50 protein-coding genes (2 of these 50 only partly in view) are annotated in these 57,671 nt (G+C 68.7%); 30 read left to right on the top strand and 20 right to left on the bottom strand.

What is annotated here, in order from left to right:
• On the top strand, positions 1-2,712 hold the 3' portion of the coding sequence (eccCa, locus tag HPY32_RS11880; protein ID WP_067581453.1) for a type VII secretion protein EccCa. Its footprint begins 1,338 nt before the window's first position; the window shows 2,712 of its 4,050 coding nt (coding positions 1,339-4,050); the start codon falls outside the window, past its left edge; the stop codon is at positions 2,710-2,712.
• Here eccCa (HPY32_RS11880) and HPY32_RS11875 read toward each other — a convergent pair.
• Together HPY32_RS11875 and HPY32_RS11870 are read right to left on the bottom strand one after the other, a co-directional pair.
• Positions 2,709-3,278 carry a GNAT family N-acetyltransferase gene (locus HPY32_RS11875; protein WP_067581455.1) on the bottom strand — a complete coding sequence of 190 codons (570 nt, stop codon included), beginning with the start codon at positions 3,276-3,278 and terminating at the stop codon, positions 2,709-2,711. The genes eccCa (HPY32_RS11880) and HPY32_RS11875 overlap by 4 nt on opposite strands.
• On the bottom strand, positions 3,275-4,114 hold the full coding sequence (locus HPY32_RS11870) for a GntR family transcriptional regulator (RefSeq protein ID WP_067581456.1): 840 nt from the start codon (positions 4,112-4,114) through the stop codon (positions 3,275-3,277). Before HPY32_RS11870 ends, HPY32_RS11875 begins: the two co-directional genes overlap by 4 nt.
• 143 nt (positions 4,115-4,257) lie before the next feature.
• On the opposite strand from HPY32_RS11870, the gene HPY32_RS11865 reads away from it, so the two are divergent.
• Positions 4,258-4,797 carry a DUF4254 domain-containing protein gene (locus tag HPY32_RS11865; protein ID WP_231951444.1) on the top strand — a complete coding sequence of 180 codons (540 nt, stop codon included), beginning with the start codon at positions 4,258-4,260 and terminating at the stop codon, positions 4,795-4,797.
• A 5-nt stretch (positions 4,798-4,802) separates the two neighbouring features.
• Here HPY32_RS11865 and HPY32_RS46130 read toward each other — a convergent pair whose 3' ends face one another.
• On the bottom strand, positions 4,803-7,433 hold the full coding sequence (locus HPY32_RS46130) for a MinD/ParA family ATP-binding protein (RefSeq protein WP_309247520.1): 2,631 nt from the start codon (positions 7,431-7,433) through the stop codon (positions 4,803-4,805).
• 186 nt (positions 7,434-7,619) lie between these two features.
• Here HPY32_RS46130 and HPY32_RS11855 point away from each other — a divergent pair, with 186 nt between their 5' ends.
• From HPY32_RS11855 to HPY32_RS11810, 10 genes are all read left to right on the top strand, one after another.
• Positions 7,620-8,876, top strand: coding sequence for an MFS transporter (locus HPY32_RS11855; protein ID WP_067581460.1), 1,257 nt, complete (start codon positions 7,620-7,622; stop codon positions 8,874-8,876).
• A gap of 212 nt (positions 8,877-9,088) precedes the next feature.
• Positions 9,089-9,310, top strand: coding sequence for a translation initiation factor IF-1 (gene infA, locus HPY32_RS11850; RefSeq protein ID WP_040804562.1), 222 nt, complete (start codon positions 9,089-9,091; stop codon positions 9,308-9,310).
• Positions 9,311-9,406: 96 nt separating this feature from the next.
• Positions 9,407-9,520 carry a 50S ribosomal protein L36 gene (gene rpmJ / locus HPY32_RS11845; protein WP_025347279.1) on the top strand — a complete coding sequence of 38 codons (114 nt, stop codon included), beginning with the start codon at positions 9,407-9,409 and terminating at the stop codon, positions 9,518-9,520.
• 178 nt (positions 9,521-9,698) lie between these two features.
• Positions 9,699-10,070, top strand: a complete 372-nt coding sequence (gene rpsM / locus HPY32_RS11840; RefSeq protein WP_067581464.1) for a 30S ribosomal protein S13 — start codon at positions 9,699-9,701, stop codon at positions 10,068-10,070.
• 9 nt (positions 10,071-10,079) lie between these two features.
• Positions 10,080-10,493, top strand: a complete 414-nt coding sequence (rpsK, locus tag HPY32_RS11835; RefSeq protein ID WP_067581466.1) for a 30S ribosomal protein S11 — start codon at positions 10,080-10,082, stop codon at positions 10,491-10,493.
• 21 nt (positions 10,494-10,514) lie between these two features.
• Positions 10,515-11,120 (top strand): 30S ribosomal protein S4, encoded by a 606-nt coding sequence (gene rpsD / locus HPY32_RS11830; protein WP_067581468.1) that lies wholly within the window; start codon positions 10,515-10,517, stop codon positions 11,118-11,120.
• 96 nt (positions 11,121-11,216) lie between these two features.
• On the top strand, positions 11,217-12,275 hold the full coding sequence (locus tag HPY32_RS11825; protein ID WP_067581470.1) for a DNA-directed RNA polymerase subunit alpha: 1,059 nt from the start codon (positions 11,217-11,219) through the stop codon (positions 12,273-12,275).
• A gap of 63 nt (positions 12,276-12,338) precedes the next feature.
• The gene (gene rplQ / locus HPY32_RS11820; protein WP_067581472.1) at positions 12,339-12,857 is read left to right on the top strand and encodes a 50S ribosomal protein L17; all 519 of its coding nucleotides are present in this window, start codon (positions 12,339-12,341) and stop codon (positions 12,855-12,857) included.
• Positions 12,858-12,866: 9 nt separating this feature from the next.
• On the top strand, positions 12,867-13,781 hold the full coding sequence (gene truA / locus HPY32_RS11815) for a tRNA pseudouridine(38-40) synthase TruA (protein ID WP_171982839.1): 915 nt from the start codon (positions 12,867-12,869) through the stop codon (positions 13,779-13,781).
• A 50-nt stretch (positions 13,782-13,831) separates the two neighbouring features.
• On the top strand, positions 13,832-14,665 hold the full coding sequence (locus HPY32_RS11810) for an LLM class F420-dependent oxidoreductase (RefSeq protein WP_067581474.1): 834 nt from the start codon (positions 13,832-13,834) through the stop codon (positions 14,663-14,665).
• Between the two features lie 7 nt (positions 14,666-14,672).
• Here HPY32_RS11810 and HPY32_RS11805 read toward each other — a convergent pair whose 3' ends face one another.
• Positions 14,673-15,005: a metal-sensitive transcriptional regulator gene (locus tag HPY32_RS11805; protein WP_067581476.1), complete on the bottom strand. Its 333-nt coding sequence runs from the start codon at positions 15,003-15,005 to the stop codon at positions 14,673-14,675.
• A 95-nt stretch (positions 15,006-15,100) separates the two neighbouring features.
• Between HPY32_RS11805 and HPY32_RS11800 the strand changes: the two genes are divergently transcribed.
• Together HPY32_RS11800 and HPY32_RS11795 are read left to right on the top strand one after the other, a co-directional pair.
• Positions 15,101-15,910 (top strand): S-methyl-5'-thioadenosine phosphorylase, encoded by an 810-nt coding sequence (locus HPY32_RS11800; protein WP_067585341.1) that lies wholly within the window; start codon positions 15,101-15,103, stop codon positions 15,908-15,910.
• Positions 15,911-16,002: 92 nt separating this feature from the next.
• Positions 16,003-17,079 carry an NAD-dependent epimerase/dehydratase family protein gene (locus tag HPY32_RS11795; RefSeq protein WP_067581478.1) on the top strand — a complete coding sequence of 359 codons (1,077 nt, stop codon included), beginning with the start codon at positions 16,003-16,005 and terminating at the stop codon, positions 17,077-17,079.
• A 162-nt stretch (positions 17,080-17,241) separates the two neighbouring features.
• Here the strand turns inward: HPY32_RS11795 and HPY32_RS11790 are convergent, their stop codons facing one another.
• Positions 17,242-18,225, bottom strand: coding sequence for a GAF domain-containing protein (locus tag HPY32_RS11790; protein ID WP_171982838.1), 984 nt, complete (start codon positions 18,223-18,225; stop codon positions 17,242-17,244).
• A 135-nt stretch (positions 18,226-18,360) separates the two neighbouring features.
• Between HPY32_RS11790 and HPY32_RS11785 the strand changes: the two genes are divergently transcribed.
• Positions 18,361-18,921: an NADPH-dependent FMN reductase gene (locus HPY32_RS11785; RefSeq protein ID WP_067581482.1), complete on the top strand. Its 561-nt coding sequence runs from the start codon at positions 18,361-18,363 to the stop codon at positions 18,919-18,921.
• 3 nt (positions 18,922-18,924) lie between these two features.
• Here the strand turns inward: HPY32_RS11785 and eccE are convergent, their stop codons facing one another.
• Positions 18,925-20,568, bottom strand: a complete 1,644-nt coding sequence (gene eccE / locus HPY32_RS11780; RefSeq protein ID WP_067581484.1) for a type VII secretion protein EccE — start codon at positions 20,566-20,568, stop codon at positions 18,925-18,927.
• Between the two features lie 81 nt (positions 20,569-20,649).
• On the opposite strand from eccE, the gene eccB reads away from it, so the two are divergent.
• Positions 20,650-22,152: a type VII secretion protein EccB gene (eccB, locus tag HPY32_RS11775; protein ID WP_067581486.1), complete on the top strand. Its 1,503-nt coding sequence runs from the start codon at positions 20,650-20,652 to the stop codon at positions 22,150-22,152.
• Here eccB and HPY32_RS11770 read toward each other — a convergent pair.
• Together HPY32_RS11770 and lepB are read right to left on the bottom strand one after the other, a co-directional pair.
• Positions 22,136-23,401: an MFS transporter gene (locus HPY32_RS11770; RefSeq protein ID WP_067581489.1), complete on the bottom strand. Its 1,266-nt coding sequence runs from the start codon at positions 23,399-23,401 to the stop codon at positions 22,136-22,138. The genes eccB and HPY32_RS11770 overlap by 17 nt on opposite strands.
• Positions 23,402-23,538: 137 nt before the next feature.
• A complete protein-coding gene (gene lepB, locus HPY32_RS11765) occupies positions 23,539-24,267 on the bottom strand; it encodes a signal peptidase I (protein ID WP_231951445.1) in 729 nt (242 codons plus the stop codon).
• A gap of 202 nt (positions 24,268-24,469) precedes the next feature.
• Between lepB and HPY32_RS11760 the strand changes: the two genes are divergently transcribed.
• The 3 genes from HPY32_RS11760 to HPY32_RS11750 are packed head-to-tail and all read left to right on the top strand — an operon-like array spanning position 24,470 to position 26,573.
• A complete protein-coding gene (locus HPY32_RS11760) occupies positions 24,470-24,781 on the top strand; it encodes a hypothetical protein (RefSeq protein WP_156674127.1) in 312 nt (103 codons plus the stop codon).
• Positions 24,778-26,418, top strand: coding sequence for a WXG100 family type VII secretion target (locus HPY32_RS11755; protein WP_067581495.1), 1,641 nt, complete (start codon positions 24,778-24,780; stop codon positions 26,416-26,418). Before HPY32_RS11760 ends, HPY32_RS11755 begins: the two co-directional genes overlap by 4 nt.
• Positions 26,419-26,432: 14 nt before the next feature.
• A complete protein-coding gene (locus tag HPY32_RS11750) occupies positions 26,433-26,573 on the top strand; it encodes a hypothetical protein (RefSeq protein WP_156674128.1) in 141 nt (46 codons plus the stop codon).
• Here HPY32_RS11750 and mycP read toward each other — a convergent pair.
• Together mycP and eccD are read right to left on the bottom strand one after the other, a co-directional pair.
• Positions 26,570-27,994, bottom strand: a complete 1,425-nt coding sequence (gene mycP / locus HPY32_RS11745; protein ID WP_082870862.1) for a type VII secretion-associated serine protease mycosin — start codon at positions 27,992-27,994, stop codon at positions 26,570-26,572. The genes HPY32_RS11750 and mycP overlap by 4 nt on opposite strands.
• Positions 27,995-28,001: 7 nt before the next feature.
• Entirely contained in the window at positions 28,002-29,393 is a 1,392-nt protein-coding gene (gene eccD, locus HPY32_RS11740; RefSeq protein WP_231951446.1) for a type VII secretion integral membrane protein EccD, read from the bottom strand.
• A gap of 230 nt (positions 29,394-29,623) precedes the next feature.
• Here eccD and eccCa (HPY32_RS11735) point away from each other — a divergent pair, with 230 nt between their 5' ends.
• The 3 genes from eccCa (HPY32_RS11735) to HPY32_RS11725 all read left to right on the top strand — a co-directional run bounded on the left by eccCa (HPY32_RS11735) (position 29,624) and on the right by HPY32_RS11725 (position 34,525).
• A complete protein-coding gene (gene eccCa / locus HPY32_RS11735; RefSeq protein WP_067581504.1) occupies positions 29,624-33,655 on the top strand; it encodes a type VII secretion protein EccCa in 4,032 nt (1,343 codons plus the stop codon).
• A 193-nt stretch (positions 33,656-33,848) separates the two neighbouring features.
• Complete coding sequence (locus HPY32_RS11730) at positions 33,849-34,190, top strand: WXG100 family type VII secretion target (RefSeq protein WP_067581507.1); 342 nt, start codon at positions 33,849-33,851, stop codon at positions 34,188-34,190.
• 50 nt (positions 34,191-34,240) lie between these two features.
• On the top strand, positions 34,241-34,525 hold the full coding sequence (locus tag HPY32_RS11725) for a WXG100 family type VII secretion target (protein WP_082870863.1): 285 nt from the start codon (positions 34,241-34,243) through the stop codon (positions 34,523-34,525).
• A gap of 62 nt (positions 34,526-34,587) precedes the next feature.
• Here the strand turns inward: HPY32_RS11725 and HPY32_RS11720 are convergent, their stop codons facing one another.
• The 8 genes from HPY32_RS11720 to HPY32_RS11685 all read right to left on the bottom strand — a co-directional run bounded on the left by HPY32_RS11720 (position 34,588) and on the right by HPY32_RS11685 (position 45,335).
• The gene (locus tag HPY32_RS11720; protein WP_067581513.1) at positions 34,588-36,066 is read right to left on the bottom strand and encodes a serine/threonine-protein kinase; all 1,479 of its coding nucleotides are present in this window, start codon (positions 36,064-36,066) and stop codon (positions 34,588-34,590) included.
• A 20-nt stretch (positions 36,067-36,086) separates the two neighbouring features.
• A complete protein-coding gene (locus HPY32_RS11715) occupies positions 36,087-37,292 on the bottom strand; it encodes a DUF7373 family lipoprotein (protein WP_067581516.1) in 1,206 nt (401 codons plus the stop codon).
• A 54-nt stretch (positions 37,293-37,346) separates the two neighbouring features.
• The gene (locus HPY32_RS11710; protein WP_067581519.1) at positions 37,347-38,570 is read right to left on the bottom strand and encodes a DUF7373 family lipoprotein; all 1,224 of its coding nucleotides are present in this window, start codon (positions 38,568-38,570) and stop codon (positions 37,347-37,349) included.
• 5 nt (positions 38,571-38,575) lie between these two features.
• Positions 38,576-40,075: a serine/threonine-protein kinase gene (locus HPY32_RS11705; RefSeq protein ID WP_067581521.1), complete on the bottom strand. Its 1,500-nt coding sequence runs from the start codon at positions 40,073-40,075 to the stop codon at positions 38,576-38,578.
• 97 nt (positions 40,076-40,172) lie between these two features.
• Positions 40,173-41,378 carry a DUF7373 family lipoprotein gene (locus tag HPY32_RS11700; protein ID WP_067581524.1) on the bottom strand — a complete coding sequence of 402 codons (1,206 nt, stop codon included), beginning with the start codon at positions 41,376-41,378 and terminating at the stop codon, positions 40,173-40,175.
• A 9-nt stretch (positions 41,379-41,387) separates the two neighbouring features.
• On the bottom strand, positions 41,388-42,563 hold the full coding sequence (locus tag HPY32_RS11695) for a DUF7373 family lipoprotein (RefSeq protein WP_067581527.1): 1,176 nt from the start codon (positions 42,561-42,563) through the stop codon (positions 41,388-41,390).
• Between the two features lie 7 nt (positions 42,564-42,570).
• Positions 42,571-43,800, bottom strand: a complete 1,230-nt coding sequence (locus tag HPY32_RS11690; protein ID WP_082870864.1) for a DUF7373 family lipoprotein — start codon at positions 43,798-43,800, stop codon at positions 42,571-42,573.
• Between the two features lie 44 nt (positions 43,801-43,844).
• Positions 43,845-45,335, bottom strand: a complete 1,491-nt coding sequence (locus tag HPY32_RS11685; RefSeq protein ID WP_067581534.1) for an alpha/beta fold hydrolase — start codon at positions 45,333-45,335, stop codon at positions 43,845-43,847.
• Between the two features lie 161 nt (positions 45,336-45,496).
• Here HPY32_RS11685 and HPY32_RS11680 point away from each other — a divergent pair, with 161 nt between their 5' ends.
• Entirely contained in the window at positions 45,497-46,624 is a 1,128-nt protein-coding gene (locus tag HPY32_RS11680) for a metallophosphoesterase (protein ID WP_067581537.1), read from the top strand.
• A 6-nt stretch (positions 46,625-46,630) separates the two neighbouring features.
• Here HPY32_RS11680 and HPY32_RS11675 read toward each other — a convergent pair whose 3' ends face one another.
• Positions 46,631-48,070, bottom strand: a complete 1,440-nt coding sequence (locus HPY32_RS11675) for a type VII secretion-associated protein (RefSeq protein ID WP_231951554.1) — start codon at positions 48,068-48,070, stop codon at positions 46,631-46,633.
• Here HPY32_RS11675 and HPY32_RS44570 point away from each other — a divergent pair.
• Positions 48,060-48,461 carry a hypothetical protein gene (locus HPY32_RS44570; protein ID WP_067581542.1) on the top strand — a complete coding sequence of 134 codons (402 nt, stop codon included), beginning with the start codon at positions 48,060-48,062 and terminating at the stop codon, positions 48,459-48,461. The genes HPY32_RS11675 and HPY32_RS44570 overlap by 11 nt on opposite strands.
• Before the next feature lie 97 nt (positions 48,462-48,558).
• Complete coding sequence (locus HPY32_RS11670) at positions 48,559-49,773, top strand: FHA domain-containing protein (RefSeq protein WP_231951447.1); 1,215 nt, start codon at positions 48,559-48,561, stop codon at positions 49,771-49,773.
• Positions 49,774-49,779: 6 nt separating this feature from the next.
• Here HPY32_RS11670 and HPY32_RS11665 read toward each other — a convergent pair whose 3' ends face one another.
• Entirely contained in the window at positions 49,780-51,222 is a 1,443-nt protein-coding gene (locus HPY32_RS11665) for a neutral zinc metallopeptidase (RefSeq protein WP_067581549.1), read from the bottom strand.
• 79 nt (positions 51,223-51,301) lie between these two features.
• On the opposite strand from HPY32_RS11665, the gene HPY32_RS11660 reads away from it, so the two are divergent.
• From HPY32_RS11660 to glmM, 5 genes are all read left to right on the top strand, one after another.
• Positions 51,302-53,815, top strand: a complete 2,514-nt coding sequence (locus tag HPY32_RS11660; protein ID WP_067581552.1) for an FHA domain-containing protein — start codon at positions 51,302-51,304, stop codon at positions 53,813-53,815.
• Positions 53,816-53,918: 103 nt separating this feature from the next.
• The gene (locus HPY32_RS44565) at positions 53,919-55,769 is read left to right on the top strand and encodes a hypothetical protein (protein WP_228785968.1); all 1,851 of its coding nucleotides are present in this window, start codon (positions 53,919-53,921) and stop codon (positions 55,767-55,769) included.
• Positions 55,770-55,951: 182 nt separating this feature from the next.
• A complete protein-coding gene (rplM, locus tag HPY32_RS11650; RefSeq protein ID WP_067581555.1) occupies positions 55,952-56,395 on the top strand; it encodes a 50S ribosomal protein L13 in 444 nt (147 codons plus the stop codon).
• Positions 56,392-56,907 (top strand): 30S ribosomal protein S9, encoded by a 516-nt coding sequence (rpsI, locus tag HPY32_RS45660; protein WP_082870866.1) that lies wholly within the window; start codon positions 56,392-56,394, stop codon positions 56,905-56,907. The genes rplM and rpsI overlap by 4 nt, the downstream gene beginning before the upstream one ends.
• 178 nt (positions 56,908-57,085) lie before the next feature.
• Positions 57,086-57,671: the start of a phosphoglucosamine mutase gene (gene glmM, locus HPY32_RS11640; protein WP_067581558.1), read on the top strand. The gene runs 782 nt beyond the window's last position; the window shows 586 of its 1,368 coding nt (coding positions 1-586); the start codon lies at positions 57,086-57,088; its stop codon lies off the right edge, out of view.

Raw genomic sequence — 57,671 nt, 5'->3', positions numbered from 1 at the left:
ACCGGCCGCGAGCGGCTGCGCGTGCCGATCGGCATCACCCCCGATGGCACCCCGGTCGAGATCGACATCAAGGAGTCCGCCGAGTTCGGCATGGGCCCGCACGGATTGTGCATCGGCGCAACGGGTTCGGGTAAATCGGAGTTCCTGCGCACCCTGGTGCTGTCGCTGGTCACCACGCACTCCCCGGACCAGCTGAACCTGGTGCTGGTCGACTTCAAGGGTGGCGCAACGTTTCTCGGCCTGGACCCGCTGGCGCACGTGGCCGCGGTCATCACCAACCTGGAGGAGGAGCTGTCGCTCGTCGATCGCATGAAGGACGCCTTGGCCGGTGAGATGAACCGCCGCCAGGAACTGCTGCGCTCGGCCGGCAACTTCGCCAATGTCACCGACTACGAGAAGGCCAGGGCGGCCGGTGCGCCGCTGGACCCGCTGCCCGCGCTGTTCGTGATCGTCGACGAGTTCTCCGAATTGCTTTCGCAGAAGCCGGATTTCGCGGACCTGTTCGTCATGATCGGCCGCCTCGGCCGGTCGCTGCACGTGCACCTGCTGCTGGCCTCGCAGCGCCTGGAGGAGAACAAGCTGCGCGGCCTGGACTCGCACCTGTCCTACCGGATCGGCCTGCGCACCTTCTCCGCCAACGAATCCCGCGCCGTGCTGGGCATCACCGACGCCTACCATCTCCCGGCCGTGCCCGGCGCCGGGTACCTGAAGAGCGACGCGGCGGATCCGTTGCGGTTCAACGCGACCTACGTGTCCGGCCCCTACGTGGCGCCCCGCACGGTCCGACAGGAGGACGGGCAGGCGGTCGTCGAGCAGCCGCCGCGGGTGTTCACCGCGGCACCGGTGGAGCTGCCGGAGGTGACCACCCGGCCCGCCGTCATCGACCCGCGCGAACTGCTGCTGCCGCCCCCGCCGCCGAAGCAGGGCGAGGAGGGCATCCCCGACACCCTGCTGCAGGTCGTGGTGAAACGGCTCACCGGACACGGCCGCCCGGCCCACGAGGTGTGGTTGCCGCCGCTGGACGAGTCGCCGACCGTCGACATGCTGCTGCCGGATCCGGACTGGCGCTCGCCGGTGAACCGGCACGGGCAGCTGTGGATGCCGATCGGCGTCATCGACAAGCCGTACGAGCAGCGCCGCGACGTGCTCACCATCAATCTCGCGGGCGCCCAGGGTAATGTGGCCGTGGTCGGCGGCCCGCAGTCGGGCAAGTCGACGGCCCTGCGCTCGATCATCATGGCCGCGGCGGCCACCCACACCCCCGAGCACGTCCAGTTCTACTGCCTGGACTTCGGCGGCGGCAGCCTGGCCGGTCTGACCGGCATCCCGCACGTGGGATCGGTTGCCGGACGCCTGGATTCGGACCGCGTGCGGCGCACCATCGCCGAGCTGACCACGCTCATGCGCCAGCGCGAGGAACGATTCGCGGCGCTGGGCATCGAGTCCATGGTCGAGTTCCGGCGGCGGAAGTTCTCCGCGCTCGCCGCGGGCAACGGCACCATCGCGCCGTCGAATCCGCTGTCGGAGGACCGATTCGGCGACGTCTTCCTGGTCATCGACGGCTGGCTGGTCATCCGCGAGGAATTCGACGTGCTGGAGCCGCAGATCAATGCGCTCGCGGCCCAGGGACTGTCCTACGGCATCCACGTCATGCTGGGCGCCTCCCGCTGGGCCGAGATCCGCCCGGCCATGAAGGACCAGATCGGCACCCGGATCGAGCTGCGCCTGGGCGATCCGTCCGATTCCGAAATGGACCGCCGCACGGCGGTTTCGGTGCCGCTCAACCGCCCCGGCCGCGGCCTCACCCCGGACCGGCTGCACATGCTGCTGGCGCTGCCGCGGCTGGACTCCAACTCCGACCCGAGCACGCTCGCCGAGGGCGTCTCCGCGGCGCGGGAGCAGCTCACCGCGCTGCACGGCGCCAGCCACGCGCCCGAGGTCCGCATGCTGCCCATGCAGTTCCAGCGCGAGGAGCTGCTCGCCCAGGTCCGCGCCCGCGGCATCGAGCTGGGCCCCACCAGGATCGCCGTCGGCATCGGCGAATCCGAATTGCAGCCGCTGATCCTGGATTTCGACGCGGAACCGCACTTCATGGCCTTCGCCGACGTGGCCTCCGGCAAGACCACCCTGCTGCGCAACATCGTGCAGGGCGTGGTCGAGAACTCCAACGCCGACCAGGCGCGCGTCATCCTCATCGACTACCGGCGCACCATGCTCGGCGTGATCGAGGGCGAGCAGCTGGCCGGGTACTCGACCTCGTCGCAGACCAGCGGCGGCATGATCGCCGAGGTCGCCGCCTACCTCAACAAGCGCATTCCGCCGTCCACCATCACCCCGCAGCAGCTGCGCGACCGCAGCTGGTGGACCGGGCCCGAAATCTATGTGGTGGTCGACGATTACGACATGGTGGCCTCGGGCACCGGCGGCAATCCGCTGCTGCCGCTGGCCGAACTGCTGCCGCAGGCCCGCGACATCGGCCTGCACGTGGTGGTCACCCGCCGCATGGGTGGCGTGTCGCGCGCGCTGTACGACGGCTTCCTGGGCGCCATGAAGAACATGTCGGTCGACGCCCTGCTCATGAGCGGCCCGCGCGACGAGGGCAAGCTCATCGGCGATGTGCGCCCGATGAAACTGCCGCCCGGCCGCGGCATCCTCTGCTCCCGCACCCACGGCGAGGAGATGGTGCACATCGCCGACCTGCCGCCGATCTAGCGGGTCCCGCGCCCGGCGAGCGCCGGGCCGTCGCGCTGGTCCAGCCAGCTGTCGGCGCGGCGCTCGAACAGCGCCCCCGACGGTCCCGGCGCGTCCGGTCCGGCCATGCGCGCCAGGCGGAATCCGGCGCGGCGGTAGTAGTCGTGCAGTTCGGTGTTGGCGGTCCAGGCGTCCAGGCGGACCCAGGTGCGGTGCCGGGCGCGGGCGACGGCGCCGGCGTGGGCGAGCAGCCGCCCGCCGACGCCGCAGCCGGTGAAGCACAGATCCACGATCATGTAGTGCACGATGACCGCGTCGGCGAGCTCGTCGGGCGACCAGAGTCCTTGATCCGCACGGTCGTTCACGGTGATGGTGCCTGCCGATTCGCCCCCGACCTCCGCGACCCAGGTCTCCCCGGCGCGCACCGAGCGGCCCACCGCGCGGGCAAATATGTCGATCGGCAGGCCCCGGGCCTGCCGTGTCCACTGATCCGATCCTCGAGCCGCAAGCCAGGCCGTGCGCTGGAGCCGTAATCGGCAGATGGTGCCGAGATCGGCCAGCCGGGCCTGACGAATGCGGATGGTCATGGTGGCCCGGGCACCAGCGAGTTACCGAAGGAATGGGAATTGCCCGGGGGATGCGGCGCGCCCAGCACCCGGCGGATGATGTCGGTGCCGGCGTCCTCGCCCAGTTCGTAGGCGAGCCGGTTGCGCGCCGCCGTCGAGCGGTGCCGGGTGACCCGGGTGATGCGCTCGGCGGTGGCGCCGATGCGCAGGTGATCCAGCAGCATGGTGCCGATGCCCACGCCGAGCACCGCCGCCTCCTCGGCGGTCGCGGGCCGGGCCACGATGGTGTCGCGATGCGCGGTCTCGGCGTAACCGCGCTCGACGAGCCGGCGGGTGGTGCCCTCGGGAATGTCGTGCGGCGAGTCGATTCCGGTGACCTCCGCCAAGTCCCGTGGATAGAAACTGATCTCCCACGACCACGGCTCGTTGTCCAGGTACTGGACGACCGTGCGCGACACGACCCACGAGTCCTTCGGCACGCCGAGCCACATCGCCACCTCGGCCGACGCCGGTTCCATCCGGGCGCTGAACTGCTTGGCGGGCTCGCGTCCGGCCGCCCGCGCGATCTCGGAGAAGATGTCCTGCGCGGACTTCGGCCGATCGAGCCGAATGTGGGTGGTCACAACGGATTCCAGCACCTCCTGGCTGCGCACGATGGTGCCGCGGGAAGTGGCGGTGTAGAGCAGGTTTTCGGCGACCAGGACCTGAATCGCGTTGCGGGCGGTGGTGATCGAGACCCGCATCTGCGCGGCCAGCTCGGTGTGGCTCGGCAGGCGATCGCCGGGTTTCCAGGTGCCGCTGCGGATCTCCTCACGCAGGAGATCCGCGATCCGCAGATACCTCGGACCGTCGGCCATCGCGCTCCTTGGTTGTTGCTTCAAGGGAAAAAGAGTTTACTCTGCCGTTCCGGTGGGCGTGTGACCCTTGACACAAGCCTTCAGAGGTTTATTGTAATGAACGTCCTGAACGGGTGTTGTAACGGCGATGACGGCGAGGCAACGTGGCGGGTTCGGAGACATTCCAGACGGTGGTTGTGGCACTGCCCGACGCACCGCAGCAGAGTACGGCGGTCCAGTCGCTCAGCACGGGCTTAGGCTTACTGCCGACCTCGGATGTGATGCTACGTGCCTGTCGTGGCCACCGTGTCATCGGTGGCCCCCTCCTCTGGTTCGCCCGTGACCTCGCGGTGCTGCACGAGCTCCGCCTCATCGGGCGCGGCGGCTCCGTCCCCGAGTCGGACACCACCGCGATGATCGAAATCGAGCGCCGCCGAACGGAATTGGTGATGGCGATCGACGACTGGGTGGCGCGCGCGGTGCCGCAGCACCGGCTGGGAGCCACCCTGCACACCGAGACCGTGGGCTCGGTCATCGACCGGCTCGCCGAGGCGTCGGTCCGCGCGCACCACGCGTTGATGACTCTCGACGCCAACGACGAAGTGCTGCATGCCTGTTGGCATCACCTGGCCGAATTGGCCGACGGCTACGACGATCTCGTCCGCGACGTGCTCGCGGGGCGTCGGCGCCTTCCCGCCTGGTAGCTCGGTCAGAGCGGGCGGCCCCGGTGGTGATCGACGGCGAAGTCGTCCGCGACCGTGGCGGCCAGCTCCACCAGCGCGCGCTTGGTGTTCTTGTGCAGCCGGGCCAGATCGATCTCCGCGCCCTCGGACAGATGCGGGTCGTAGGGGATGATGTGCACCGCCCGGCAGCGGGACAGGAAGTACTCCCGCAGCTGCTGGATGCCGACGTTCGGTGATCCGGGCCGGGGCAGGTTGATCACCACCACGGCATTGCGCACCAGGTGGTCGTGGCCGTGCAGCGACAGCCAGTCCAGGGTGGCGGCGGCGCTGCGCGCGCCGTCGATGGCCGAGGACGAGATCAGCACCAGCGAGTGCGCCAGGTCCAGCACGCCGGACATGGCCGAGTGCATCAGGCCGGTGCCGCAGTCGGTGAGGATGATGTTGTAGTACCGCTGCAGGATTCGCGCCACCTGCCGGTACTCGTCCTCGCTGAACGCCTCCGACGCCGCCGGATCGCGTTCGCTGGCAAGCACTTCGAGTCGGCTGGTGGCCTGCGAGGTGTGTCGGCGCACGTCGCCGTAGCTGTTGATCGCGCTGTCCAGCAACAGATCCCGGACCGTGGAGCGGGTCTGCAGCGGCACCCGCTGCGACAGCGTGCCGAAGTCCGGGTTGGCGTCCACCGCGATCACCCGGTCGCCGCGGATCGAGGCGAAGATCGAGCCGATGCCCATGGTCGTGGTGGTCTTGCCGACGCCGCCCTTGAGCGACAGCACCGCGATGCGGTAGTCGCCGCGCACGGGCTGCCGGATCCGCGCCACCAGCTCCTGCAGCCGCCGCTCCTCGGCGGACATGCCGGGATTGATTGCGCCGCCCGACATATGGTGCACCGCGCGCCGCCACCCCGACCCGGGAGACTTCTTGGCCCGCCGCACCGGCACGTCGTCCAACGACGGCGGCGGCCCCGGCGGCTGCTGAAAATGCGGCGGATACTGCTGATGCTGCGGCGGCAGATACGGCTGCTGCGGCGGCAACCCCCACTGCGGCGCAGGCGGCGACTGCCACTGCCCCTGCACCGGCCCAGCCTCCGACTGCGTCCCGGGCGCCTGCCCATACTGCTGCTGCGGCGGGAACCCAACCTGGGGCTGCTGGGCGGCATCCGGCGCCTGATGCTGCGGAGGCGCGGGCGAGAACCCGCCTTGCGGTGCAGCCTGATTCGCCTGATCCGCACCGTGCTTCTGCAGCGTTTCCGGTACCTGGCGCTGCGGCTGCATCGAGGAACCGACTTGGGGCGCTGCCTGATCCGCGCCGTAGTTCTGAGGAGACTCCGGTGCTTGGCGCTGCTGCGGTGTCGGGGAACCGACCTGGGCCGCTGCCTGATTCGTCTGGTCCGCGCCGTAGTTCTGGGACGCCTCCGGTGTTTGGCGCGGCGGCGGCGTCGGGGAGCCCGCCTGGGGTGCTGCCTGGTGCGCCTGGTTCGCGCCGTAGTTCTCCGGTGCCTGGTGTTGCCGGGGCGTCGGGGAACTGGCTTGGGGCGCTGCCTGGTTCGGCTGATCCGCGTCGAAGTTCTGAGGGGACTCTGGTGCTTGGCGCTGCTGCGGCGTTGGGGAACCGACCTGCGGTCCTGCCTGATTCGTCTGGTTCGCGCCGTAGTTGTTCTGGTGCGACTCCGGTGCCCGGTGCTGCGGGGGTGTCGGGACACCGACTTGGGGCGCAGCCTGATTGGGCTGGTCCGCGCCGAAGTGCTGGGTGGACTCCGGTGCCTGGTGCTGCTGGGGCGTCGGAAAGCCCGCCTGGGATGCGGCCTGATTGGGCTGGTCTGCGCCGGTGCGCGGCGGGGGAGCGGGCTGTACGCCTTGGTGCTCGTACTGAGGTCCGGTCTGTGTGTACCGCTGGTCGGCGGGGGGTACGGCCGATTCCGGGGCGGGGCGGGTCTCGGTGGTGGGCCGTTCCGGCACAGTGCTTTCGGGTGCGCGAGGGGCGGCCAGCCACGGCTGTTCGCTCGGGCGCGGCAGGTCCGGTGCGGGGGCGGAATCCCGGGCGGTGGTGGGCGCGGGGGCGTTTTGCTGCGGCGCGCTCGATTGTGCCGAATCCGGGTGTGGCGGAAGGGAATCGGGCGCGGCCGGGGTGGGGCGATCGCTCGGGCTCGGTGGCTCGGGTAGCGGCGGGCGGTTCGGCGGCGGGGGCGGCAGGTCCGGTCGCTCCGGACGCGGCGGCACCCGCGTCGTCGTCTCGGTGGCCGAGACGTCCGGCGCCTGCGGTGTCGGTGGCTGCGTGTACGCCTGCGGTGCGGGGGCGGGCCGCGGCTGCCGATGTGGCAGTTGGAATTCGCCGCCGCTGCGGCGGGGGAGCGGCGGACGGTCGGGGCTGTAGCCGCCCTGCGCCGGGTCGCGTCGCGGATCTCCTTCGGCGGGCGACGGTTCCGTACCCCACGGCCGCGGATCGGCCTGCGGCGCTGCGGCTTCGGCGGGCGGCGGGCTCTGCGGCTCCGCCTTGTCCTTGCGGCGCTTACGGTTGAACAACCGCCGCTGCGGCTCCTCTGGGATGTACTCCTCGTGCGGCAGGTTCTGGACCGGGGCCTCGTAACCCCGATTGTCGGAGACCTCCGACTCGGACAGCCACGGCGGCAGCATGGGGAGGCCGTCGTTGTTGCGGCTCACGGCTGTGCCCCCTGAATCTGCGTCGACCGAGTTACCTGGACAACGGGTAGTTTACGCGAGCGCATTCCGCCGCGACGGACGTGCTCCCGCCCTCGTTCGGCGATGCCTGCGCCACCCGAAATGTAGTGTGCCTCACATTCGACGGCTCGGATTGCCGACGGGTTGCGAGATCGGCAGCATAACCAGATGGCGACGACAACTGAAGACGGCCGCAGCGCAGCGCCTCTCGACGAGCTCCCGATCAGGCCGATTCACCGCAAACTGGTCGTACTCGTCGGGATGGGCCTGTTCTTCGATCTCTACGAGCTGTTCCTGGCCGGGACCATCACCGGGGTCCTGAAGCAGCAGTTGCAGCTGTCGACCTATGAGCTCAGCGGGATCCTGGCCTCGGCCTTCGCCGGTCAGTTCGTCGGCGCGCTGGTGCTGGGCCGGTTGTCGGACGTGTTCGGGCGTCGCCGGATGTTCATGATCAATATCGGCCTGTACGCGGGCTTCACGCTGCTCGGCGCGTTCAGCCCCAATGTCTGGTTCCTGATGGTGACCCGGGCGCTGGCCGGGCTCGGCATCGGCGCGGAGATGACCGTCTCCGACACCTATCTGTCGGAGGTGATGCCGCCGCAGGTGCGCGGCCGCATGATCGCCGTCGCCTACACGATCGGATTCTGCGCGGTGCCGACGGTCGGCTTCCTGGCCCGCTGGCTGGTGCCGGTGCATCCGTTCGGCGTCGCGGGCTGGCGCTGGCTGTTCGTGATCGGCGGTCTCGGCGCGGCGCTGGTGTTCGTCGCCCGGCGGCACATGCCGGAGTCGCCGCACTGGGTGCGCCGCGCGGCCACCGCTGCGCGGGCGCCGTTCCTCGAGATCCTGCGCGCCCCGTTCCGGACCCGCACCCTGCTGTTCTCGGCGGTGATGATCCTGCAGGTCTTCGGCTACTACGGCTTCGGCACCCTGGCCGTGCTGGTGCTGCAGGCCAAGGGCTTCACGGTGGTGAATTCGCTGGGCTACCTGGCCATTACGTATCTGGGCTATCCGATCGGCTCGCTGCTGGCCATCCCGCTCATCGAGCGGGTGCAGCGCAAGTACCTGGTGCTGGCGAGCACGGCCCTGATGGCGGTGTTCGGCCTGATCTTCGGCTTCGCCACCAGCGTCCCGGTGATCCTGCTCGCGGGCGGGCTGTTCACGCTGGCGAGCAACGTGTTCTCCGACGCGCTGCACACCTATCTGCCCGAATCGTTCCCGACCAGCGTGCGCGGCACCGCCTCCGGCACGACCTATTCGCTGTCCAAGCTGAGCACCGCGATCCAGCCCTTCCTGCTGCTGCCGCTGCTGGAGCGGCACGGCCCCGGCGCGGTGTTCACGGTGATCACCGCCGCCCTGGTGATCATGATGGGCCTGATCGCGGTGTGGGGCCCGCTGACGGGACGGAATCCGCTCGAGGCGGGGTAGGGGCAAGCGCGCGGAGATAGCCGCATTTGGCCGGACGGTGTCGGCCCAGGTAAGCTTGATCGGCGGTGCACCTACCCGCCGGTCGTTCATGTCCGCATGTCGCTTCCGGTGAGTATGGCACCAGGTCGACCGAAGTGCACGACTTACTGCAGTGACGGAGCCGAACAGCTGCAACCAACCAGGGGTTCAGCGTAAACGGGATCGCGGAGGATATGGCGAAGAAGGAAGGGGCCATCGAGGTCGAGGGCCGAGTCATCGAGCCGTTGCCCAATGCGATGTTCCGGATCGAGCTGGAAAACGGTCACAAGGTGCTCGCGCACATCAGCGGGAAGATGCGGCAGCACTACATCCGTATCCTGCCCGAGGACCGCGTGGTCGTGGAGCTTTCGCCCTACGACCTGACCCGCGGGCGCATCGTCTACCGCTACAAGTGACGGCGGCAACGCCGACGCAACAAGAGACTTCCCCAGTCGCATGACTGGGGAACACCTGTGTTCACACCCCGTGAACCACAACCAGATTGGACGGACGTGAAGGTTCAGCCGAGCGTCAAGAAGATCTGCGAGAAGTGCAAGGTGATCCGCCGTAACGGGCGGGTCATGGTGATCTGCGACAACCTGCGCCACAAGCAGCGCCAGGGCTGACAGCACGTAGAGCACGATCGCAGTTCTGCTTGGCAGACAAAGAAGACCTCCCAGATCCAGTGGGTATCGACGAGCCCGAGAGGGCGGGTGCCCGACACACCCCCGGTACGGAGGCCGGGGCCCCACACGAGGGGACGGACAGGGAGCAGACCTCCGCAACAGTTAAGGAATCGCCACCATGGCACGTCTGATGGGCGTCGATCTCCCGCGCGAGAAGCGCATGGAGATCGCGCTGACCTACATTTTCGGCATCGGCCGTACTCGCTCCAGGGAGATCCTGGCGCAGACCGGCGTCAGCCCGGATCTGCGGTCGAAGGATCTGACGGACGACGACCTGACCAAGCTCCGCGACTACATCGAGGCGTCGGACTTCAAGGTCGAGGGTGACCTGCGCCGCGAGGTGCAGGCCGACATCCGTCGCAAGATCGAGATCGGCTGCTATCAGGGCATCCGCCACCGTCGCCACCTCCCGGTGCGCGGTCAGCGGACCAAGACCAATGCGCGCACGCGCAAGGGTCCGAAGAAGACCGTCGCCGGCAAGAAGAAGTAGGGATAACCGATGCCTCCGAAGAGTCGGGCCTCCGGCCCCAAGAAGACCCAGAAGTCGCGGCGCAGGGACAAGAAGAACGTTCCGCACGGCCACGCGCACATCAAGTCCACGTTCAACAACACGATCGTGTCGATCACCGACCCCGAGGGCAACGTCATCTCCTGGGCGTCGTCCGGCCACGTCGGCTTCAAGGGTTCGCGCAAGTCGACCCCGTTCGCCGCGCAGCTCGCCGCCGAGAACGCCGCCCGCAAGGCGCAGGAGAACGGCGTCAAGAAGGTCGACGTGTTCGTCAAGGGGCCGGGTTCCGGCCGTGAGACCGCGATCCGCTCGCTGCAGGCCGCCGGCCTGGAGGTGGGCTCGATCTCCGACGTCACCCCGCAGCCGCACAACGGCTGCCGTCCGCCCAAGCGGCGTCGCGTCTAGCGGGAAAGGAATTAGCGAAAAATGGCTCGTTATACAGGCCCCATCACCCGCAAGTCGCGTCGTCTGCGCGTCGACCTCGTCGGAGGCGACCAGGCGTTCGAGCGTCGTCCTTACCCGCCGGGCCAGCACGGCCGCGCGCGGATCAAGGAGTCCGAGTACCTGATGCAGCTGCAGGAGAAGCAGAAGGCTCGCTTCTCCTACGGCATCCTGGAGCGTCAGTTCGCCAAGTACTACAAGGAAGCCCACCGGCAGAAGGGCAAGACCGGCGACAACCTGCTGCGTCTGCTCGAGTCGCGGCTGGACAACGTCGTGTACCGCGCCGGCCTGGCCCGGACCCGTCGTCAGGCCCGGCAGCTGGTCTCGCACGGCCACTTCCTGGTCAACGGCGTGAAGGTGGACGTCCCCAGCTTCCAGGTCTCGCAGTACGACATCATCGATGTCAAGGACAAGTCGCTGGCGACTCTGCCGTTCCAGGTGGCCCGCGAGACCTACGGCGACCGCCCGATCCCGGGCTGGCTGCAGGTCGTTCCGAACCGGCTGCGGATCCTGGTCCACCAGCTGCCGGAGCGCGCGCAGATCGACGTTCCGATCAACGAACAGCTCATCGTCGAGTACTACTCGAAGTAATCGCGGTCGAGCTGCTGGTGGGTGCGCACCTCGGTGCGCACCCACACCCCAGTTCGTGGGCGTCAAATAGCGGGCGCCCCTGAAGGAGGAGATCCCATGCTGATTTCACAGCGACCGACGCTGACCGAAGAGGTCGTCGCCGAGAACCGCTCCCGGTTCACCATCGAACCGCTGGAGCCGGGCTTCGGTTACACCCTCGGCAACTCGCTGCGCCGCACGCTGCTGTCCTCGATCCCGGGTGCCGCCGTCACGAGCATCCGCATCGACGGCGTGCTGCACGAGTTCACCACCGTCCCGGGCGTGAAGGAGGATGTCACCGACATCATCCTGAACCTCAAGGGCCTGGTCGTGTCGTCCGAGGAGGACGAGCCGGTCACCATGTACGTGCGCAAGCAGGGCCCGGGCACCGTCACCGCCGGTGACATCGTCCCGCCGGCCGGTGTGACCGTCCACAACCCGGATATGCACATCGCCACCCTGAACGACAAGGGCAAGCTGGAGATCGAGCTCGTGGTCGAGCGCGGTCGCGGCTACGTCCCGGCCGTGCAGAACAAGGCGTCCGGTGCGGAGATCGGCCGGATTCCGGTGGATTCGATCTACTCGCCGGTGCTGAAGGTGACCTACAAGGTCGAGGCGACCCGTGTCGAGCAGCGCACCGACTTCGACCGGCTCATCCTGGATGTCGAGACCAAGAACTCGATCTCCCCGCGGGATGCGCTGGCGTCGGCCGGTAAGACCCTGGTCGAGCTGTTCGGCCTGGCGCGCGAGCTCAATGTGGAGGCCGAGGGCATCGAGATCGGGCCCAGCCCGGCCGAGGCCGATCACATCGCCTCGTTCGCGCTGCCGATCGAGGACCTGGACCTCACCGTGCGGTCGTACAACTGCCTCAAGCGCGAGGGTGTGCACACCGTCGGCGAGCTGGTGGCCCGCACCGAGTCGGACCTGCTGGACATCCGCAACTTCGGCCAGAAGTCCATCGACGAGGTCAAGGTCAAGCTGCACTCGCTGGGCCTCTCGCTGAAGGACAGCCCGGCCTCCTTCGATCCGTCGAGCGTGGTCGGCTACGACTCCGCCACCGGCACCTGGAGCGACAGCGGTTCGTTCAGCGACACCGACAGCGGCGAGCAGGACTACGCCGAAACCGAACAGCTTTAAGGCCATTCAGCGGACGCAGCGCTGTGTCCGCCTCGGGGGCCTTTCCCACAAGGAGAACAACCAATGCCCAAGCCCAAGAAGGGTGCCCGCTTCGGCGGGTCGGCGTCGCACCAGAAGGCGATCTTCGCCAATCTGGCGACGGCGCTCTTCGAGCACGGTCGGATCACGACCACCGAGGCCAAGGCCAAGGCGCTGCGCCCGTACGCCGAGAAGCTTGTCACCAAGGCGAAGGCCGGCTCCCTGGCCGACCGCCGCGAGGTGCTCAAGGTGATCCGCAACAAGGACGTGGTGCACGAGCTCTTCGCGACCATCGGACCCTCGTTCGAGGGCCGCGAGGGCGGCTACACCCGGATCATCAAGACCATGCCGCGCAAGGGTGACAACGCGCCGATGGCGATCATCGAGCTGGTCCGGGAGCAGACCGTGACCACCGAGGCCGATCGCGCCCGCCGCGTCGCCGCCTCGCAGCAGGCCGCCGCCCCGGCCGAGGAGACCGCGGCCGCCGAGGCCGAGGCTCCGGCCGAGGAGGCCCCCGCCGCCGACGCCGAGGCGAAGGCCGACGAGAACAAGGCCGCCGAGTAATCAGGCCCGATGAGTGAGCCCGTCGTCCCGTTCCGGGGCGGCGGGCTCGCCCATATCAACCAGGAGGTCGTTGTGACGGTGGCGGATTCGGCCCCGCGCGCGGAACCGGTGCGGGTGCGGCTCGACATCGCCTACGACGGCACCGATTTCCTCGGCTGGGCCCGGCAGCCCGGGCTGCGCACCGTGCAGGGCGTGCTCGAGGAGTCGCTGGGTAAGGTACTGCGCGAACCGATTCAGCTCACCGTGGCGGGGCGCACCGATGCCGGGGTGCACGCCGAGGGGCAGGTCGCGCACTTCGACACCGCCACCGCGCCGGACGGGCCGAGACTGCTGCACCGCATGGCCCGATTCCTGCCGAAAGACGTGCGGATCAAGGGAATTCGGGTCGCGCCGCCGGATTTCGACGCCCGGTTCTCGGCGATCCGGCGGCACTACGCCTACCGCCTCACCACCGCCCCCTACGGCGCGGAACCGCTGCAGGCCCGCCATGTGGTGCCGTGCCGGTCCGCGGTCGATCTCGACGCCATGCGGGAGGCGGCGCGAAAACTGTTGGGGCTGCACGATTTCGCCGCCTTCTGCCGACGCCGCGAGGGCGCCACGACCGTGCGCGAGTTGCAGCGCTACGACTGGGAGCGCGACGGCGATCTGCTCGTCGCGCACGTCAGCGCGGACGCGTTCTGCTGGTCGATGGTGCGCAGCCTGGTCGGCGCGGTGCTGGCGGTCGGCGAGGGCCGCCGCACGCCGGATTGGGTCGCGGGCCTGTTGCGCGAGCGGGAGCGGTCCAGCGCGGTGACCGTCGCACCGGCACACGGGCTCAGCCTGATCGCGGTCGACTATCCCGCCGACTCCGAGCTTGCCGCCCGCAATGTCACCACCCGTGAGCTGCGGACGGTGCCGCCGGACGGGGGTTGCTGCGGCGGCTGAGCGCCACGCTCGCCGGAATACCTTCGGCGGTATCGAGGTTCGGATCGAACATGACCTTTGCAGGACTCGGACGATTCGGCATCTGGCAGCACTACACGGCGGTGACGCCGCAGGACGCGCGGGAACTGGAGAGCCTCGGCTACAGCACGCTGTGGCTGGGCGGTTCGCCACCGGCCGAGCTGCCGGTGCTGGAGTCGCTGCTGGCGGCGACCGAGACGCAGCTGATCGGCACCAGCGTCGTCAATATCTGGTCCGCACCGGCCAAGCAGGTCGCGGAGTCGTTCCACCGCATCGAGGACCGCTTCCCCGGCCGCTTCATCCTGGGCATCGGCGCGGGACATCCGGAGCACACCGACGTCTACCTCAAGCCCTACGACGCGCTGGTCGAATACCTCGATGCGCTCGACGAGGCCGGGGTGCCGAAGGAGCGGCGCGCCCTGGCCGCGCTCGGCCCGCGCGTGCTGAAGCTGGCCCGCGACCGCACCGTCGGGGCGCTGCCGTACCTGACCACCGCCGAGCACACCCGGCAGGCCCGCGAAATCCTCGGGCCGGACGCGCTTCTCGTGCCCGAGCACAAGATCGTGCTGGACACCGATGCCGAGCGGGCCCGGCAGACCGCCCGCCCGCGCGTGGAGTTCTATCTCAACCTGCAGAACTATGTCTCGAACCTGCGTCGGCTCGGCTTCTCCGAACAGGATGTGGCCGTGCCGGGCAGCGATCACCTCATCGATGCCCTGGCCCTGCACGGCACCGTCGACCAGGTGGCCGACGGGCTGGTCGCCCATCTCGCGGCGGGCGCCGATCAGATCGCGGTGCAGATCGCGGCCGACGACTACCTGGGCGCCCTGCGCACCCTGGCGCCCGCGCTCGCGGCGCGCGTGTAGGACGATCTCAGGAGCGGACGAGGCGAGCGATCGCCTCGGTCGCCTCCTTGATCTTGGCCTCGGCCTCGGGGCCGCCCTGGACGGCGGCGTCGACCACGCAATGGCTGATGTGATCCTCGAGCAGGCCCATGGCCACGGCCTGCAGCGCCTTGGTCATCGCCGAGACCTGGGTGAGGATATCGATGCAGTACTTCTCCTCCTCGACCATGCGCTGCAGGCCCCGGGCCTGGCCCTCGATGCGGCGCAGGCGCTTGAGGTAGTCGTCCTTGGCGGTGATGTAGCCGTGGGTGGCGTGGTCGTGGCAGGACTGCTCCGCGGCACTGGTCTGGTCGTCGGTCACCGGCTGTCTTCCTCACTGGCAATTGGTACCCCCGTAGGGTACACCGGAGCATGCCGGGATGACGGGAGAGCTTCGGGGTGCGCGAGAATCTGGGCATGAGTTCGGTTCCCCGCCCCGCGCTGGCCATCATCGGTGGCAGCGGTTTCTACGATTTCTTCGGCGACGACGCGATCACGCTGGAGATCGACACCCCCTACGGCGCGCCGAGTGCGCCGATCACCGTCGGCGATGTCGACGGGCGGCAGGTGGCGTTCCTGCCCCGGCACGGCCGCAAGCACGAGTACTCCCCGCACACCGTGCCGTATCAGGCGAATCTGTGGGCGCTGCGGTCCATCGGGGTGCGCCGGGTGTTCGCGCCGTGCGCGGTCGGCAGCCTGCGCGCCGACTGGGGCCCGGGCACGGTGGCGGTGCCGGATCAGCTGGTCGACCGCACGTCGGGGCGGCCGCAGACCTACTTCGACAACGGCGGTGTCCACGTCTCCTTCGCCGATCCCTACTGCGCCGAACTGCGCACCGCGGCAATCGGATCCGCGGTCGAGGAGCTGCCGATGCAGTCCTCCGGGACGATGGTCGTGGTGCAGGGGCCGCGATTCTCGACCCGGGCCGAGAGCCGCTGGTTCGCCGCGCAGGGCTGGGAACTGGTGAACATGACCGGTTTCCCGGAGGCGGTGCTCGCCCGCGAGCTCGAGATGTGCTACGCCGCAATCGCTTTGGTGACCGACCTGGATGCCGGGCTGGAGGTCGGCGAGGGCGTCAGCGCGGCGTCGGTGTTCGAGGCGTTCGAGCGCAATCTGGTGCCGTTCAAGAAGCTGGTGCGCGGCGCGGCGGCCGCGGTGGACGGCACCGATACCTGCGAACGGTGCCGTGTCCATGCCGGAGTGTCGCTGCCGTTCGAACTACCCTGAGGGGGCGATGAGCATTCGGGCGGCGGCGACTGTGTAATCGCAGCGGTCGCCGTGGCCGTCCGATCGAATACGACGGATGCGGGGTCGGCGTCATGCGCGTGCTTCTGACCGGGGCGGCCGGATTCATCGGTTCTCATGTGCACCGGGCCCTGATCGCCGGTGACCACGAGGTGGTCGCCGTCGATGCCCTGCTCGATGCCGTGCACGGCCCGAATGCCGAACCGCCGGACGATGTTTCGCGGGTCGACCTGCGCGATGCGGCGGCGCTGGACCCGCTGCTGCGCGGCATCGAGGTGGTCTGCCACTTGGCCGCGGCGGTGCCGCCCGGGTCGGTGGCCCGCGCGGTGGCCGCCGGGTCGGCCATGCAGCGCGCCCCCGTGTTCGCCGAGCACAACGATGTCGGGACCGCGGTGCTGCTGGCGGCGATGGAGCGGGCCGGGGTCCGGCGGCTGGTGCTCGGGTCGTCGGTGTCGGTGTACGGCGAGGGGTGCTATCGCGGGGCGCACGCGGGGCCCCCGTTCTTCCCGGGCGTGCGGCGGCGGGCCGATCTGGATCGCGGCATGTTCGACCATCGCGCCCCGCGCACCGGCGAGATCCTGACCTGGGAGCCGGTCGGCGAGGACGCCCCGCTGCGGCCCCGAACGGCCTATGCGGCAAGCAAACTCGCGCAGGAGCACTACGCGCTGGCCTGGGGCATCGGCACCGGCGCGGAGGTGACCGTGCTGCGCTACCACCACGTCTACGGCGACCCGGTCGGCGAAAATGCCGCGCTGGCGGCGCATTCCGGCGTCGCGGCCCGCTTCCGCGCCGAACTCGAGGCGGGCCGCGCCCCGTTCGTCTTCGAAGACGGCGGCCAGATCCGCGATTTCGTGCACGTCCGGGACGCGGCCGCCGCCACCGTCGCCGCCGTGCGCCATCCGCTGCCGGGCTTCACCCCGCTGAACATCGCCTCCGGCCACCCCATCACCCTGTGGGAGGTGGCATCCATCATGTCCCGCGCCCGCGGCGGCCCCGCCCCCGTGGTCAGCGGCCAATACCGAATGACCGACGTCCGCCACCTGGCCGCCCACCCCGAACGCGCCCACCACACCCTGGATTTCACCGCCACCATCCCCCCAACCCAGGGCCTCGCCGACTACGCCACCGCCCACGCCGCGGCCTGCACATAGGTTCCGGCCAAAAGCATGCCGGAACGACGAGGGCGCGCGCCGGAACGACGGAGCACGGGGCGGCTGGCGCGGCCATCGTCCGTCATCCCGGCGTGCTTCGTCTTCTTGTTCCCGGTGTGCTTCGTTTTCTTGTTCCCGGCATGCTTTTGGCCGGGATCCCCTTCACTCCCCGCGGAGTTGGCAGCGGACCAAGGCGAATTGGGGTGGGCCCGCGTTGGGGGGACCGTAGGGGAGGGGGGAGGCTTCGCAGTCTACGGTGAGCCAGTTGCCGTCGGCGGTGGCCAGGCGGAGGGCGGGCAGGGTGTGGAAGGGGCTGCCCTTCAGGAGGGCGGTGCGGGCGGCCAGGATTCGGTCGCGGTCGTCGGGGTGGGGCATGGTTCGCTCGTCGGTGTCGCCGGACCAGCGCAGGCCGGGAATGGGACCGCCGATCCAGCGGATCAGCCGGACGCGGGCGGTGTCGACCACGGCGAGATACAGGCCCGGATTGGTGTTCACCAGGGCGTCCACCGTGGTCGCCTCGAACGACTTCCCCAGCGGCGGAACGCTGTCGGTGACATCGGCGAGCAGCCCGCGCCATTCGTGCGGGGAGTCGATGCCGTTGCGGACGGCCAGCAGCAGCGTGCGCAGCCCGGCGGGCGTGCGGACGGTGATCTCGCCGAGCCAGCGGGAGCCGGGCTCGGCCCGCAAGAGGATCGCCACCAGATCCAGCGCCTGGTCGAATCGCTCCACGTGCTCGAAGGTTTCGGCGCCGATCCACACCGTCCGGCCCGGGTCGAAGGTCGGGTCCAGCGCCGTGGCGTCCACCTCGATGCGCCGCGTGCGCGAATCCAGCCGGAACGACGACACCCGCGGCGGCTCGGGCGGCTCGCCCGTCCCGACCCAGAACCGCACCCCGTACACGCGGCCGTCCGCGCCCAGCACCGGAATCGCGCGGGCGTGCCGCGACGACCACGGGTGCCGGGAGCGCGGCAGGTCCCGAGCCACCGGTTCCCGGCAGTCGTGGGCGGCGGCGACGATCGGCCGCAAACGCGCGGACACCGTGCGCGCCAACGACTTCCAGCGGCGCGGCGCGGTGCCCACGGCCAGCACCGACCAGGTGCCGGGGCCGTCCAGCGTCTCGATCAGCAGCCACTGCTCGATAATCATCCGTCACTCCCCCTCCCGGTCGCCGGTTTCTCCGCGGCCGCCGCCACGGCCAGCGAATATGGTGCACTATCGGTTCGGCGCCGCGGCGCGAGGGTGGTCCCGGGCCGCGGTCGGGCGCGCGACTAGGCTCGCGCCATGGACAATCCGCTGCGGCTAGAGGTCGTCGTCGCCAGCGTGCGGCCGGAACGGTTCGCCCCGGTCGTCGCCGACTGGTTCCTCCGCACCGCCCGGGCGGACCCGGCCTTCGACATCGGCGTGATCGACCTGGCACACACCCCGCTGCCGGTCGATCTGTCGACCACTCCCGAGGTGACGGCCTATCGCGAACGCCTCGCTGCGGCAGACGCTTTCGTCGCCGTCACCTCCGAGTACAACCATGGATATCCGGCGTCCCTTAAGACCGCCTTGGACATCGCCAAACGCGAATGGCGCGGCAAGCCCATCGGTTTCGTCGCGTACGGCGGATTGTCCGGGGGCCTGCGCGCCGTGGAGCAGCTGCGCCAGGTCGTCGCCGAGATCCACATGGTGTCGGTCCGCGAGACCATCAGCTTCCACGAGGCCAAGCGCAAATTCGATGCCGACGGACAGACCGCCGTCGGCGCGGCCATCGACGCCGCGCACCGCCTGCTCCGCCAACTCGACTGGTGGGGAAGGCATTTGCGGGCGGCCCGGGCCGCCGACCCGTATCCGGGCTGAGCGCTACCGATTCGCCACCGCGCGCCGCCCGCGCGGGTGGCCGATGTAGGTGGTCTCCCGCGGAATCGACACCAGCATGAGCTCGACCTGCGCCGTGCCGGTGCGCAGCACCACGTGGTTGCCGATCGCGCCCGGCTGGTGCAGCGACAGGTCCGGGCGGGTCGGCGGCAGGCCGCGCGGATCGCCGGACAGATAGATGGTGGTGACACCGGCGTGCGGCGCGGGCGCGACCACGCCGTCGACCACCGCCGCGGTGAAATTCGCGTCGCTCTGGTGGGTTTCGACGGCGACGGCCAGCCGCTCCGGATTGCCGATGGTGGTGACCAGCTGCTCCCACGCCTGCGGGCGGTCGGTGCGGATCAGGATCCGCTCGCCCACGGCCAGCGCCCGGAACACCAGCTGCTGCGCCAGATACAGCTCACCGGCCACGTACACGGTCGAAATGCCCTGGCCCACCAGGCGAATGGCGACGCCGTTGCCCTCGTCGTCGGAGCCGATCAGCTGACCGCAGCCCGAGGACGGCAGGTGCAGCGCGTCGATCGTCTCGATCGGGTACTCGCTCATCGGCACCGTCGCGTCGAGGCCCGGAATGCCGAGCGGCAGGTGCGCGAGCAGGCTCTGCCGGTGCCGCCCGTTCATCGATACCATGCCCTTGCGCCGGGTCTTCTCCGGCAGCTCGCGGGTGGTGGAACGCCATGCGGCGCCGATGTTCACGGTGTCGGCAGTCGCGCCCGGGCGCAGCCGCACGGTCACCGTGGTGCCGCGCGACGGCGTGACCCACAGCTGCGCAAGCAGATCCGAGCCCAGCTGTTTGGGATCGACCGCGGCGCCGATGTTCACGCCGTTGCCGAGTTCGACGTAGCGCCAGTGCTGGGTGAGCGCGCGCGGATCGTCACCGGCGGTGATCTGCCACACCGCGTTCTGGATCTCCGGCGCGGTCAGCACGCGGGAGGAGCAGTCGGCGTCCTCGAGCGCGCGCACGATGCGCTGGGTGGCGATGGTGACCGCGCGGCCCGCGCCCTCGCTGCCGCCGCCGCGGCGGTCGGCGGCGTCCGGGCAGGCCAGCACGTCGAAGCCGATCGCCAGCCACACCGTGCGGTGCGCGGTGGCCGGCAGCGGTCCGAGCAGCGATTCGTAGATCGGGCCCGCGGGTGTGCCGGACCGGCTGCGGTGTCCGTGGCTGATGATGTCGATGCCGCTGAGCAGAATGTCGTGCTGGCTCAGGCACTGTGCCAGCTCCGGCAGCGGCAGCAGGTGCGAGGCGTGCACGGTGTTGCGGTCGATGCGGGTCAGCCCGCCGCGCGGCGGCAGCACCTCGACGACGGTGACGACCCGGCTGCCCTCCCAGTACAGGCCGAGCGAACGGCCGTCCGGGCCACGGAAATCGAAGGTGTCGCCGATCTCGTAGTCGCGTCGCGTCCAGTACCGCCACAGCGTCACCAACCAGGCGCCCACCGTGCGCTTGCCGAACGGGATCAGCAGCAGCAGTCCGGCGGCCACGGCCGCGCCGAGCGCGTACCACCACCGCAGGTGCACGGTCAGCACGACCACGCCGACCACCAAGCCGAGTACCTGTGCCGCGAGCAGGCCCGGCAGCGAGATCCGTCCAAACAGCGGGCGGTTGCGCTTCCCGCTCGGTTCGGCCATCGTCGTCCCCCTGAGCTGAATTTCGGTCCTGCTGAACTGTACTGTGTTGTGCGAAAGTGAGCACTGTTCGGGGGAGGAACCATGCCTTCAAGACCCACCACCCGGTGGCAGGTGAGCGGCTATCGCTTCCTGGTCCGCCGGATGGAGCACGCGCTGGTCCGCCGGGACGTGCGCATGCTGCACGACCCGATGCGCTCGCAGTCGCGCGCCTACGCGGCGGGATTCATTCTCGGCTGCGTGGCCCTGGCCGGTTGCGGTGTGCTCGCGCTGCTGCGCCCGCAGGGCTCCATCGGCGACAACAAGATCCTGGTCGGCAAGGATTCCGGCGCGGTGTACGCGGTCGTCGACGGCGTCGTGCATCCGGCGCTGAACCTGGCCTCGGCGCGCCTGGCGGTCGGCGATCCGGCGAAACCGGTGTCCATCAAGGAATCCGAGCTGTCGAAGAAGCCGCGCGGCGCGCTCATCGGCATCCCGGGCGGTCCGGTCTCGATGGAATTCGACACCAGCGGCAAGGGTCGCGCCTGGACCATCTGCGACGAGCTGAAGAACGACGGCAGCAACGCGGTGACCACCACCGTCATCGCCGGTGATCCGTCGCTGGGCACCAAGGCGTCGGCCATGGACCGCAACCGGGCGATGCTGGTGCAGGGCAAGGACTCCACCTATCTGATCTACGACAACCAGCGCGCCCGGGTGAACATGAGCGACCCCGCGGTCGCCGACGCGCTGGGCATCCGCGGTATGACGCCGCGCCCGATCAGCCCGGGCCTGCTGAACGCCATCCCGGAGGTGCTGTCGATCGAGCGGCCCAAGATCGACGATCCGGGCGGCGTTCCCACCTACGATCTGGGCGGTCATCGCATCGGCGACGTGGTGCACGTCACGACCAAGGACGAGTACTGGGTGGTGCTGCGCGACGGCATTCAGCAGGTCTCGCAGCTGACCGCGGACCTCATCCGCTACTCCAACCCGTCGTCGTCGCCGAATTCGGAGATCGATCAGTTCGCGACCTCCCCGGTGCCGCACATCAGTCCGCTGCCGGTCGGCAAGTATCCGAATACCGCGCCGACCATCGTCGACGCGAAGGATCAGCCGGTCGGTTGCATGTCGTGGAAGCCGGTGCCCGGCGCGGCCGACAAGTCCGACGGCAGCAAGCGCGCCGAACTCACCGTCCTGACCGGACACTCGCTGCCGATTCCCGATGGCGCGCAACCGGTTCGGCTGGCGCAGGCCGACGCGCCCGGACAGAACGTGAGCCAGTTCTACAGCACGCCCGGCTCCGGCATGTTCGTCCAGACCACCGGCATCGAACCGGACAGCCAGCGCCGCGACGCCGAGTTCTACATCGCCGACACCGGAGTCCGCTACGGCATCAAGGACACCGAGGCCGCCAAGGCCCTCGGCATGGACCCCGAACACGCGAAACCCGAACCGGCGCCCTACCCGATCGTCGGCCTGCTCGCCCCGGGCCCCTCGCTCGGCCGCCAGGAGGCAATGGTCGCCCACGACGGGGTCGCGCCGGACGCCAATCCGGCCAAGCAATTGGTGAAGTCGAAGCAGGACAGTTCTACTTCGCAGAACTGACCGGGATCTCGCCCGTGCCGAACCGAATTCCCTTGGCCTCCTTGCCGACAAGGGTGAGCACGGCGACCGCCAGGAGGACCGGCACGATGGTGGCGGCCAGGGCGAAGGGATAGCCGTGGCTCTCGGCGAGCCGCTCCTGGATGGGGAGGTTCAGCGAGGCGAGCAGGTTGCCGAGCTGGTAGGTCACGCCGGGGTAGAAGCCGCGGATGGCGTCGGGGGACATCTCGGTCAGGTGCGCCGGGATCACGCCCCAGGCGCCCTGCACCATGACCTGCATCAGGAACGAGCCCAGGCACAGCATGGCGGCGGTGTGCGAGTAGGCGAACAGCGGCACGATCGGCAGCCCGAGCAGCGCGCAGAAGATGATCGTGTAGCGGCGCCCGTAGCGCTGGGACAGGGTGCCGAAGATCAGGCCGCCGATGATCGCACCGATGTTGTACAGCACCGCGATCCACTTGGCGGCCGCCGTCGACAGCGCCGCGCCGCCGTGCCCGGTCGACGACAGAAAATTGGGGTAAATGTCTTGCGTGCCATGGGACATCCAATTGAACGCCGTCATCAGCAGTACCAGATAGACGAAGCGACGAACGATTGCCGGATTGGTGAGGATGTCCCGGAACGAGGTGCGCGTGACCCGCATCCGCTCCTGCGTCTTCTCCCACACCTCGGACTCGCCGACCCGGGCGCGAATGATCAGGATGATCAGCGCCGGGATGATCGACAGCGCGAACAGCCAGCGCCACGACAACCCCAGCCAGTTCATCACCAGCAGCGAGGCGAGCGAGGCCAGCAGATAGCCGAACGAATAACCCTCCTGCAGCAACCCGGAGAAGAACCCGCGGCGTTCGGCGGGAATCTTCTCCATCGCGAGCGCGGCCCCCAGCCCCCACTCGCCACCCATCCCGATGCCGTAGAGCAGCCGAAGGATCACCAGCACGGTGAAATTCGGCGCGAACGCGCACAGGAATCCGACCACCGAATAGAACGCGACGTCGGCCATCAGTGGGATGCGCCGCCCGATCCGGTCGGCCCACAGCCCGAACAGCAGCGCCCCCACCGGACGCATGATGAGGGTCGCGGTGGTGATGAACGCGACCTCGGTCTTGTCCATATGGAAGCTCTTGGCGATGTCGGCATAGACGAACACCACGACGAAGAAGTCGAAGGCGTCCATCGTCCAGCCGAGCTGCGCCGCCACGAAGGCATTGCGCTGATCGGCCGTGAGACGTTGCCGGGGTCTCGTTGACATGTGGTTCCTGCCCCTCGTGCCGCTAGGAATGCGCGTACACCAACGCATCCTGCGCCCATCTTGGCCGGATTGTTCGTATTCCTCACTGTGTTTTGACCGCTCTTTGGAAAGTCATTGAACAACCATGGGTCGGTCGACTAGCGCCGCTGCGGATCGTGGGCCCGGACCGGGCCGATGCGGCCCGGGGGCCAGATCTTGAACACGGCCTTGCCGCGGATGTCCGAAATCGGGACGGTGCCCTGGAATTCGTCGTTCATGTGGAAGCGGGAGTCCGCCGAGTGGCCCCGGTTGTCGCCCATCACCCAGACGTGGCCGGGCGGCACTTTGACGGGACCGAACGGGCGGTGGGCGAGATCCGTTGCGGTATGGGAAGAGTGCGGATCCGGCGGCGGGGTCGGCGCGAGATATGGTTCGTCGAGGGGCTTTCCGTCGACCAGGACGCGGCCCTGGGTATCGCAGCACTGGACGGTCTGCCCGCCGACCGCGATGACCCGCTTGACCAGGTCGTTCTCGTCCGGCAGCGTCAGGCCGAAGATCGAGAGGAAATCCTCGATACCGCGTAATACGACATTTCGGGATCGGGTGGATCCCCGATAGTGAGAATTCCACGACGAGGTCGGCGCGACGAAGACCACCACGTCGCCGGGACGCGGATCGTGCAGGTAGTAGTCGATTTTCTCGACGTAGATGCGATCGCCGGTGCAGCCCGTGCAGCCGTGCAGGGTCGGTTCCATCGACTCGGACGGGATCAGATAGGGCCGCCCGATGAAGTTCACCACCAGCCCCGCCGCGACCAGGGCCACCGCGACCAGGATCGAAAGTTCCTGCCAGAACGGGCGTTTCCTCGTCTCGCTGTCGTTCGTCACGCCGAACACGGTAGCCCCGCCTCGTGGGATCGGGATAATATGCGGTAGCTGAATTGTCGCCAGAAACGCACGTAATGCCTTTTGCCGCTTGACTTCTCGTCGGCCCGATGCCATGCTCCGGTCTGGATCTGCCGGGTGGAAACCGCAGATGCCGATGGCCGATATCCATGAACGACGGTTCGTGTGAACGGGGGGTTGCTCGATGAGAATGGATGTTGCTGCGCTGCATGCCATCGCGCGCGATCTGAGGTGGTCGGCGGATGTGCTCGACGCGAGTGCCCGGGCCGTCGGCGCCGCCGCCCGGCGGTACGACGCCGCCGACGCCGGGCGGGACTACCGCACCCGGGGCGACCGGCTCGGCCGGGCCCTCGACGGGGTCGGCACCCGGATCCAGGCGTGGGCGACCTGCGTGCGCGGCACCGGCGAGCTGATCGGCACGTCGGCGACCGGCAGCGCGAACGCCGACAGGGCGAGCGCCGCGGGCATCACCTCGGCCGGGGGAACGCTGGTATGAGCGGCGACACGCGGGACGGGCTGACGCTGTTCCGGACGTTCGTGCCCCACTATCGCGCCTGGACCGGCGCGAATCCCATAGGCGAGGACGAGAACTCGCTGACCACCCGATACGACCAGCAGCGCGGGATGAATGTGGAGCCGCTGCGCGCCTTCGCGACCGCGCTGAGTCAGGAGCTGCGGGGGCGCCTCGGCGATCACGTCGGCATGCAGCAGGCGCGCTTCGCCGAACTGCCCAGCCGATGGAGCGATTCGCCCGGCGCCGACAGCGCCGCGCAGTTCGTGCGGCAGGTCGGCGGTCGGGTCGCCGAGGACCACGACGCGCTCACCGGCATCGCGCGGGCGGTCTCGGCCGCGGCCGACAACCTCGAGGAAGTGGTGCGGATCAAGGCCGACGCCATCCGCACCGACTTCTCCACCACCACGCTGGCCGGGAGGTCGGGCGAGCAGGTCGACAAGATCATCGCCTATGCCCGTGGCGATTTCGACGGCACCATCGAGGCCGACGAGCGCACCCGATCGGTGCGGGAGGTGCTGCCGGAATTCTCGTCCGGAAGCGACCCGAAGACCTACTGCACGCACTGGCTCGACAAGGTCTTCGTCCCCGCCGTGGAGGCGAAGGTGACGGCCTTCACCGGGCTCACCGACGCCACCCACGCGGCCGTCGGCGGCCTGTACGACCAGGTCTGCGGGGCGCTCGAGAGCGTGAGCGCCACGCCGTTCCCGACCGCGAACGGGCAGGACGCCGACCCGAACGGGGTGATCACGGTGGCGCAGATGCCGTTCCATGGCGCGCCCACGGCCACCGCGGCCGCGTCGGTCGACGCCCCGGATTCGCCTGCGCAAGTGGACAATCCGGTGGCCCCGGCGAAGCCGGATCAACCGGTCGTGCGGGCGAGCCCCATCGCGGAAGCCGGTGCGCCGCAGCCACAATCGGGCGACCCGAGCCGGAAGACGCAGTCGCCGAGCGATAAGACGACCCAGAAGTCTGCGCCCCAGAGCGGCGACCCCACGCAGAAGGCGCAGGCCCCGATTCGGACCCCCGTGCCATCGAAGACCGAATCGCCGAACCCGACGGTGAGCGACTACGGCACCGCGGGCGTCTGGCGGCCCGGCGACATCACCAATGTCGTCACTGCGGCCAGCAAGATCACCGGTAGTGTCCCCGACATTCTCGCTCACCTCGGTGACCCGCTGAAGGCCGTCGGCGGGATGGTGAAGGATTTCGGCGAGGCCGCCAAGGGTTTCGGTGAATTCGGTAGGGACATCCGCGGCGGCGACGGCATTACCGGCCTCGTTGAGGAGGGTGCGGTCGCGGCGGAGAAGATCGACGGCATTGCCCACCGCGCGGGCGCCGGTAATCCGACCGGAACCGGTCAGGCCGCCACCACGCCGGGCGTCTCGGTTCCCGCGAGCCGATCGCAACCCGCCACGGCCCCGGCCGCCGTCGACCCGGGCGCCTCGACCGCCCCGGCCGCGGCCGCCTCATCGGGTGGGATGCTCGGCGGTTTCCCGCACATCGTTGGCGGGTCCGTCAAATCCGATGAATCCGAGCACCGTCCGAAGATCCGCTACGTTCCTCCGACGGTCGATTCCGAACCCGAGCCCGTGGAAACCGAGGAGGCGGAAAAGTCGTGAATTGGATATCGGCCATGGAGCAGATAGCCGGTGACCACACGGCCGCCGTCCGCCGCCTTCGCTACCGGATCGAAGAAATCGACGACGAAGCGCGAGAGAACAATTCGCGTCTGGGCGTGATCCGTCCGGATCCGGACGGATCTTTCGCCGTCTAGATATCCTCTCGCACACCGAATCTGCGACGGATCGGGAACGATGCCAGATAACCCAGCACCAGGAGCACCCCGATAATTCCGGTGCCGATCAGTGCGACATTGCGGGCGGTGTGGTCCGGCGGTGGCGGCGTCGCGGGAACCGGAAGCTGCCAGCTGCGGGCCGGATTCGGCTGCTTGGGCGGAAGATTGGCGGGCACCTCGGCGGTGAGCGCCGCCACCGGATCCACGATTCCGTAGCCCACGTAGGGATTCCAGCCCTCGGCGGGCGCGTGCGCGGTGGCCTCGATGCGCTTGATCACCTCGGGCGCGGTGAGCTGCGGGAAGCGGGAACGGACCAGCGCCGCCACGCCCGCGACATACGGTGCGGCGAAACTGGTTCCGGAGATCGGCTCCTGCTGGCCCTGCGGGTCGATCTTGCCGCGCGCGGTGCCCCTGCTCTGCCCGTTGTCGAACCGCGGGTCCAGCGAGATCAGATTCTCGCCGGGCGCGGCCACGCCCAGCCAGGGGCCCGGAACGGTGAACTTCGATGCCTGGCCGTTCAAATTCACCGAGCCCACGGACAATACGTAGTCGTCGTAGCGCGCGGGGGAGACCTCCATGGTGACCTTGGACCACGGATCGGCGTTCGGATTCAGGGGATCCTGCACGGTATTGGTGGCCTGCTTGCAGTCCTTGTCGGTATTGCCCGCGGCCGCCACCACCACGACATCGTGTTCGGACGCGTAGCGAACCGCCGCTCCCACGGCCAGATCATCGATGCCCGGTGGGTTCGCCTTGCAGGCGACCTCGGACATATTGATCACGGTGGCGTGCATATCCACCGCCTTGCGAATGGCCCAGGCCAGCGAGGTCGTGTTGCCGAATCCGGCGGGCATCGCATCGGGCTCCTGGGTCTGGCTGGTGCCCTTCGGCTGAAAATACCCGGAGGTCTGCCGGATGCTCAGGATTCGAGCGTCGGGCGCGACGCCCGCGAAGCCTTGACCATCGACCTGGCTGGCCGCGATGATCCCCGCGACGAAGGTCCCGTGCGCATCGCAATCGTCGGTGCCGTCGGTGTTGGTGATGTAATCACCGCCGCCGACGAGGTTCAGCCGTGGATTCCGTGCGACGCCGGTATCGATGACCGCGACCAATTGTCCGTCGCCCTTGGAGAATTGCCACGCCTTGTCGATATTCAGCGCGCTCTGAGCGGGAGGAATGGAGGGGCCGTCGCCGCCGTAGGCGGTTCCGGCGCATCCCACGTTCGACCGCTGCTCCGCCGCGTACGGCGGCCCGTCCGGTCCGGGCGGCAGCATTCCGGGATTGACGGCGGGCGGGCGGTCGGCGACCGCCACACCCGCCCCCGTCGACACCGTCATCCCCACCAGCGCCGTCGCGCAGACGGCCCGAAAAACCCTGTGCCCGAACCTGTTCGGATTCATCACACGCTCACAGCGAACGCACGAGCGTGTACAGCTCCGCCACCCAGAACACCAGCGGCAGCACCGCGGCCACGAAGGCGTACTCCAGCAGCTCGACGGCGCGGCGCATGGGCGGGGTGGCGGACTGGTTGGGCACGATGATGCCCAGGATCAGGGCGCCGATCAGCATGGCCATCGCCGCGCCGAACACGGCCAGCGGCTGGTGCTGGGTGAAGGCCGCGCCGACCATCATGACCAGCAGGATCACCGCGCCGCCCACGATCAGCACCACCGCCTGCTCCGCGCCCGCGTAGGTGCGGCTGCGGAACATCAGCACCACCGCGCACACCAGCGCCAGCGCCACGCCGGGCCAGAACGGTGTGTGGGCCTCGGGATCGGTCGAGGCGAGCGCGCCCACCACGGTCACCAGCGTGGTGGCGGCGACCAGCCCGGCCAGATACATCCGCGCCCGTTCGGATTTCATCCGCAGCACGTCCATGCTCGGCAGCGCGCGATGATCGTCGGGATCTTCCTCGGTCGGATCGATCGGCGTGCCGGGGGAGGGCACCGGCGGCAGCGGCAGCTTCGCCAGCAGCATCGACACCCGCGGCGCCAGCGACAGCGCGCCCAGCGCGAGGGCCGCGGCCACGCCGCCGATCGCCTTGCCGGGCTGCGAGGTCAGCAGCCCGACCAGCGTCGCGGGAATCGCGAACAGCGACAGCGTGGTCGCGCCGATGAACAGCGCCAGCCCGACGCCGCTGACCCGCCACGCCAGAATTGCCGTGGCGCCCACCAGAACCGAGCCGAGCAGCAGATTCGCCCAGCCGTAGTGGCCGGGCACGATGAGCATGCCCGCGGTGAACGCCGTCGGCAGCGCGCAGCCGCCGAGCACCAGCGCGGTGCTGGTGTCGCCGTACATCCGGCTGAGCACGGTGCCCGCGACGACCAGCAGCAGCGCGATGGCCGCCGCGACCGACCCGGTGATCCAGCCGGGCAGCGCGTTCGGCGCGGCCAGCAGCCCGGTGCAACCGACGAGCATGGTCAGCACAGCGATGACCGAACCGGTCATCCGCGCCACCCGCGGCGACCAGGTTCGGAAATGGTCGGTATCGGCGATCGCGACGTTGTACATGATGTCGTCGAACAGCGGTGTGGGAGCGACCCGGTCGGCGCTTTCCAGCATCAACAGCTCGCCGTCGCGCACGCCGTGCTCGCCGAGGCTCAGCGAATTCGAGAACGGCGGTTGACCGATCCGCGCCAGGACCCATTCCGCGGGCTCGAATTGTTCACCCGTGTTGTCGAATTCGTTGGTCCGGCTGTGCTGAGCGACCATGTCGACCACGCTGGGAATGACGAGGGCGACCGGAACATCGACCGGAATCGCCATGTCCACCTGCGTGTGCTTGGCGAGAATCGTCACACGGGCAAGATCCGGCGCCCGGACGATTCCACGGCTCGAATCTTCCTCGATATGGTCCAGTCGAGCGTGCGTCACGCTTCCCCCAACTCGTCTCTACCTCTTGTTTCCACAAGCGCGCCGGTTTGCGGACGCGCGGCGGGCCCGTGCAGAATGCTGCCCGAACTGTACGACATGACGGCGGTGCCCTCTACACTGAGGCCGCAGTACTGCCGCCGAAGGGGGATCGTTCGTTGAGCACAGTCCGGTTTCAGCGTCGGCAGCGCCGGGAGGTCCCACGGTCTCCGGGTGGCGAGGTCACGTTGCAACCGCCGCCCGAGATTCCCCGGGCGATACCGGGCAGCCTGATCAGCAAACTCATGCCGGTCGTGATGATCGTCGGCATGGTCGGGATGATGGCCATCATGTTCACCCGAGGTGGGGGCATCGCCTCCAACCCGATGAGCATGATGTTCCCGATGATGATGGTCTTCTCGATGGTCGGCATGTTCGCCGGTCAGGGCGGTCGGGGCCAGAAGGCGGCCGAGGCGAACGAGGACCGCAAGGACTATCTGCGCTATCTGGATCAGGTGCGCAAGGACGTCGACGAGACCTCCCAGCAGCAGCGCGCCGCCGTCGAATGGAGCCATCCGGAACCGGGCTTGATCTGGATGCTCGCGGGCACCAGCCGGATGTGGGAGCGCCGCCCCGGCGACAAGGACTTCTGCCACGCCCGCATCGGTCTGGGCGGCCAGCGCCTGGCGACCCGGCTGGTGTCGCCGGAGACCGGACCGGTCGAGGAGTTGGAGCCGATCGCCGCGGTGTCGCTGCGCCGCTTCGTGCGCACCCACTCCACGGTGCCGGATCTGCCCACCGCCATCGCGGTGAAGGGTTTCGCCACCATCCAGCTCAACGGCGACCGCGCCCAGGCCCGCGACATGACCCGCGCGATGCTGCTGCAGCTGTGCATGTTCCAGGCCCCGGACCAGGTGCTGATCGCGGTGGTGTGCGGCGCCGACACCGCGCGCGAGTGGGAGTGGATCAAATGGCTTCCGCACACCCAGCATCCGGAGTCGCAGGACGGCGTCGGCACCGAGCGCATGGTGTACGGGTCGGTGCGGGCCATGGCCGCGGGCCTGCACCCGTTGCTGCACAACCGGGTCCGCTATTCGCGCAATCAGCCTGCCAACCAGAATCTGGTGCACATCATCATTGTCGTCGACGGCGGCCTGCTGGAGGCCGAAGAAGACGCATTGCGTGAATCCGGATACGAGGGCGTCACGGTCATCGACCTGTGCAACTACGCTCCGCGCCTGGCGGTCTCGCGCGGCATTCAGATGGTCGTCGAGAACGGCGAATGCGTCGGCCGCGGCGCCACCGGCACCATGGAGCGCTTCGCCCTCATCGACCGGATCAGCGCCCGCCAGGCCGAGCAGGTCGCCCGCCGCCTGGCGCCGTTCCGGGTGGCGGTGCAGCGCGGCGGCGAGACGGTCGCCGAAGAGGCCGAGGTCATTTCGACCTGGTCGCAGCTGATGTCGCTGGGCGATATCGGCACCTTCAATCCCGAGAACGCGTGGAAGCCGCGCTACGGCCGCGACCGGCTCCGGGTGCCGTTCGGCGTCGGCGCCGACGGCCTGCCGGTCCACCTCGACATCAAGGAGGCCGCCGAGAACGGCATGGGCCCGCACGGCCTCTGCATCGGCGCCACCGGTTCCGGCAAGTCGGAATTCCTTCGCACCCTGGTGCTTTCGCTGCTGGCCACGCACTCCCCGGACCAGCTGAACTTCGTCCTGGTCGACTTCAAGGGCGGCGCGACCTTCCTCGGCCTGGAGGGCGTCCCGCACGTCGCGGCCGTCATCACCAACCTGGAGGAAGAGGCCGACCTGGTCGACCGCATGCGCGACGCCCTGGCCGGCGAGATGAACCGCCGCCAGGAACTGCTCCGCTCGTCGGGCAACTACATCAACGTCACCGAATACGAGAAGGCCCGCGCCGCAGGCGCCGACCTCGACCCGATGCCCGCCCTGTTCGTGGTCCTGGACGAATTCTCCGAACTCCTCGCCCAGCACCCCGATTTCGCGGAACTGTTCGTCATGATCGGCCGCCTGGGCCGGTCGCTGCACGTACACCTGCTACTCGCCTCCCAGCGGTTGGAAGAGGGCCGCCTGAAGGGCCTGGAATCCCACCTGTCCTACCGCATCGGCTTGAAAACGTTCTCGGCCAACGAGTCCCGGCAGGTCCTGGGCGTTCCGGACGCATACAACCTGCCGAACAATCCCGGTGGGGGGTATCTGAAGTCGGACTCGGGGGAGATTCAGCGGTTTCAGGCTTCTTATGTGTCCGGTCCGTATGTGGGCGGCGGGGCACAGCGGGAGATCACGCAGGCGGGGATCGTCGGCGGTGAGATCGACATCAACGCCCGCGAGTTCACCGCCGATCATGTCGGATTCCGTGCCAGCGACCGCATCCCACTGCCGCAGCAGGCCGCCGTCGTCGAAGAGTCCCGCGAGGACGGCGAGAAGACCTCCAACCTGCAGATGCTGGTGTCTCGCATCCGCGGGCACGGTCGCCCGGCCCACGCGATCTGGCTGCCGCCGCTGAACGAGTCGGCCGCGCTGGACCAGCTCGTTCCGCGATCGATTCTGACGGGGGAGTACAACGCGACGGCGACGCTGCGCGCCCCGATCGGCATCGTCGACCGGCCCTACGATCAGCGGCGCGATCCGATGATCGTGGACCTGTCCGGTGCCCGGGGCAATGTGGCGATCGTCGGTGGCCCGCAGTCGGGTAAGTCGACCGCGCTGCGAACGATGATCATGTCGATGGCGTTGACGCACACCGCGGAGCAGGTGCAGTTCTACTGCCTGGATTTCGGTGGCGGCACGCTGGCGAGCCTGGAGGGCCTGCCGCATGTCGGCTCGACGGCCGGGCGCCTGGACGTCGACAAGGTCCGGCGCACCATCGCCGAGGTGCAGACGATCGTGCGCCAGCGCGAAATGCGGTTCCGTCAGCTGGGTATCGAGTCGATGTCGGAATTCCGCCGACTGCGGGCGTCCGATCCGGACAGCAGCCCGGCCGCGGCGGGTGCCCACGAGGATCCCTACGGCGATGTCTTCCTGGTGATCGACGGTTTCGGAAGTATCCGGCAGGATTTCGATCCGCTGGAGCAGACGATCACGAACCTTGCCGTGCAAGGACTCTCGTACGGTGTGCACATCATGATCGCGCTGGCCCGGTGGGCCGAGGCGCGACCCGCGCTGAAGGACCAGATCGGCACGCGCATCGAGCTGCGGCTCGGCGATCCCATGGACTCCGACCTGGGCCGCAAGGTCGCGGCCATGGTCCCGCAGGGGCGTCCCGGTCGCGGTATGACCCCCGAGGGCCTGCACATGCTGACCGCGCTGCCCCGGGTCGACAGCAGCTCCGATCCCGAATCGCTCGGCAGCGGAGTCTCGGCCGCGGTCACGGCGATCGCACGCTCGACGCCGGGCCGTCCCGCGCGTCCGGTGCGAATGCTGCCGGAACTGCTGGACTTCGCGGGCATGCAGGCCGCGGCCGGGAACTGGCCCAGCTACCTGGATCCGAGCGAGCGCAACCTGCGGATTCCCATCGGTATCGGCGAGACCGAACTCGCCACCAAGTTCCTGGATTTCGCCGACCAGCCGCATTTCATGGTCTTCGGCGACAGCGAATGCGGAAAGACCACGCTGCTTCGTTCGATCTGCCACGGGATCATGGCCTCGAATACGCCCCGGCAGGCGAAGATCGTCGTCGCGGACTATCGGCGCACGATGCTGGGCGTGGTCGACCAGTCCTATCTCGCCGCCTACGCGCCGAACGAGGCTGCGCTGCAGCAGAATGCGGTCGACCTCGCGGCCATCTTCAAGGCTCGGCTGCCCGGTGCGGACGTCACCCCGCAGCAGCTGCGCGACCGGTCCTGGTGGGAGGGTCCCGAGGTTTTCGTCGTCGTCGACGACTACGACCTGGTGGTGACGTCCTCGGGCAATCCGCTGTCGCCGCTCGTCGAATATCTGGCGCACGGCAAGGATGTCGGCTTCCATCTCGTTCTCGCCCGCCGAGCCGGCGGTGCGTCGCGAGCCATGTACGAGCCGGTGATCGGGCGAATGCGAGACCTGGTCTCGATGGCCCTGGTGATGAGCGGCAGCCGGGAGGAGGGCAACTTGATCGGCAATGTCCGTCCCTCCGAACTGCCCGCCGGTCGCGGCACCCTCATCACTCGCAGCGGTGTCGAGTTGATTCAGACCGCCTGGACACGGTCGGACTGATGATCGGCGCCGAGCGGCCTCGAGTCGTCGTGATCCCGAGGGACCGCGGCCGGCTCGGCCGCGTGACGCGCCTCACAGGCGTCGGTGGCGAATGCTTCGACCGGGTGGAACCGATCGGGGGTATGGAGCGTCCAAGTCTAGGTAGGGGATGCTTCGCGTTGGTTGAGAACACACATCATCACAGGAGGAAGACATGGGCTTCAAGGTTGGGGCAGATCTCGGCGACTTCTCGACCCAGATCCAAAAGAAGCACGACGATCTCGTGGGCCTTATCCAAAGGATTCAGACCAACTCGGAGACGCTGATCGGCAAATGGGACGGTGACGCTCAGCGGGCCTACCGGGGCGTCATGGACAACTACTTCGAGAAGGCGCGGCGGCTCAACACCGACCTCGAGCACACCGGCGAGAATGTCGCGCAGTCGGGCAAGAGCTTCGTCGCGCAGGACTCCAGCTTCGGCAGTCAGATCGGCCAGGCCGGTGGTGGGTTCGATGGTGGCCCCGCCGCTACGCCCGGCAGCTCTATCAGCCTGTAATCGCTCGAACCCAACCTGAACAACGAGCATTTTTCGAACGGAGAACTGTAATGATTCGTTTTACCAAAGAGATGTACGACGACATCTCCACCATTCAGGGCAACGTCCAGCAGATCGAAACGGCGCTCGAGGATTTCAAGAAGTACGTCGAGGGCTGGGTCACCGAGAACTGGGAAGGTCAGGCGAGCGGGGAGTTCACCTCGTTCATGGGGAACTGGCACAACCGGACGACGGATCTGAACAACACGCTGCACTCCACCCATGTGGCGGTTCAGCAGGGTGTGGACGAAACCTTCGCGAACGACGCCTCCCAGGCAGCCCGCTACGCCATGTAGTGGTCCGATGGCTGCGGGTCTCGAGTAGTCGATCGGGAGCCCGCAGCCATCTTCGCTCTTTCCTATTTCACAAATGTGGCCAGCAGCGGAACCAGCTTGTCAAGCAGCGTTTCGCCGGATGTTTCTGTCCAATTTCTGATGGCGGCCACCGTGGCGGGGTCGTCCACCACGATGACGGTGGCATGCGCGGAGGTGATCTGCGCCGGCAATCCCAGCTGTCCGCCGCCGCCCGCCCTGGAATCGCTCCGGGTCACGAGGATGTAGCTGTCACTGATATTTGTGAATGTCGAATACAGTGCGCCACCGTCCAGCGGTCGCGGTGAAATCTCCTGGCCCTGCCGGGTCTCGGTCGGGTCGTAAACGAATCCGAGGTTTTCGAGGAAATCGGTCTGAGGCCCGGGTTTCAGATAGATCGAGACATTCGGCGACACCGGCGAGTCCCCATTGCTGACATCGGCCAGGACGAGTGACTTTCCGGCGAAGGCGGGATGCTCCTGTCTCGCCTGGGCGACCGAGGTGGCTTTTTTCGGCAGCGCGGCCGTCGTCTCGGATGTATTCGGGGCGCCCGAATGCGTCGTGCTCGTATTCCGGTCGGCCCACAGCAGCCCACCCGCCGTGACCGCGCCGACCACCGCGAGTGCTCCGACGGCGAGCGCCGCGCGTTTCGGGCCGGTCCGGCGCGGACCGGGCGGAATGTCTCCCGAGGTGAATGCCGCCGCTGCGGCGTCGGTGAATTCGCGGCAGGAGTCGAACCGATCGGCGGGTTTCTTGGCCATGGCCCGCGCGAATACATGGTCGAGAGCGGGCGGGAGGTCCGGTCGCGTCGCGGCCGGTCGCGGCGGCGGTTCGTGGAGATGACCCATCACCACCATCGCCGGCTGTGTGGTCGGGTACGGGTTCTGCCCGGTGAGGAGCTTGTAGAACGAGCACGCCAGGCTGTAGATGTCGGATCGATGGTCCAGCGGATAACCGGCGAGCTGTTCGGGTGAGGCATAGGCGATGGTCGCGAGGAAGCTGCCGGTTTGGGTCAGCTCGGTGGAATCGTCGGTCGATTTCGCGACCCCGAAGTCGGTCAGTAGGACGCGCTGATCCTCCCCCTGCCCGCTGGACAGCAGAAAATTCGCCGGTTTGATGTCCCGGTGGAGTAATCCCTTGCGATGAGCGTGGTCGAGCCCCTTCCCGACCTCGGTGATGATGCGCAGCGCCCTGGACGGTGTCATCGAATGCGGGGAGCGGGCGACCTCCGCGGCCGCGTCGGTGCCGTCGACATACTGCATCGCGATCCAGAGCTGGCCGTGTTCCTCGCCGCGGTTGTGGACGGCGACGATATTGGGATGATCGAGACCGGCCGCCAGATTGGCTTCCCGTTCGAAACGGCCGCGGAACTCTCGATCGCGCGACAATTCCGGGCTGAGCACCTTCAGGGCGTCCATGCGAGGCAGGCTCGGATGTTTGGCGAGATAGACGGTGCCCATCCCGCCCGCACCGAGCACTCGCACGATTCGATATCCGCCGACGATGGTGCCGGGGCTCAAAGCCATATCCGTGGTCTCCTCGTAAGCTACAGCGAGTTGGCGAGCAGGGCGTATTGGGCGTCCGCACGTTGCTGTGTATCGCGCAACTGGTCACCGTCCACCGTCGCGACATACCGCCGATAGCCGACCGCGCAGCGGAATCGCTTGTGCGTGAAATCGGCATTCTTGTTCTCGGCACATGCGGAATAGGGCGGTCCTATCGGTGGATCCGCGGGAACGGAATCCTGCGCCTGCACTATTCGGGCTGTCAATGCCCGGGCCGCTTGCTCGTCCCGAGTGCGAATCACCATGGATGTATGGTACGAAGCGTCCTGAGTGAGCGCGGCCCGGTCCATCCCTGCCTCGGTGAGTATCTTTCGGTATCGATCCTGATCATCGACCCGATGGAGGAATCCTCGCAAGGCCATCGTCGCCTGATTTTCGAAGGACGGATCGCCCCAGGCGTCGGTATTCAGGGTGCGATCGAGTAAGCCGTCGGAATCGTACGGTAGGCGCAGAATCTCTTCGGTGCTCAGCGGGCGAAGAGCGTCGAGAAGGGGAATTTGAGCGGCATAGGTCTTGTGGAGAACGGCGGCGGGTCCGCCCGAATCGCGGATATTTCCGAGAATGAGGGTCACGACATAGCTCCCCCGCGCCAAGGTGGATACGGCAATGGAATCATTCGGGTTCCAGTGGGCGTGCGCTCGGGGGTCATCGGGAAGGTCCAGGTGGTTCTGGCCCGGTGCGGCGGCGAGATCTGCCGCCTCGATCTCGCCCGCGGCCCGGTCGGCGGCCGTGTCGTTCGGGAACTGCATCACGACCACGGTGGCCGTTGCCGCGTTCGGTGGAAGCCGCCCGTACTCACCGGGTTTCATGTCACTGGTGGAGACGGCGACGCCGTACATCATGCCGTCCGGCTTGGCGATCTCCTTCAGGACCGGTCCATTGGCGCCCTGGACGAGTTGCGAGGCACTGGTGTCGCCCGATACGGGAATGGCACCCTTCCCCCAGGTGAAACGCGGGTCGATTTCCTGCCCGGTGACGACCCGATCCGCCAATCGCATGGTCGCGAGCGATTGCCCGGTCGACAGGGTCGGGTTGTAGGTGTAGCGGAGGTCGAGCGGTTCGGTCGGATACGTCCCCACATCGAGCTTTCGCACATCGATTTCTCCTGCGATCGCGCCGCCGGGGATCGCCGAGTCGCAGCCGCTCAGCGTGGCCGTGAGAACCAGGATTGCGGCGGTGCCGTGCACTGTCCGAAGTCGTGTCGTTCGATGCATCTATCGTCCTGTTCGCCGGAAGCCGCGCTAGTGGCTGTTCGCCAGCAGTGCGTATTGCGCGGATATTCGCTGATACACGTCGTTCAGCTGATTCGACGAAACCCAGGCGGCGTAGCGGTCGTACGAGACCGAGCAATAGAATCTGTTCTTCACCGCAGGCGGAACACGGTACTCACGGCACAGTGCGAAAGGCAGGTCCCGGGGAGGCTCGAGTCGGCCGAACTCCCTGGTGGGTTCCCCCTTCTCGCGAGCGATCGTCTGCGCGCCGACGATGTCACGAGCTCGATAGACGAAGCCTCCCCTCCAGGAAACCCGATCGACGCCCGTCCGCTCGAACAATTCGGCGTCCTTCCGCGGCGCGGGGGAAATCTGTAACCCGCCGCGACGCGTAAAATATCCGGGCACTCCCGGCTGCGAGGTATCGGTGTTCGCGGTCGGTAATGCTCGTGCCAGCATTCCGTCCGGATCGACATCGGCGTCCATCAGCCGGTCGGGCTGCGCAGGGGAAAATTTCTGCAGGCTGTCGGATATCTTTCCGATGCTCTCCGTCACCCGTGACACCAGCCTCGGCATATCGGTGGAATTCAGGATCTTCATCACGTTGTCCTGGACGAAGGTGAATATCACATACCGGCCCGTCGCAAACCACGATCGGATGATTCCCGGTTCCCCTGGGGCGGCGTGTGCGCGGGCCGTGGGATATTCCCCGATGGCGACGGGAGCGTTGTCGGGCCTGCTGGCGAAGTCGGCCCCGGCGAGCGTATCGGCGGCAGCGGCCGCGTTCTGCGCGGTGTCGTACAGCATGACGACGTTGTCGAGAGTGAAGGCCAGGTTCGGTGTGGGATCGGAGCTCCCCATGGTGGCGAACCCGCAGACCAAGCCCTTGATCTGGTCGTTGAGCAGATCGAGGCGAGCGTTCGTGCGGGTCTTCATCGCCACCGTGTCGATTTCGATGAAACTGTGCGCCGTTCGCGACAGCGGAATCGGCGGATATTTCACCGCCGGATCTATTTCCACCGGCAGCGGCAGGCTGTCGCCCAATCGCATGGATTCGACCAGCTTGGCCATCTCCATGTTCTCCGGCTTACCGTACCGGTGCGGCGTCGTCGGATTGTTCCCGACATCCAATCGGCTCAGGTCCACGACCGGATCGGCGGGCTTCTCGACCGGACGATCAGCCCCGCACGACGCGGTGACCGCGATGACCGAGGTGCACGCGAAGATGAGCAGCCCCCGCCCCAATCTGTTCATCACCCTTACTTCACGATCTTCCCGACCACCGGCACCATCTTGTCGATCAGTGTCCCCCCGGACTGGTCCGTCCACACCTGGAACGCCTGGATCGTCGAGGGGTCGTCGATGACGACGATTGTCGGGAAGCCGTTGAAACTGGAGGGGAGGCCGCGCATTCCGCCGTTGCCTGCCTGGCTGTCGGTGCGGAGGACGATGGCTACGTCGGAGTCGGTTTTGAGGTCGTAGTTGGTGGGGGAGAGGGGGCGGGGGGATTTCTCGTCGCCGACGGCCTTGTAGTTGGTGCTGTAGCGGAAACCCAAGTCTTGCAGGAATTTTGCTTGGTCGCTGGGGGTGAGGTAGGCGGACATGGTGCCGTCGCCGAAGTTGAAGGCGGTGACCGTTTTGCCGTCGAACTGGGGATACTTGCTGCGGACCTGGGCCATTCGGTCGGCACCGGGGGTGCCGGTGGAGCCCTTGGTCAGGTAGAAGGTGCCCGCCGCGGCGGCGAGGATCGCGACGAGCGCGATCGCTCCCCACAGCACCGTCTTTCGCAGCCGGGACGGGCCGGAGGGGCCGTTGCGCAGCGTGTCGATGAGGCGGGCGTCGGTGTCCGCGCGGGGGTTGAAGCCCTGGATGCGGACCCGCGGGTCGGTGGACTGCGGGGCGGCGTACTGCTGGCGGGGGCCGAACATCGCGGCCTCGGCGTCCTGCACGAATTCGCGGCAGCTGTTGTAGCGGTTGGCCGGATGTTTGGCCATGACCCGCGCCATGACGCCGTCCAGTCCGGGTGGCAGGTCCGGGCGGACGGCGCTGATCCGCGGCGGGGGCTCGTTCAGGTGGCCCATCATCACCACGGCCGGAGCCGTTGCGGGATAAGGGTTCTGGCCCGTCAGCAGGCGGTAGAAGGCGCAGCCGAGGCTGTAGACGTCGGCGCGGTGGTCGAGCCGGTCGCCGGTCAGCTGCTCGGGAGCCGCGTAGGCGACCGTCGCCATGAACTGTCCGGTGGTGGTCAGGTCCTGGCCGTCCTCGGCCGACTTCGCGACGCCGAAATCGGTGAGCAGCACCCGTTCCTCGTCGGCGTCGACGGTGGACAGCAGGAAGTTGGCGGGCTTGACGTCGCGGTGCAGCAGGCCGCGCCGGTGCGCGTGGTCCAGGCCCTTACCCACCTCGGACACGATGCGCAGCGCCCGCTGCGGCGTCATGACCGACGGCCCCTTCTTGGTCTCCTCGGCGGCGTCGGTGCCCTCGACGTACTGCATGGCGATCCACAGCTGGCCGTTCTCCTCGCCCCGGCTGTACACCGTGACGATGTTCGGATGGTCCAGTCCGGCAGCCAGATTCGCCTCGCGTTCGAAGCGGGCCCGGAATTCGGGATCGGTGGACAGGTCGGCGCTGAGCACCTTGAGCGCGTCCCGCCGCGGCAGGATCGGGTTCTGCGCGAGGTAGACCGTACCCATGCCGCCGCTGCCGAGCACCCGTAGCACCCGGTAGCCGCCCACGATCGAGCCCGGCCGCAACGGCATTCGATCCTCCTAGCGATTGTCAGACGTCCCGAACAGGCCCTGTCCGTCGGGAAGAACCTAGCAAGCCGGTGGTCGGGGTTCTACCCGCCCGACGCCCTCACCACGTCACGAGTAGCCGATACTGTGCCGCCGTTTTCTGATGCAGATCCTGGAGTTGCTTTCCCGCGGTCTGGACCACATATCTGTCCACCTGGAAAATGCAGAGATTCATGTCGACCGATTGGCCGTCCTTGGTCAGTGCGGCGAAGCATTCCGCGTTGTCCCCCAGGCCCTTCGGAGGGGACACCATCTTGCGGTTCGGCTCGGGGTGGGTGGAGGGTTTCCACTCCTGCCACAGTCGTCGGGCGCCCTCGGCGGTCCGGCTGCGGAATACCGCGCCGTCGCCGAAGGAAATCCGGTCGAGGTCACCGGTTTTCAGGAAATCGAGGCTGGTGCCCTGCATTCCGGCCGCCGCGCCGCGGCCGGTGTAGACGGCGTCGGGGTCGGCGCGCAGCTGTTCCTCCGGGTTCGTCGGCAGGGTGTGGCCGAGCAGGTCGTCGGGGTCCAGCGGGATGGTCGCCAGGGCGTCGGCGGGGGTCGGGGCGAACTTGTCCAGCAGGGGGAATTGGACGTCGAGCAGGCGCTCGACCTGGGAGACCAGGGCGGGCAGGTCGGGGGCGGAGGTGTCGTCGGTGACCTTCGTGAATACGACGTACCGGTCGTGGACGGCCCAGGCGCCGATGGAGGAGACGGTCGGGCGCCAATGGGATTTCACGTCCGGGTATTTCGGGATGGTCACCGGCTGGTTGTCGGGATTGTAGGTGAAATCGTCGTGTTCGAGGGTGGGGCCGACGGTCGCGGCCGTGGTGGCGTCGGGGAATTCCAGGACCGCGAGATTCATGAGCCGCTGTTTGTCGCCCGGATTTGTTGTGGCCGTTCCCATGGCGTTCTGCCATCCGGCCACCAGATCCTTGGCCACATCATCGAAGGTGTCGTTGATGATGAGATCCCCCAGCGCCTTTCGGTTCAGGACGATGTGCGGCTTCAGCGCGAACAACGCGTCCTGGGTATAGGTGGGGTCGGCCTCCGATGGCAGGGCGACATAGTCGGCAAGCCGCTGCGATTCCCGGACCCGGGCCTGTTTCAGGCTCTTGGCGTGTCCCAGGATGCGGGGCTTGACCTGATAGTTTCCGACGTCCAGCTGCGACAGGTCCGGCGTCTGCCGCACGGGCGTGCCGGGAATATCCGATCCGCACGCGCTCGCCGCGGCCGCGATCAGCCCGGCGGTGAGCAGCGCGAGCAGGCATCGATTCGGCGCGGGCACGTTCTCCCCTTATCTTCCGGCCGCGAGCAGTTTGTACTGCGCGGCGGTCTGCTGATACAGAATTTGCGGCTGGGTGTCCATCACTTCGGCGACATACCGGTCGTAGGTCAGGTAGCAGCGCAGCTCCGACTCGTCCGGATCGCGGTTCTTCAGGCATTTCGCGGTCGGCAGTCCGGGCGGGCCGTCGATAGGCTGATAATCCACGGACAGCTCGTCCAGGAAGGCGGCCCGAAGCCGGTGCGCGGCGGCGGAATCGGCGGTGCGATACACCGTGTCGGCATTGCTCGACACGAGATCGACCTTGGCATCGTCGAAGGCCCGCTTCGACAGATCGGGCCGCATCTGCCGGTGCAGCGCCGCGTGCGGGGAATACACGCCGGTGGTCGCCGACGGCTTGTCCGCCGGGAGCGTGCGGCCCAGCAGGCCGTCCTTGTCCGCGGCGAGGGTGGTCAGCCGATCCGCCGGTGTCGGCCGGAAGGTCTTCAGGCCGTCGATCAGCCTGTCCAGCACCTTCTTCGTGAAGTCGATGAGCGGCGCTGGATCCGGCGGGGTGGTCAGGGCATCGGAGACATAGGTCGACACGACGTAGGTGTCGGAGACCAGCCAGGTGCGCAGCGCGTCGTATTGGCTCAGATCCGCCTGCGCCGCAGGATATCCGGGAATGGTCGCGGTGGCCTTGCCCGGATATTGCCCGCGCTCGTTGTCGGCGATGGCGCGCGCGGCATCGGCCGCCTGCCCCGCCGTGCCGAAGCGAAGGACGGTCATATCGGCCGCCAGCCCCAATTCCATATCCGACCGCCGCCGACCACGGGTGAACCATCCCGCGACGAGTCCCGGGGCCACATCCGAGAATTTGGTGTCCTTGTCGAGAATCGGCGGCGGATACGCGGCGGTGCCCGCCTCCGACAGGCCCGGGCTGTAGATCATCCTGCTGTCGATATCCATCATCAACGGCACGACGTCGGCCAGGCGGATGGACTCCTGCACCGCGCTCGATTCCGGAGTCTTGGCTTTCTCGACGTCCTGCGGTGTGGCGGGGTAGTTTCCGGAATCCAGTTTCGAGATATCGACGGCCGGTTCCGGTGGCGCGGTGTGCGAATCGCCGCAGCCGCTCATCGTGACGGTCGTGATCAGCAGCAGGGCGGCGAAGACCCGCCATCGGCTCGATGCGGTGAACGATGTCATGAGCTGCCTACCCGTTGTTGACCAACATGGCGTACTGCGCCGCCACTCGCTGATAGAACGAGGGCGAGATGCCCGCGGCACGGCCCTCGGTGCCCACCACCGCCACATAGCGGTCGTAGACCACCGCGCAGAGATAGCTGTAATTGCGAACCGGCTCGCGCTCATCGAGTTTGATGCAGTGCGCGTCGGTGATTCCGGGCGGGTTGGGGAATTCCTCGTCGTTCTTTCCCGGCGTGGTCAGCGCCGCCTGCAATCGGAACGCCGCCTCGGTATCGCGGGTGCGGTAGACGGTTCCGTCGTTCTTGCCGACCAGATCGACCCCGGTCTGGGCGAAAATCGGCCGGAGCGCGCCCGCGTCGCGCTCGAGCTGAAGCTGTCCGGCGGGCTCGTACGGGCCGACGGTGGTCTGGTCGATGATCGAATCCGCGCTCTGTTTCTGCGGCGGCAGGGCCAGACGCATGATGCCGGACGGGTTCTGCGGGAGATCGAGAATATCGTCCTCCGCGGTGGGGTCGCTCCTGTCCAGCCGGGGCAGCGCGATCGACAGGTACTTCTGGAAACCGGTGGTCAGGGCGTTCGCATCCGGCTTCGGAACGGTCAGCATCACCAGGAGCACGTACGGGCCGCGCGCGACGAACAGCCAGCCCTTGGCGTCGGTGAGCGAGGACGCATGGGCATTGTCGAATCCGCTGAGGGGAAGGGGATGCCGATTGTCCGGAATCGCACCGGGAGTCGCCTCCAGATCCTGCGCGGCGCTCCGCGCGGCGGCATCCGACGGGAATCGCATCAGATAGGCCGACATGAACTTTCGGTTGCGCAGGTCGTCGTTGTTGCGGCTGGTGTAGGCCCCGGCAATGAGATTGTTCTTCTCCAGCGCGGGCTTGTACGCCTGCGGAAGCACCCCCACGGTGACGATTCCGTAGTCCTGCACGAACGAGGAATCCCCCAGGCTCAACAGCTGCGTGCCGCCGAGATGATTCATCTCCGGGTCGATTTCGTCGGGAGAGGTGAGATAGCCCAGCAGACGCCGCGATTCGATGGCGAACACATCGTCCTTGGTGCTCAGCCTCGGCTTGTAGTCGAACGGCTTGGACTGGTACGGCCCGACCTTCAGCTTGGCGACATCCGGCACCGTCAGCCCCGGCACGGCGTGACCCGCGGTCGTCCCGCACGCGGTCAGCGCGACGACCGCGGCGACGGCGGTGACCAGTCCCGATGATCTCGCGGCACGGCGCACCGGTTCCCCCTCTCCTCTGGCTCTGGGCATCGTACGCGAGTTGCCTACTTCGGGAAGAACGCCGGATCCGGCCGGCACGTGATGTCCGTCGCCGGTAACGCCCCGGTCTCCAGATACGCGTTCACCGCATCGTTCAGGCACGGGCTCAGCCCCACCCGGAACGTTCCGTGAATTCGGGTATCGGCCAGGGTGATCAGCCGTGACCCCGTCAGATCCCGGTGCAGCGCAAGACCTTCCGCGTAGGCGACCCGGGTGTCGCGGGTGGCGTGCAGGGTGAGGACGGGGACGGCGTTGTGGATGTCGGTGGGCGGCTCGACGGGGTCGGGCCAGTACGCGCACGCGGTGATGTTGTGCGCGAACGCGCCGAAGACGGGCTGGGTGGCGCGGGTGCGTTCGATGGCGTCGTAGTACCAGGCGGGGTCGCGGGGAGCCGCCTTGTCGTCGCAGAGGATGGCGGCCATGCCGGAGGTTTCGACGGGGACGGCGGAGGTGATCTTGGCCTTCACGGCATCCATGTCCAGGGGCAGGCCGTCGACACCGTCGGAGATCATCCGGACCATATCGGCCAGACTGGCGTTCAGCTGCGGGTTCAGCAGGAGGGCGAGCAGCATGAGCGGGACGGTGTGCTCGTCGACGAGATAGCCGCTGCCGAAGACCGGGTGGGCGGCGGCGCGCCGCACCAGATCCTCGACGAAGCCGCGGACCGCCGCTGCCGTGGCGCCGAAGTGGTAGTCGGCGTCGTGGCGGGCGGCCCAGGCGGCCCAGTCGTCGAGACCCGCCTCGTTGATCGGGCCCATGTCCTGGAACATGCCGACCCAGTAGCGATCCGGATCGATACCGCTGTCCAGCACGATCCGGCCGCTGTGGGCGGGGAACAGCTGGGTGTAGACCGCGCCGAGATAGGTGCCGTAGGACGCGCCGTAATAGTTGAGCACCGGGTCGCCGAACGCGGCGCGGATGACGTCCATGTCCCGGGCGGTATTGCGGGTGGTGATGTAGCGGACCCGATCCGGATGCGCCGCCAGACACGAGGCGGCCAGCGCCCCGGCCAGGGCGGTGTCGCGTGCGTACCCGAAGACGTCGAAACCGGCGGAGAACAGCATGGTGGGTAGGGGGACAACGCATGTCACGGGATCGGAGCGGCCGATGCCGCGCGGGTCCATACCGATCAGGTCGTACCGGGCCCGCACCTCGGGGGACAGCGTCTTGCGGACGCCGACCATCATGCCCAGGCCCGGGCCGCCGGGGCCGCCGGGATTCGACAGCAGGATGCCGCGCCGCCGCGCCGGATCGGTCGCCGCGATCCGCGAGATCGCGATGGTCAGCGTGGGTCCGTCGGGTCTGCTGTAGTCCAGCGGCACAACGACTCCCGCGCACTGTGCCCCGGCCCCGTCCAGCGCCGGATCGTCGCACGGTCGCCAGTCCAGGCGCTGATGGTAGAAGCGGTCCAGGCCGGGCGGGTCGGCGCTCGCCGGTCCGGCGGGCACGGCGGCGAGACCGGCCAGCAGCACCACACCGAGTGCGAGACGTCGCATCCACCCAGCCGACATCGAAGCTCCCGTTCCCCGCGGCGATCGTAGGGGGCGAAGATTACTCCCGCCGCGCGCGACACGGCGGCGAAGACGCGCGCCGGTATCGTCGGAGGAGTCCGAAGCGCCTCGTGCGCTGCGCGTGCGCCGTCCGAGGTGGATTACCGATGCGACTCGTTCCCCGTCTGATCATGTTTCTGGCGATTCCGGCCCTGCTGCTGGCCGTGCCCTGGTGGGTGCTCGTCGGCGCGCCCGCGACAGGAACGGCGTTCTGGCTGGGCACGGCGGTATTCGTGCTCGGGTTCGTCGCGCTGCCGGTCGGCATGCTGCTGGGGCACGGGCGGGCGCACGTGGACGCGGCATCCATGGTCGGCGACACCCTGCTCGGCGTGACATGGGTGCTGTTCACCTGGTCGGTGCTCGGGCTGCTGGCACAGGGCGTGCTGGCGGCGGTCGGGGTGGCCGATCCGGGGCGCTCGCGCGGGGTCGCGATCGGCGTGCTGGCGGTGTCCGCGGCGCTGGTGGTGTGGGGTGTGATCGAGGCGCGGCGGGTGCCGCGGGTGCGGACGGTCGAGGTGCGGATTCCGGGTCTGGGGGCGGGGCTGGACGGGCTGCGGCTGGTCGTGGTCACCGACACGCACTTCGCGGCGCTGAACCGGCTGCGCTGGTCGGAGCGGGTGGTCGAGGCGGTCAATGCGCAGCGGCCCGATATCGCCTGCCACGCGGGCGATCTCGCCGATGGTCCGGTGGATCGGCGGCGGTCGCAGGTGGATCCGCTCGGGAAGGTCGAGGCCGAGCTCGGCCGGTTCTACATCACCGGCAACCACGAGTACTTCGGTGACGCGGCGGGCTGGATCGAGCATATGCGCTCGCTGGGCTGGCAGCCGCTGCGCAATCAGCACGAGATCCTCACGCGCGGCGGGGATCGGCTGGTGCTGGCGGGCATCGACGATCCGACCGGTGTGTCGCTGGCCGGGCACGGGCCCGACCTGAGCACCGCGCTCGCCGGGACGGACCCGGACCTGCCGGTGGTGCTGCTGGCCCATCAGCCCAAGCAGGTCGCCGAGGCCGCGAAAGCCGGTGTGGCACTGCAAATCTCGGGGCACACGCACGGCGGCCAGATCTGGCCGTTCCACTATCTGGTCCGGCTCGACCAGCCCGTGGTCGCCGGTCTGAGCAGGCACGGGGAGCGCACCCAGCTCTACACCAGCCGGGGCACCGGATTCTGGGGCCCGCAGCTGCGCGTCTTCGCGCCCAGCGAGATCACGGTCCTGGTGCTGCGGCCCGCGCGGTGAGCGGCCTCACGGATTGATCCGAATGTCGTGCACGACCTGCTCGCAGGTCGCGGCGATGGATTGCCAGGTGCCCGAGGGATATTGGCAGCCGATACTCACCTCGGTCCCCGAGTCGACCAGGATCTGCCAGCGCACGGTGGTCTCGTCGCCGGGATACTCCTCGTAGGACAGCCCCGGGCGGTCGCCGAAGACGACATCCCGGCGCAGCGGGCTCGCCGAGCCGACGGGCCGAGTGCCGATCTGAGCATCGAGGTCGCGCGCGACATCCGCCACCCCGGAACCGGCGGTCAAAGGCTGCTGTACGAGTGTAATCCGTTGCCGCGCACCATCATTCGGCATAATATCGACCCGAGTCGTGGTATCGGTCGCGATGCGCCAATCGAGCGGGATCTGGGCCCGGATACGGCCGAAGGTATGGGCCGTCGTCCGGGTGGTACCGGGCTGTGGCGCATCGGGACCACCCGACCGTCCCGCGTCCGGCGCGGACGAAACCGGCGGAGGCGTACGACCTTCCCCAGTGCTACCCACCGCCTCCGTGGACGTAGCACCCGCCCCCGAGGTACCGCCATGATCGGGCCACAACAGCAGACCGGCACCCGCACCCACCAACACCACCGTCGCACCACCCGCGACGAAGAGCAACAGAGCGCGCCGACGGTAGAAAGCCCGTCCGGCACAAGCACTTTCCCCCAGCCCACCCCTCGACCGCTCGCCGCCCCGGCGTGTTGGCCGCTCGTTATCCCGGAGCGTTGACAGCCCGTCGCCCCGGAGCGTTGGCCGCTCGTGGTCCCGGCGTGCTTTTGGCCGGGACCTCAGGGGATTCCGGCCAAAAGCATGCCGGAATGACCATGCGGACTCCGCGGTACGCCGGGAGGGCGATGCGGAGTCCGCGGCATGCCGGGAGGGCGATGTGGAGTCCGCGGCATGCCGGGAGGGCGATGCGGAATCCGCGGTGTGGCGGAAGGGCGATATGGAGTCCGCGGCGTGGCGGGAGGGAGATATGGGTTCCGTGGAATGTTGGAAGGGTGGCGTGGGTTCGGCGGCGTGGTGGAGGGACGGTGGGGACTCTCGTGGGGGAACGGGTGGGGTGGGGGAGGGTTGGGTGTGCAGGAGGTTTGGCGTGGGTAGCGGGCGGACATCGATTGGGGATCCGCATCGCTCGGCTAGGGCCGTTCGTAGGTCTTCCAAGTGGGTTGGGTCCGAGATGCCTACGGCCAGTAGGTAGGTGGGTGTTCGGGGGCCGATCAGGCGGGCGACGATTGCTGCGATGGCGGGCCAGCCGTGGCCCTGCTGTACGTCGGCGCTGCCGATGGTCGGCTCGTGTTCGCAGCTCTCCAGCCAGGTTTGGTGGCCGGAGCGGCCGATGAGGCTCACCGTCGTGGTCAGGGGGGCGAGTTCGAGGACGGCGATTCGTTGCTGCTGACCGGCCGTCGCGGTGAGTGCCATCGCGCGCACCGCCATCGGCTCGACGGCCACCTCGGCAGCGAGGCGGCGCGCCGCCGACTCCACCGCCGCCAGCCGTCGCCGCCCCCAGTCGGTCGGCGTGATCACCGTCAGGCGTTCGCAGCGGGCGGGCAGCCGCAGGTTGGTCAGGGCCGCGCCGAACACCACCGCGAGCGCCTCGGTGATCGTCGGCGCGGCGGGCCCGAACGCGATCCGGTCGGCGCTGGCCAGCCGAACCGCCGAGACCGCCGGGTGCCGGAGTGGTTCTCCGACAACGAAACTCGTGCCGTCGTCCGCGGGCGCGAGCGAGGGCGGCGCGTCCCAGTGCGCCGACTCGCCGCGCGCCCACAGCCTGGTGTCGGTCAGCACCAGCTCGACCGCGGTCGAGCCGTGATCCGTCATGGCGGGGATCGTACGCGGGGGTGGCGCCCGATCGCTCGGCGTGTGAACGGCACCGGGTGGCTTAACCTTGATCGTGTGGTGAGGACCCGGTGCGCACTTCCCGGAGGCCGATTCCGTTGATGGATCGGCAGGTCGAGGTTGTCGCGGGCAACCATGTCGTGGTGCGGGTGGCGGGGGCGGTCGTCGTGGTGGCGCATCGCGAGCCCGGGCGGGTGACGGCGGAGTCGGCGGCCGTGCGGGTGGCCGAGGCGCTGGCGCAGCAGATCACCGCGGCCGCCGAGCGGGCGCCGGACGGCCCGGGGCGACTGGTGGCCCGGGAGGTCACGGGCTGGCTGATGCGCGATGCCGCCCGATTCGGCGGGCGGGTCGACCTGGGTATCGTGTCCCCGGCGGATTCCGGTGCCGTGGCGGTCTTTCTGCACGGGGCGGTGACGGCGGTGCTGGTCGGCGAGCGCGGCACCGAATACATCCGCGGTGTGGACGCCGCGTTCACCGTCGACCGGGTGATCGAGCCCCCGGCCGTCGCGCTCGCCGTCTTCGCCGACGACGACCACGGCCGCATTCCCCCGCTCCCCGAACGCGGCATCGGCTCGCTGGCGGCGGGCGTCGCCCCGGCAACCGGCGCCATCGTCTGGTTCGAGGGCGAACGCGGCCGAAATCGCCCGCGCCCCAACTCCGGAGCCCACCGCCGCCCCGAGGACCTCCCCGAATCCCCGTATCCCGCGCCGACCGACCAGATTCCGGACGCGCGCCGTGGCGCGTCGGCGGCGAGTGCCGATCCGGATTTCGAGCGGCGGTTGGAGGCGACGGCCAAGGCGACCACGGTCCTGGTGAAGGTGCGCGGATTCAAGTGCGCGCGTGCGCATCCCAGCGATCCGCGGTCGGCGTTCTGCACGGTGTGCGGGATGCCGGTCGACCAGACGCAGCCCGCGGCGGAGGTGGTGCGCCCACCGCTGGGGATGCTCGTGCTCGACGACGGCGCGACCCACCTGCTGGCCAGCGACGTGGTGATCGGCCGCGAACCGGAGAATTCCGATGCGGCACAGCGCGGCCTGATCCCCATCAAGGTCGACGACAGCTCCGGCGGCATGTCCCGCGCCCACGCCGAGATCCGCCTGGTGAACTGGGACGTCACCGTCGTCGACCGCGGCTCCACCAACGGCACCCGCGCCCGCCGACCCGGCTACCACGACTGGATTCGCCTGCAGCCCAACCACCCCGTGGTCCTGGCCCACGGCTCGGAACTCATGCTCGGCAACCGCGTCCTCCGCTACGAACCCGCCGCCCCGCCCCCGTTCGCCTGAGCGGGGTCAGGAGTAGCGCGACTCGCAGGTCTGCTGACTGCCGAGCACCCCGGCGCGGAAGGCGTCGACGCGGGAGAATCCGCTGCGGACGGTATTGCCTTCGACGTCGCTGGCGGCCAGGCCGTCGGTCAGCAGGCCCGACACCGCCTTGTCCAGATCGCCCAGGGACAACTGGATATCGCCGCCGGGCGGCCGGTGTGGATCGGCGAGCTTCGCGGTGATCACCCCCGATAAGCATGCCGCGCGTAAGCCGGTTTTCGCGCCCGTCAGGGCCTGGTGCGCGGTGCGTTGCACCGCGAGGGTGTAGCGGGAGACGAACACGACGTAGGCGTTGTAGTCGCCGCCGATATGTGTCGGAAATCCGTCCTGGTCATCGGTATTCGCCGCGCCGCGCTCGGCCAGGGCGGGAACGTCGGTACCGATGGTGTTGGTGGACGGGCAGTACGAGACCGGAACGGTGTCGGAGCCGTCGCGGCAGTGCAGCTTCGCGCCGTGGTAGTCGTAGGTCGGCTCGTAGGGCATCGGCATCACGGCCGCCATCGCCTTGCCCAGCTCGACCAGATTGTCCTTGGTGATCGGCAGCTCGCCGTGGGTGCCGTCGGTGCCGAAGGACTGCGGCAGATTCCTGCGGCGGCGGTTGATGTCCTTCATATTGATGGCCTTGCAGCCCTTGGGCCCGTCGGTGAAACCGATCTGCACGGCCGTGACCCGCTCGAACGCCGAACCGTGCACGGCCTCCGGATCTCCCGGATTGGCGTCGCGGATCGCCACCGTCGCGGCCAGCACGCTGTTGAGCCCGTCGGAGGTATTGATCGTGAAGTGCCTCGACCCGCCCTCGGCGACGTGCCGCATGAACACCCCCGCGAAGCAGTCGGCCTGCTGCTCCTTCACCAGCACCGGATCCTTCGCGCCGACGATGTGAGACATGGTCTGGATGGCGTGCCCGTACTCGTGCGCCAGCACCATGACCACCGCCATCTTGCCGAAGCTGTCCCGCATCATCGGCAGCAGCACCGCGCGGTCCCACCCGACCGAGTTGTCCAGGCGGCAGTACGCGGCGTTCACCAGGTGATAGGTGGTCTCCTTGCAGAACTGGGATTCCTGCACCCGCGGCGCCTTCGCGCTCCACGAGTAGAACTTGGTGACCGGGGCGAACTCACCGTCGAATTCCTTGCTGTATACGCTGCGCCAATAGGTTTGGATGTCGTCGAGGGCGTCGAGGGCCAGCGTGTCGATCTCGCCGTTGTCGCCGCCGACCGCGGTGAGCGTGGTGTCGGGGACGCCGGGGCGCGGCCCGCTGGGGCCGCTGGTGGTGGGCAGCCCGGCCACCTGGAACGGGTCGTCGTAGATCGAGACCGCCCGGCCGTCGACCGTCATCGAGCAGCCGCTCAGCAGGGTGGCCGCCAGCAACAGCGCGCCAAGTGCCGCAATCACCTGGCGTTTCAGCACAACTGCTCCCTCCCCGGGTCGGCCGCGTCTGTGTGCAGAGCATCGTACGGGGTCCGAGGCATCGAATAGGATCCCGGCCATGTCATCATCGGGGGCGCAGAAGATCACCGTGCGTCATGAGGGAACCGACCGGGTCTTCGATTCGAGTCAGCACGTCACCCTGGGCCGCGCGCCCGAGGTGACGCTGTTCGTCGACAGCCCACTGGTGTCCCGGGTGCACGCGACGCTCGCCTGGCACGGCGGTGCCTGGGTACTGAGCGACAACGGAAGTACCAACGGCGTGTTCGTGGACGCGCAGCGACTGACCCGGCCGGTCTCGATCAACCGGCCCGTGCTGGTGCGGCTGGGGGATGCCGTCAGCGGGCCGCTGCTGCATCTGGTTCCGGCCGCGGGGGTGCGCCCGGTCGCGCCGCCCCCGCCGAGCCGGTCGAATCCGTCGTATTCGCCGGGGCCGCAGGGCCGTCCGCCGACGCCGCCGCCCGGCCGCCCGCCCGCCCCGCCGCAGCACTCCGGCCCGCCGCAGCGGCCGCGGCCGAATCACCAACCGCCGCAACCGGTCGCGACCACTATCGAGATGACCACCAAGGCCGACACCTCGGCGCTGCCGCCGGTACGGGCCCGCGCCCGGACCGCACCGGTCGCGCGCGCCGACCGGATCCCGGCCGCGGGCCTGGCCATCGGCCGCACCGGCGACAACCAGATCGTCGTCAACGATCCGCTGGCCTCGCGCCGGCACGCCCGGCTGATCTCCGACGGCACGGGCCTGGCCATCGAGGATCTCGGCTCGGCCAACGGCACCTTCGTCAACGGCCGCCGCGAACAGCGCTCGGTGCTGCGCGAGCGCGACATCGTCACCATCGGCAATATCGACTTCGTCGTGCACGAGGGCACGCTCGTGCACCGCAAGAAGCCGGTCGCCGAGCAGGGCCTGCACGTGCACGGCATCGGGTTCGCGGTCGAGGGCAACAAGCAGCTGCTGGTCGATGTGAACATGCAGGCCGGGCGGGGCACGCTCACCGCGCTCATCGGCCCGTCCGGCGCGGGCAAGTCGACGCTGTCGAAACTCGTTGCGGGAACGACCCATCCGTCCGCGGGCGTGGTCACCTTCGAGGGCCGCAACCTGCACGCCGAATACGAGGCCATGCGCAGCCGGATCGGCATGGTGCCGCAGGACGACGTGCTGCACCGCCAGCTCACCGTGCGCCAGGCCCTCGGTTTCGCGGCCGAGCTGCGGCTGCCCCCGGACTCCAGCAAACAGGACCGGCAGCGGGTGATCGACGGTGTGCTGAAGGAACTTTCGCTCACCGAACACGCCGACACCCGGGTCGACCGGCTGTCCGGCGGTCAGCGCAAACGGGCGTCGGTGGCGCTGGAGCTGCTCACCGGTCCGGCCCTGCTGCTGCTCGACGAGCCCACCTCCGGCCTGGACCCGGCGCTGGACCGGCAGGTCATGACCATGCTGCGGGAGCTGGCCGACGCGGGCCGCACGGTCATCGTCGTCACCCACTCGGTGGCGTGCCTGGACATGTGCGATCAGGTGCTGCTGCTGGCGCCCGGCGGCAAGACCGCGTTCTGCGGGCATCCCGCCGCGGTCGGGGACTTCCTCGGCACCAACGACTGGGCCGAGATCTTCGCGCGGGTGGCCGCCGATCCCGACCGGGCCTTCGCCAACTATCGGTCCCGGCAGGCCAGCGTGCCGCCGCCCCCGCCGGTCGCCCCCCGCGGCGTCGCCGGGCAGCCGCCGAAATCCGATGGCCGCAAACAGTTCTCGACGCTGTCGCGGCGGCAGGTCCGGCTCATCCTGGCCGACCGCGGGTATCTGGCGTTCCTGGTGGTGCTGCCGTTCGTGCTGGGCGTGCTGTCGCTGGTGGTGCCGGGCAAGAACGGATTCGCGCCCGGCCCGCTGGTCCCGATGCCCGACGGCACGTTGGTGTCGAGCGGTGGCGGCGAGACCCAGCAGCTGCTGGTGGTGCTCATTCTCGGCGCGTGCTTCATGGGATCCACGCTGACCGTGCGCGATCTGGTCGGGGAGCGGCCCATCTTCCATCGCGAGCGGGCGGTGGGGCTGCTGCCGTCGGCGTATCTGCTCGCCAAGATCACGGTGTTCGGCGCGGCCGCGCTGCTGCAGTCGGCGGTGCTGGTGGGCATCGTGCTGGCCGGGAAGAATCCGCCGGGCAAGGGCACGCTGATTCCGTCGGGCAGCGCCGAGCTGTACATCGACCTGGCGTTCACCGCGGTGACCTGCGTGGTGATCGGGCTGCTGCTGTCGACCGTCGCCAAGTCCAACGAGCAGGTGATGCCGCTGCTGGTCGTCGTGATCATGTGCCAGCTGGTGATGGCGGGCGGCATGATCCCGGTGACCAACCGGGTGGTGCTCGAGCAGCTGTCCTATCTGTTCCCGTCGCGCTGGGGGTTCGCCGCCGGATCGTCCACGGTGGACCTGCGGGCGCTGTTCGTCAACGCCCAGCCCGATGCGCTCTGGCAGCACAAGTCGGGATTCTGGTTGCTGGACATCGGAATGCTGCTGGTGCTGACCGCCGCGCTGGCCGGGCTCACCTGGTCGCGCCTGCGCCTGAAGAAGTCCGCCGCATGAGCGGGGGGAATGGGCCGCGCCGCGCCCGCCACGCGCCGCGGCGACCCGGCGGTGCATCGGCCCTGTCGCGCGTGTCGCCGGATCGGCAGGCACACTGATGCGTGTGACGGCTCGAGTTGGGGCAGTGCATCTCGGTTGGGATGTGGTGTCCGTGGCCGCTGGCGGCGGTGGCACACCGATCCGCCCGGTCCAGGTGGAAGGAACACATACGCCGCCGGCCTACCTGCTGGCGGATTCGTCCGGTCGACTGCACACCGCGGGTGTCGACCGGCGTCCCGACCTGGGTATCGCCATCTCCGACGTGCGTGATGTGCTCGGCCACCACCAGATTCGCATCGCGGGTGCGACCTGGCCGGTGGAGCTGGTGTACCGGGCGCGGATGTACAACCCGCTGGCGGCGGTCGGCAAGTACCTGCGTGGCAAGCCCGACGTGGTGGCGCTGCCGTTCCCGGACGACTGGCCGGACGAGAAGATCGACGAGTACTGCCGGCTGGTCGAGCTGCTGGACGTGACGACCGAGCCGCTGCCGGAGTCGGTGGCGCTGTCGGGGTACGTGCGCGCGCTCGGCCTGGTGCGCCCGCCCGAGCGCGGCCGGGCCGAAGTCGGCGCCACCGGCGTCTACTCCGACGGCCGGGTGTGCCTGGTGGTCGCGGTACACGGCGACGACGAGCGACCCACCGAATCGGTCGGCGTGCCCATCGCTCCCGACGCGATGCGCGACGCCCGCTCCGCCGACAACGTGGTCATCGAGGTCATGGCCGCGGCCCGCTCCATCAACGCCGACACCTCCACGGTCCTGCTCACCGGCAACGTGTGCTTCAACGACGCCCTGCGCCTGGCCTTCCAGAACCACCTCGGCCACCGACTACGCGTCGCCGACCACCCCATGCACGCCCTGGTGCTCGGCGCGGCCCACCTCCTGGTCACCGACAGCGAATACCCCGACGACCAGCCCTACCCACCCACCCCCGGCCCGAACCCCGGCGGCCGCCAGCCCGGCCCGACGGGCGGCGCGGCCCCGAATCCCCCTGCCCCCCAGCCCCCGAAGAACCAGTCCGGCCCCAGAACCGGCCAACCCCCTACCAACCAGCCCCGCCCCGGCGGCCCCCCGGCCTCCGGCGGCCCGGGTGGCCAGTCGGGTGGTTCTCCGTCGTCCGGCGGTCCGGCCGGATCGGGCGGCGCCGCGATGTCCGGTGGTGAAGGGGCGCAGAGTTCCGGGCGGCATGGGTTACGGCCGTTGGATCAGGGGCCTCGGCATGTGGCTTCGGCGGCGGGGGGACAAGCGGATTCGCCGCCCGGTAGCGGCGGCAGGCATGCGGCGCGGGAGACGGCCGTGGCCGACGCCGGCGCGGAGCCGACGACGCGGATGACGCGGAGCGAGGTGCCCGGCAGCCTCCCCCCGGGATTGGCCGAGCTCGGTAGTCGCTTCACCCGTCCGCCGGGGGCTCCCGCGGGCGACGAACCGACCACCGCGTTCGGCCCACACCCCGAAGCCGACGAGGACTCCGCCCGCCGCGGCAAGCTGTGGAACAAGGTGAAGGACAACCTGTTCGGCGCCCCCGCGATCGCGGGCGCGGTCGCGCTGGCGGCCGTCGCCCTGCACCCCCACGGCGACGTCCGGCAGGCGGCCGTGCCGCGCGCCCACACGGTCGCGTCGGTGCTCCCGGCGTCCGTCGACGCCGTCGTCCGGGCCGAGCCGCCCGCGGCCTCGGTGGTCCCGGCCTACGGCGCCGGCACCGAATTCGGCGCGTGGCCGTCGGTCGAGAAGGTGTCCCGCGTCCCGCACACCGAGCCGCCCTGCTCGCTGATACCGCACGCCCTCGGCTCCTCGGCCCGGCCGCCGGAGGCCGTCAGCGACGAGTCCGGCTGCGCCCACCTCGGCATCGACAACCTCCGATATGTGATCCCCACCCTCCCGGGCGTCACCGACCAGGACCCGCCCATGCGCATCTGAGGTGTGCGGCAGGCAAGGCCGATTTCGGGCCGAGGCGGGCGGGCTGGTATCGTCGCCCGTTGGCGTGTGGTACAGCGCGGATCATCCGTGTCGTCGCACGAGCCCCGGGTCTCCACCGGCCGCCGGGATCGCTCGACCGCTCGCCTGGCCGGCAGAACACCGACGACAGACAGGGAAGCACTGTGCCTACGTACAGCCCGAAGGCGGGTGACGTGACCCGTAAGTGGTACGTCATCGACGCCACTGACGTAGTGCTCGGCCGCCTTGCCGTGCAGGCAGCGAATCTGCTGCGCGGCAAGAACAAGCCGACCTACGCCCCGAACGTCGATGGTGGCGATTTCGTCATCATCATCAATGCCGACAAGATTGCCGTCTCCGGCAACAAGCGGCAGGACAAGCACCTCTACACCCACTCCGGGTTCCCGGGCGGCCTGAAGTCCCGGTCTGTCGGGCAGCTGCTCGATACCCGTCCGGATCGCCTCGTGGAGCGTGCCATCAAGGGCATGATCCCGAAGAACAAGCTGGGCCGCCAGATCGCCGGCAAGTTGAAGGTCTACGCGGGCCCGACGCATCCGCACGTGGCTCAGCAGCCCGTTCCGTTCGAGATCAAGCAGGTGGCCCAGTGACCGCTCCCGAGGAATTCAACGAGGACTACGCCGTCGAGGACGCCACCGTCGAGGTCGTCGACGAGGGTGCGGGCTACGAGGTCGAGGCCGAGTTCGACGCCGTCGCGACCGCCCCGGTCGTGATCGACCGCCCGGTCCAGACCGTCGGCCGCCGCAAGGAGGCCGTGGTGCGCGTCCGGCTGGTGCCGGGCACCGGTCAGTTCGTGCTGAACGGCCGCACCATCGAGGACTACTTCCCGAACAAGGTGCACCAGCAGCTGGTCAAGTCCCCGCTGGTCACCGTCGAGCGCACCGAGTCGTTCGACGTGTACGCCCGCCTGGTCGGCGGCGGCCCGTCCGGTCAGGCCGGCGCCCTGCGCCTGGCGATCGCCCGCGCCCTGATCGAGGTCACCCCGGAGGACCGCCCCGCCCTGAAGCGGGCCGGCTTCCTGACCCGTGACCCGCGTGCGACCGAGCGCAAGAAGTACGGCCTCAAGAAGGCCCGCAAGGCTCCGCAGTACTCGAAGCGCTGATCTTGCGGTGTGCGACCGTCCCTTTCGGCACCGGCGTGTGTCCGGAAGGGGTACGGTCGACGCACCTGTACGAGAGCAGGCGCCCGCGCCGATCTTTTCGGATTCGTCGGGTGCCTGCTCTCGTGCTGTATTCGCAGCCGCGGCGTCAGCGCCGTAGTCACACTCGAGGGGCGAGGAATTGGGACGTTTGTTCGGTACCGACGGAGTCCGGGGGCTGGCCAACGATTCGCTGAGTCCGGAACTGGCACTACGGGTTTCGGCCGCGGCGGCGCAGGTGCTGAGCCGCGGTGAGCGGCGCGCGGTGGCGGTGGTGGGCCGCGATCCGCGAGCCAGCGGCGAGATGCTGGAGGCCGCGGTCACCGCGGGCCTGACCTCGGCCGGGGTGGACGTGCTGTCGGTAGGGGTCCTGCCGACCCCGGCCGTCGCGTATCTGACCGCCGCCTACGACGCCTGCCTGGGCGTCATGATCTCCGCATCGCACAATCCGATGCCCGACAACGGGATCAAGATCTTCGCCGCGGGCGGGCACAAGCTCGACGACGCCGTCGAGGATCGCATCGAGGACCTGGTGCGCGAGCGCGCCTTCACGCGTCCGACCGGCGCGGCGATCGGCCGGGTGCTGAGCTTTTCCGGGGCCGACGGCCACGTGGACGACCACTACAGCCTGGCCGGGACGCACGAGCGGTACGTCGAGCATCTGGTGGAGGCGACCGGCCGCGACCTGAGCGGCCTGACCGTCGTCGTCGACTGCGCCCACGGCGCGG

The sequence above is a fragment of the Nocardia terpenica genome (assembly GCF_013186535.1).
Lineage (GTDB): Bacteria > Actinomycetota > Actinomycetes > Mycobacteriales > Mycobacteriaceae > Nocardia > Nocardia terpenica.
This window is presented reverse-complemented; position numbering and strand designations above follow the sequence as displayed.

Bases quoted from the DNA above. Each gene is read 5' to 3' on its own strand.
- HPY32_RS11875 (WP_067581455.1), bottom strand. From the start codon at position 3,278: ATGACCATCCGCATTCGTCAGGCCCGGCTGGCCGATCTCGGCACCATC.
- HPY32_RS11870 (WP_067581456.1), bottom strand. From the start codon at position 4,114: ATGGCCGACGGTCCGAGGTATCTGCGGATCGCGGATCTCCTGCGTGAG.
- HPY32_RS11855 (WP_067581460.1), top strand. From the start codon at position 7,620: ATGGCGACGACAACTGAAGACGGCCGCAGCGCAGCGCCTCTCGACGAG.
- infA (WP_040804562.1), top strand. From the start codon at position 9,089: ATGGCGAAGAAGGAAGGGGCCATCGAGGTCGAGGGCCGAGTCATCGAG.
- rpsM (WP_067581464.1), top strand. From the start codon at position 9,699: ATGGCACGTCTGATGGGCGTCGATCTCCCGCGCGAGAAGCGCATGGAG.
- rpsK (WP_067581466.1), top strand. From the start codon at position 10,080: ATGCCTCCGAAGAGTCGGGCCTCCGGCCCCAAGAAGACCCAGAAGTCG.
- rpsD (WP_067581468.1), top strand. From the start codon at position 10,515: ATGGCTCGTTATACAGGCCCCATCACCCGCAAGTCGCGTCGTCTGCGC.
- HPY32_RS11825 (WP_067581470.1), top strand. From the start codon at position 11,217: ATGCTGATTTCACAGCGACCGACGCTGACCGAAGAGGTCGTCGCCGAG.
- rplQ (WP_067581472.1), top strand. From the start codon at position 12,339: ATGCCCAAGCCCAAGAAGGGTGCCCGCTTCGGCGGGTCGGCGTCGCAC.
- truA (WP_171982839.1), top strand. From the start codon at position 12,867: ATGAGTGAGCCCGTCGTCCCGTTCCGGGGCGGCGGGCTCGCCCATATC.
- HPY32_RS11810 (WP_067581474.1), top strand. From the start codon at position 13,832: ATGACCTTTGCAGGACTCGGACGATTCGGCATCTGGCAGCACTACACG.
- HPY32_RS11800 (WP_067585341.1), top strand. From the start codon at position 15,101: ATGAGTTCGGTTCCCCGCCCCGCGCTGGCCATCATCGGTGGCAGCGGT.
- HPY32_RS11795 (WP_067581478.1), top strand. From the start codon at position 16,003: ATGCGCGTGCTTCTGACCGGGGCGGCCGGATTCATCGGTTCTCATGTG.
- HPY32_RS11790 (WP_171982838.1), bottom strand. From the start codon at position 18,225: ATGATTATCGAGCAGTGGCTGCTGATCGAGACGCTGGACGGCCCCGGC.
- HPY32_RS11785 (WP_067581482.1), top strand. From the start codon at position 18,361: ATGGACAATCCGCTGCGGCTAGAGGTCGTCGTCGCCAGCGTGCGGCCG.
- eccE (WP_067581484.1), bottom strand. From the start codon at position 20,568: ATGGCCGAACCGAGCGGGAAGCGCAACCGCCCGCTGTTTGGACGGATC.
- eccB (WP_067581486.1), top strand. From the start codon at position 20,650: ATGCCTTCAAGACCCACCACCCGGTGGCAGGTGAGCGGCTATCGCTTC.
- HPY32_RS11770 (WP_067581489.1), bottom strand. From the start codon at position 23,401: ATGTCAACGAGACCCCGGCAACGTCTCACGGCCGATCAGCGCAATGCC.
- HPY32_RS11760 (WP_156674127.1), top strand. From the start codon at position 24,470: ATGAGAATGGATGTTGCTGCGCTGCATGCCATCGCGCGCGATCTGAGG.
- HPY32_RS11755 (WP_067581495.1), top strand. From the start codon at position 24,778: ATGAGCGGCGACACGCGGGACGGGCTGACGCTGTTCCGGACGTTCGTG.
- HPY32_RS11750 (WP_156674128.1), top strand. From the start codon at position 26,433: ATGGAGCAGATAGCCGGTGACCACACGGCCGCCGTCCGCCGCCTTCGC.
- mycP (WP_082870862.1), bottom strand. From the start codon at position 27,994: ATGAATCCGAACAGGTTCGGGCACAGGGTTTTTCGGGCCGTCTGCGCG.
- HPY32_RS11730 (WP_067581507.1), top strand. From the start codon at position 33,849: ATGGGCTTCAAGGTTGGGGCAGATCTCGGCGACTTCTCGACCCAGATC.
- HPY32_RS11725 (WP_082870863.1), top strand. From the start codon at position 34,241: ATGATTCGTTTTACCAAAGAGATGTACGACGACATCTCCACCATTCAG.
- HPY32_RS11720 (WP_067581513.1), bottom strand. From the start codon at position 36,066: ATGGCTTTGAGCCCCGGCACCATCGTCGGCGGATATCGAATCGTGCGA.
- HPY32_RS11710 (WP_067581519.1), bottom strand. From the start codon at position 38,570: ATGAACAGATTGGGGCGGGGGCTGCTCATCTTCGCGTGCACCTCGGTC.
- HPY32_RS11705 (WP_067581521.1), bottom strand. From the start codon at position 40,075: ATGCCGTTGCGGCCGGGCTCGATCGTGGGCGGCTACCGGGTGCTACGG.
- HPY32_RS11695 (WP_067581527.1), bottom strand. From the start codon at position 42,563: ATGACATCGTTCACCGCATCGAGCCGATGGCGGGTCTTCGCCGCCCTG.
- HPY32_RS11685 (WP_067581534.1), bottom strand. From the start codon at position 45,335: ATGCGACGTCTCGCACTCGGTGTGGTGCTGCTGGCCGGTCTCGCCGCC.
- HPY32_RS11680 (WP_067581537.1), top strand. From the start codon at position 45,497: ATGCGACTCGTTCCCCGTCTGATCATGTTTCTGGCGATTCCGGCCCTG.
- HPY32_RS11675 (WP_231951554.1), bottom strand. From the start codon at position 48,070: ATGGCACTCACCGCGACGGCCGGTCAGCAGCAACGAATCGCCGTCCTC.
- HPY32_RS11660 (WP_067581552.1), top strand. From the start codon at position 51,302: ATGTCATCATCGGGGGCGCAGAAGATCACCGTGCGTCATGAGGGAACC.